The organism is Streptomyces sp. NPDC034049, from assembly GCF_055575575.1.
The window spans coordinates 69,699-127,369 of sequence record NZ_JBVISJ010000010.1; the positions used below are offsets into that span (position 1 = coordinate 69,699).

Genomic DNA, 57,671 nt, shown 5'->3' on the forward strand with positions numbered 1-57,671 from the left:
GGGGGTAGGCGGTCGGGGAGGGGGGCGACGTGGGCAGCTTCGGAGGCGGGCGGCTGGGAGGGGGCGGCTCGGTTGGCTTCGGGCGAAGGTGGTTGCCCGTCGCGTCAGTCGCCCGGGGCGCGGGCGAGGTGGGCCAGGGCCACGGCGCCCGGGGAGCCGTCGGCGACCGGGATGACAGTGAGTCCGAGGGGGGCGAGTCGTTCGGTCAGCGGAGGCAACAGGGGGCCGTCGGCGGCGGCGGCCGGGGCGACCGGCTGGTCCTGAGGGGGCATGGGTCGTCCTTGTCGGGCGGGGGCGAGCGGCAGGGGGTGGGGGGAGGAGCTGAGCGGGCGGCTCGACGAGGCTTCGGGCGAAGGTGGTTGCCGGTCGGGTCAGTCGCCCGGGGCGTGGGCGCGGCGGGCCAGGGCCACGGCGCCCGGGGAGCCGTCGGCGACCGGGGTGACGGTGAGGCCGAGGGGGGCTAGGCATTCGGTCAGCGGGGGCAGCAGGGGGCCGTCGGGGGCGAGCAGGCCCCCGGTGGCGACCAGGGGTTCGCCCGGCCGGGGGGCCAGCGCGGCGACGGTCTCGGCCAGGCGCCGCGCGGCCTCCTGGAGGATCCGCGCGGCCACGGCGTCCCGCTCCTCGGCGGTGCGCACCACCCCGGGCGCGTGGTCGGCGAGACGGACGGGCGACCGGTCCATGACGGCGGGCAGCAGCCGGGCCCGGTAGGCGGTGCGCCGCTCGGCACTCCACTCGGCGGCGCCGGTCGTTCCGTAGCCCTCCGCCGGGAGCACCTCCTCCGACAGCCCCAGGTCCCGGCCGACGGCGCGGACGAGCGCGGTGGGCGTACCCCGGCCGTCGGCCGCGCGCAGGGCCGCCCGTACGGCCGCGCGGCCGATCCAGAAGCCGCCGCCGTCGTCCCCGAGGAGCCAGCCGTCGCCGCCCGAGGTCGCGGCCGGCACCCGTTCGGCGATCCTGGCCGCGACCGCGCCGGTGCCGGCCACCAGGACCAGTCCGTCGGCGGGATGGCCGGGGGCCGCGGCGAACGTCGTCTCGATGTCGCTGTGGACGCCGACCGAGGCGGCGGTGACACCGAGCCGGTCGAGCGCGGCCGACAGGGCGGCGCCCGCCCGCAGCCGACCGGGCTCGTCGGTGCCCTGGGCCCGATGACCGGCCCCCGCGAATCCGCCCGCCACGGCCACCACCCGTCCGCGCAGCGCCTCCGGCACGGCCCGCGCGACGGCCTCCGCGAGGTGGTCGGCGAGCAGCGGGCCGGGGACGGTCAGCGCGTTGCCCGGCCCCGCCGAGCCCTCGCCCCGGACCCGCCCACCGTCCAGCTCCGCCAGGACGGCGCGGGTACGGGTGCCGCCCGCGTCGATGCCGACCACATAGGCGGGGAGGGCCGTGGCGCCCGGAGAAGCTTGGTTCAAATCACTATTCATTGCCGTCCATGGTGGTTGATACATTCGCCGGAAACAAGGTCCGTCTCTCGAGGAGGACGCCATCAGCACGCCACCCCCACCCGCGCCCGCACTCCGCTTCGGAGTGAACTACACCCCACGCAGGGGCTGGTTCCACGCCTGGCACGACTTCGACCCCGGGCTCGCGCGGGAGGACCTGGCCCAGATCGCCGGGCTGGGGCTGGACCACGTCCGGGTCTTCCACCTGTGGCCCCTGCTCCAGCCGAACCGTGCCCTGGTACGAGCGTCGGCGGTGGACCAGCTCGTGCGACTGGTGGACCTGGCGGGCGAGTGCGGCCTCGACGTCCTCGTGGACGGCGTCCAGGGCCATCTGTCGAGCTTCGACTTCTACCCCGAGTGGACCCGTAGCTGGCACCACCGCAACGTCTTCACCGACCCCGAGGCGATCGAGGCCCAGGCCCTGCTGCTGCGCACGCTCGGCCGCGCGCTGGCCGGCCACCCCCGCCTCATCGGCCTCCAACTCGGCAACGAGCTGAACAACCTGGTCGAACACAACCCGGTGACCCCGTCCGAGGTCGACCACTACCTCGACACCCTGCTCGGCGCCGCGCGGGACGGACTCGGCGGGGCGGGCGGCCTGGTCACCCACTCGGCGTACGACGCCGCCTGGTACGGCGACGACCACCCGTTCACCCCCGAGGCGTCCGCCCGCAAGGGCGATCTCACCACGGTCCACCCCTGGGTCTTCTCCGCGAACTGCGCCCGCCGCTACGGCCCGCGCTCACCCGAGGTGCACCACCTCGCGGAGTACGGCACGGAGCTGGCCGCCGCCTACGCCACCGACCCGGCCCGCCCGGTCTGGGTCCAGGAGACCGGCGCCCCGGAGCCGCACATCCCGGCGGCCGACGCCTCCGACTTCGCCCGCGCAACGCTGCTGAACGCGGCGGGCTGCTCCGCTCTGTGGGGCGTCACCTGGTGGTGCTCCCACGACGTCGACCGCGCCCTGGCGGACTTTCCCGAACTGGAGTACACGCTTGGCCTGTTCGACTCCACAGGGCGGCCCAAGCCGATCGCGGAGGCCCTGTCCACGACGGTGGCCGAGCTGCGCTCCGCCGCCCGGCCCGCTCCCCGTACGACCGCCCTGGTCCTGGACTGCACCCCGTCCACCCGCTCGGTCTCCGGCCCGGGCGGCGCGTTCTTCGACGCCTGGATGCGACTGCGGCAGGAGGACGCCCGCCCTGCGGTGGTCCTGCGGGAGCGCGCGGAGGACCCGGCGTACCTGGCGGCGCGGGGGATCACGGAGTTGACCGAGGGGAAGTGAGGGGACGCGAGGAACGCGAGGAACGCGAGAGGTGCCCGCCCGGGTGTTCCGGCCGCCGCCGGGACACCCGGGCGGGCACCTCGGTCAGGACGTCCGGCCGGTCACGACCTCGGCCGCCGCCCGCAGGTTCACCCGCCCTCTCCCGTACGCGGCCACCGCGGCTCCCTCGTCCGGCAGCCCGGTCGAGACCACCAGCGCGTCCGGCCGGGCGGCCAGGAGGGTGTCCCGGAGGCGGACCTGCCAGGGGTGCAGCTCGGCATCGCACACGGCGACGACCAGCGGACGCGACGCGGCGGCCCGCAGCGCCTCCCCCGCGACGGCCGCGAGATCGTCCGGTTCCCCGGCGACCGCCGTCCCCGTGGCGGTCGGGTCGAGGGCGCGGATCTCGGTCAGCAGATCCTCGCCGCCCCAGTTGAGGGCGGGGTGCGGGGGCGGGAAGCAGTCGACGACATGGGCCCCCGGCACCGGTGGCGGCAACGGCCCTGCGCTCCGTACGGCCCGCCGCGCCGCCGCCGGTCCGGCGCCCGGGTCCCACGCGGCCACGGGACCCGGCCGGTACGGCACCGCGTACCGCAGCGCGAGCCGCCGTACCCGTTCCGCGGCCTCGGTGACCCTCTCCGCCGCGAGGTCACCCGTCCCGAGGGCGTCGAGCACGGCGTCCCGGCAGGCGAGGGTGACCTCCAGATCCGGTACGGCGACGATGACCTGGTCGGCTCCGGCGGCGAGCGCGAGACGGGCGCCGGCCGCCTCGCCGTAGCGGTCGGCGATCGCCTTCATCTCCAGCGCGTCGCTGACGAGGACGCCCTCGAAGCCGAGTTCGCCGCGCAACAGGCCGGAGAGGATCCGCGGGCTGAGGGTGGCGGGCAGCTCCGGGTCGAGGGCCGGGAAGACGACGTGGGCGCTCATCAGCATCGGCACGCCCGCCTCGACGGCGGCCCGGAAGGGAGCGAGGTCGAGGCCCTCGTACGGCCGCGGGTCGACCGCCAGTTCGTGGTGGCTGTCGGTGACGGTCCCGCCGTGGCCGGGGAAGTGCTTGGCGCAGGAGGCCACACGGCGCCGCTCGGTCGCCTCGATCCAGGCGCGCAGATGCCGGGAGACCAGCTCGGGGTCGCCGCCGAAGGCGCGGGTGCGCACGATCGGGTTCTCGGGCCGGCTCTGGACGTCGGCGACGGGGGCGTAGGAGGCGGTGATCCCGAGCGAGAGCAGGTGTCCGGCGAGGGCGTCGGCGCACGCGGCGGTCAGGCCGGGGTCGTCGGCGACGCCGAGCGCCCACGAGCCGGGCACCTCGGGGGCGCCCGCGGCGACGAGGTGGCCGATGCCGCCGCCCTCGTTGTCGATGGCGATCAGCAGGTCCGGCCGCAGCGTCCGCAGCGTGGCGGTGAGTTCGCGGACCTGGTGGGCGTCACGGATGTTGCGGGTGAACAGGATGACCCCGCCCAGGCCGCGGTCGATCAGCCGTTTCAGGGTGTCGGGGACGGTCGTCGTGCCGTCGAAGCCCGCGACGAGGCAGCGGTGCGCTGCCTCGTCGAGGGCCGCGGGGAGAACCGGGCCGAGGGGCCCGGCGGCGGAGTGTGTCACCTCTCGAATCCTCTGGCTGGTCAAGCCGAAAGTCAACAGTGCGATGGATGATTGATTCACCAGGTCTGCCGCGTCACCGGTCCGCCGAGGCTGTGCGGTGCCGCCTCAGGCGTTCTGGTGCGGCCGCGCACGCCGTCGCGCGTGCGCGGACCCCGCGGACGCCGTCGCGCGTGCGCGGACCCAGTCGAGCAGGACCACCGAGCACAGGGCCGCGAAGGCGCACCAGGTGGAGAGGAACTCCAGTCGCCACAGCGTCCAGCAGACCGCGGTTCCGACGGCGGCCAGGAGGCCGAGCACGACGAGTCGCCGGTCGCCGGAGAGGAGCAGGGAGCCGACGGTGGCGAGCAGACAACCGGCGACCAGGAGCGCCGGGTGGGCGAGGTCGATCGTGTAGCCGACGGTGCGACCGCGGATCTCGGCCGTCACCGGGCGGGTGGCGAGGGCGTGGACGAGCGGCACGGCGGTCGCGACCCCGACGGCGAGCGGGACGGCCAGCCAGGGGCGGGCCCGCGCCGGGGCCACGCACCACACGCCCGCCGGCACCCACACGGCCAGCAGCGGCAGGGCGACGACGGCCCAGGCGACGGTCGCCGGTCCGCTGCCGCCACCGAGGACCAGACCACCGACTCCACGATCTGGTGGGCGCCGAGCAGCAACGGCAGCGCGGCGAAGGCCGGATCAGCAAACGCCTTCTCCACTACGCAGATCTCGCCCTGACCGACCGGGTGGCCGGCTGCCTCGTCGTGCTGTACGGCCAGCCGGTATCTCGCATCGCCCGGCTGACCACCGACAAGATCCTTACTGGCGCTGAAGGGGTTCGGCTCCAGCTGGGATCCCGCCCGGTGGAGATTCCCGAGCCGCTGGGGTCATTGCTCCTCGAACTCGCCGACAGTCGCCAGGCTTTCGCTGTCCTGGGACAGAACGAGCCAGGCCGTGGCTCTTCCCGGGCGGTCGCGCCGGACAGGCCATGACCGCAAGCCACCTGACAGTACGGCTCAAGAGGCTCGGCATCCGCGCTCGTGCCAGCCGCAACACGGCCCTGCTGGACCTTGCAGCTCAGATCCCGGCGTCGGTGTTGAGCGACGTACTGGGCATCTCCATCACCTGCGCGATGACCTGGTCCCACGACGCCGGCAACACACGGCTCGGCTACGCAGCGGACTTCGCACGTCGCGAATTCCTGTGGGTTCGCGTTTCTGATGCCAGAGCGAGACGAAGCCCGCACGATGCTTCTCAGGCATCAGCGGTGAGGCGTGTTCCGTTTCCGCTCCCGCGGACCGGTCTTGTTACCTTCTCCCGTCGGCACTCGTCATGAGAGCGACGACCGCATACGAACGGTCGCATCAACGAGTGAATCGAGAGCAGGATGCTGAACAAGATCATGTACGTGACGATCTACGTCACCGATCAGGACCGCGCACTGGAGTTCTACACCGAGGGACTGGGCCTGGAAAAACGGCTCGACTTCCCGGGGCCCGACGGACGGTTCCTCACCGTCGGCGTTCCCGACAGCCCGGTGCAGATCATCCTGTGGTCGCATGCGGCGGCCGCGGGACAGCCGGGGGAAGCGGGCGCGCCCGGTCCGCTGATCCTCGAATCCGACGATCTGCGAAAGGATTTTGAGATCATGCGTCAGCGCGGCGTCGTCTTCGCCGAGTCCGAGCCCGAGGACTATCCGTTCGGGGTCCGCATCGAGGCGGTGGACCCGGACGGCAACCGGGTCTCGCTGCGTCAGCAGCGGAAGCCGTGACCGCCCACCCGTCCGGCCTTGTGACCGAGGCGTTCGAAGCCCAGCGCGATCGGCTGCGCGCCGTCGCGTACCGCGTGCTGGGCTCGCACGCCGACGCCGAGGACGTGGTCCAGGAAGCCTGGATGCGCCTCGTCCGTCAGGACGCGGCGACCATCGGCAACCTGGCGGGCTGGCTGACCACGGTGGTCGGCCGAATCAGCCTGGACCTCCTGAGATCCCGCCGAGCCCACCCCGAAATCGCCTACGAGCAGGAGTTCGCGAACCTCGTGGTGATACCCGACGATGACCCCGCGCCGGACGAGCAGGCGGCGCTGGCAGATTCGGTCGGCCTCGCCCTGCTCGTCGTGCTCGACTCGCTCACCCCGAGCGAGCGCCTGGCGTTCGTCCTGCACGACATGTTCGCAGTACCGTTCCACGAAATCGCCCGGATCCTGGGCAAGTCCACCGCCGCCACCAAGATGGTCGCCAGCCGCGCCCGCCGCAAGGTCCACGCCACGGACCGACCGGCGGGCTCCGGCCGCGAGCACCGAGAGGTCGTCGAGGCATTCGGCGCCGCCGCCCGCAGCGGCGACTTCGAAGCACTGTTGCGTGTCCTCGACCCGAACGTGGAGCTGACCGTCGACACTTCCGACGGCGTGGTCGTCACCCTCGGCGCCACCAAGGTCGCCTCCGGGGCCCGCATGTTCTCCGGCGAGGTCGCCCGCCAACGGCCCGTGCTGGTCAACGGCAACCCCGGCCACATGTCCTGGCGCCCCGACGGAACACCTCTCTCCCTCATCGCCTTCACCGTCACCGAAGGCCGGATCACCGGCATCCACATCGTCGTCGACCCGGCCGAACTGGCCTCGATCCATCTGCCCGCCGAGACCTGAGCCGGTGTCGGGCACCTCGCACACCGGGAGGACGGTGTCCGGTGCGGTGGCGGAACCACGCTCATCCGGCATCGAGTCCACACGCCATCCGCCGGCCGGCCGCACGGGCTGTGCTCCGGCGCCATGCCTCCGAGACAGCGCACTCATCCGCAGCGGACCGGGGGAGGCAGGATCGTGGGACCGAAGTGAGCTGGCCTCACCATGCAGAGGGACATTCCGAATCCGGGCAATTCCGCAAGTCCGAATAGCCGCAGTTGCCAGTAAGCGGCAAGTCCCGTCGGTCCCGCGCCAGCACCACACCGGCCACCCCGACCGCGGCGACACCGGCACCCGCCACGAGATCGGCCGTCGCACTCCAGCACATCCCGCCACCCCGGGGTCGCCCGTCACCAGCGCGGCCCCCGCTACGACGCCCACGACGACCACCCGAGGACGACACGACGCCACCCGGGCCCGGCCCCTCGCCCCGGGCCGGCCTCTCGGAACTGGCTCGTGCCCGGCGCTCCGCACCGACCGTGATGGGTTTTTGAGGGGTTTTCGCGCATTGAATGAAGGATCCGTGGTCCGCAGACTGGCGGGAACACAAGGGCTGCGAAAGGAGCCGCGATGTCCCCCATCTCCGCGGTGGCACGGACCTGTCTGACCGAGGCGGACTGCGATCTCGACACGTTCCGGGCGCTCGTCGAGCAGGACACCGACCCCGCCGACCACCCCTCGGCCGAGCGGGTCGAGCGCAACGTGCCGCTCTACGACAGCGACCGGCTCCGCGCCCTGACGGCCACGCCCCAGGGCCGCCGGGAGGTCCAGGCCGAGTTGGTGCGCACGCTCCTGGACGGCCCCGGAATCGTCGTGTTCAAGGGCGCGTTCACCGACCCTGCCGTCGTCGACCGGGCGTCCGCCACCTTCCGCGAGCTGATCGAGGAGGAGCGCGCCTCGGGTACGGCCCGGGGCGACCACTTCGCCAAGCCCGGCGCCAACGACCGGGTCTGGAGCGCCCTGGACAAGATGGCCGTACGGGCGCCGGACGTCTTCGCCGACTACTACGCCAACGACATGCTGGCCCTGGTCGCGGAGGCCTGGCTCGGCCCCGCCTACCAGGTCACCTCACAGGTCAACGTGGTCAACCCCGGCGGCGCAGCCCAGAGCCCGCACCGCGACTACCACCTCGGTTTCCTCTCCCAGCCGCAGGCCGCCGCCTACCCGGCGCACGTCCACCGGCTCTCCCCCGTCCTCACCCTCCAGGGCGCGGTCGCCCACTGCGACATGCCCGTCGAGTCGGGCCCCACCCTCTATCTGCCGCACTCGCAGAGGTACGAGCCCGGCTACCTCGCGTGGCGACGGCCCGAGTTCGTCGCGTACTTCGACGCCCACCACGTCCAACTCCCCCTCGACAAGGGCGACGCGGCCTTCTTCAACCCCGCTCTCTTCCACGCCGCCGGACACAACCGCTCGTCGGACATCCGGCGCATGGCGAACCTGCTCCAGATCTCCTCCGCGTTCGGCCGGGCCATGGAGACCGTGGACCGCGAGGCGATGGTGAACGCCGTGTTCCCCGTTCTGCTGCGGCGCAGGTCCGAGGGCGCCACGGACGACTGGCTGCGCCGCGTCGTCGCCGCCACCGCCGAGGGCTACCCCTTCCCCACCGACCTGGACCGCGACCCGCCCGTCGACGGGCTCGCCCCACCCTCCCAGGCCGATCTGCTCCACCAGGCCGTCGGCGAGGCGTGGGACCCGGAGCGGTTGCGTCGTGAACTGGAGGCGGCCGACCGGCGCCGAGGGCACCGAACCGTACGGTGACTCCCTGCCGCCGGGCTTCGCCGGCGCCCTCCCGACGGCGTTGTCAGTGGCTCCGCCTACTGTGGTCGTCGTCGCTGGATGTGGCGGGTGTCCGCCGGTCAGCGGCTTGATCCGCGTGGGGTGGGCCGGGGAACCGGCACGGTCGGAAGGGGTGGGGGCGTGCGCCGCTGGGAGTGTGCCGAGGGGAACTCCTCGAAGTTCTGGGAGGCCGAGACGGACGGCGCCACGGTGACCGTCCGGTACGGGCGTCTGGGGACGGAGGGACGGACCCAGGTCAAGGAGTGCGCCTCGGCGGAGGAGGCCGCGGAGTACGTGCGGAAGACCGCCGCCGCCAAGGAGCGCAAGGGGTACCGGGAGATCGGCACCACGGCCGTCGCTGAGGCCGCGACCGAGACTGTGGCCGCGGTCGCCGACGACGAGGGCGGCACCTCTGTGCCGGAGACCCCGGTGCTCGACGAGGACACCTTCGTGCTGCCGGCGGCCTGGCACCGCCATGTGTATCCGCGGCGCGGAGGCGTCCCGCGCCGGCCGACTCCCCCGCGCAAGGGGGCCGCCGAGCAGGCCGAGCAGCAGCTGCGCGATGCCGACGCCTGGGTGCGACAGTACCTCGACAGCCCCCGGAGCGACCCGGACCTGGTGCGGGCCGCCGAGGCACAACTCGCCGGTGCGGCCGACCCGTTGGGCGCTGCCGTGCTGGCCGTCACCTCCGACACGGCCTGGTCGGGCACGTCCTGCACCGACGCCTGGGTCGAGGCCCACGGCGCGGTGTTCGCCGCCCTGGCCACCGTGGAACTCTTCGACATCGAGGGGCACTTCACCCAGCGGGGGCGCCTCCGCCTCGACCCGTACGTGGAGCGCGCCCCGGCCGGCGCCCACGCGGACCACGCCTGGCGAGTGCGGGCTGTCGCGGACCGGCTGCGAGAGCGGCTCGCGGCCGCCGACGAGGACACGTACGGTGCCGTGGTCGCGGCTCTCGCCGGCGTGCGGAGCAGCGCCCGCCGACGCGTCGTCGTGTCGTACCTCGTCCCCACCGAGACGGCCTGGCTCGACGAGTGCGCGGGCGGCCCCGAGGCCGACCGTCCCCGCGACCGCGTCCTGCGCTCGATGCTCTTCTGCTCGTTCAACGACCCCGAGCAGGTCCGGAAGTTCGGCGGGATGACCTCGCTGCACCACGGATGGTCGATGCCGACGGTGGCCACCGTCGCGGAGGGCATCGGCACGGCGGTGGCGCCCCTGGTGGCGGAGCACCTGCGCACCTCGTACGTCGCCTCGGACACCGTCAAGAAGGTCAACTCGGTCCTGGTCGAGCTGCCGTCCGACGAGGCGTTCGGCCTGCTGCTGGAACAGCTCGACGACAAGCGGACGCAGCCCTTCGTGGCGAAGGCGGCCCGCAGGTATCCGCGGCGTGCCCTGCGCATGCTCGCCGAGGCCGTCGCGGCGGGCGGACCGAACGCCGACGCCCTCCGGTACGCCCTGCTGGTGCATATGTCGGCCCACCCGGGCCTGGCCGAGCAGGCGCTCGCCTCCCTCTCGCCACCGGCGGCGGGCGTCGTCGAACCGCTGCTGAGCACACCGGACCGGGTGCCGGACGCCCCAGCCGCGTCCCTGCCCGACCTGTTCACGAGCCCTCCGTGGACCCGGCCGCGAACGGTCGTCGAGGTCCGCAGGGTCAGCGGGCTGGTCGCCGAGGACGAGCCGGGGATCGACTGGCTGCCGGGGGAGCGGCAGGAGTGGGCGGACGCCTCGTCCTGGGAGCGCGACTGGGCACGGCGTTCGGAGTGGCCGGACGATCCGGAGGCGCTGCTGGGCGCGGTCCGGGCGAACAAGGTCGGCTCGTTGGGGATCTTCCTCGACAAGCCCGAGGAGCTGGCCCGGCCGCTGCTGGACGAGTGGAACCCGACGGGTCTGGACAGCGACGCCACGCTCAAGCCGGTCGTCGCCCGGTTCGGCACGGACGCGCTGGGCGTGGTGCTGCGCACCGCGCAGCAGTGGCCCGCCGCGCTCGCGCCGCTGCTCGCGCCGTTCGTGAGCGTGCAGGCGGCCCGGCTGGTCGCGGAGTGGGCGGTGCGGCTGAAGTCGGCACGGGGGACGACCCGTTCCTGGTTCCGGCGGCACGGAGCGGCCGCCGCACCGCTGCTGGTGCCGGACGCCCTGGGCAGGCCGGGCACGGCCCGCCGGTACGCCGAGCAGGCGCTGCACACCATCGTGGCCCTGCACGGGGAGCAGGTCGTGCGCTCCGCCGCCGAACGGTACGGGGCCGAGGCCGAGGCCGCGATCGGGGAACTGCTGTCCGCCGATCCGCTGGAGACGGCGCTGCCGAAGAAGCTGCCCGAGCCCGTCGAGTGGGCGGAGCCGCTGCTGCTGCCGCAGATCCTGCTCCGCTCCGGGGGCGCGCTGCCCGCCGAGGCCACCCGTCACGTGGTGACGATGCTCGCGATGTCCCGTCCGGACGAGGCGTACCCGGGGCTGGCCGTGGTCCGGGAGTCGTGCGAGCCGCGGTCGCTCGCCGAGTTCGTCTGGGCCCTGTTCGAGCAGTGGCGGCTCGCCGGGATGCCGAGCCAGGAGAGCTGGGCGCTGACCGCGCTGGGACTGCTCGGCGACGACGGGACGGTCCGCCGGCTCACCCCGTTGATCAGGGTCTGGCCCGGTGAGGGGGCGCACCAGCGGGCGGTGGACGGCCTGGGCGTGCTGGCCGCGATCGGCACCGAAGTGGCGCTGATGCATCTGCACGGCGTGGCCCAGCGGGTGAAGTTCAAGGGTCTCAAGGCCCGCGCGCAGGAGAAGATCGCCGAGCTGGCGGAGGGCCTCGGGCTGACCGGTGAGCAGCTCGCCGACCGGCTGGTGCCCGACTTCGGCCTGGACCCGCGGGGCACCACGGTCATCGACTACGGCAGCCGTTCGTTCACGGTCGGCTTCGACGAACAGCTGCGCCCCTTCGTGCGGGACCCGGACGGCAAGCGCCGCAAGGACCTGCCCGCGCCGGGCGCGCGGGACGACGCGGAGCTGGCCCCCGCCGAGCGCAAGCGGTTCATGGCGCTGAAGAAGGACGTACGGACCGTGGCCGCCGACCAGGTGCGGCGGCTGGAGTCGGCCATGGTGGAGGGCCGTTCGTGGTCGGCGGCCGAGTTCCGCGAGCTGTTCGTGGGGCATCCGCTGCTGTGGCACCTCGTCCGGCGGCTGGTCTGGCTGAGCGACACGGACGGTACGACGACCTCCTTCCGGGTGGCGGAGGACCGTACGTTCGCCGACGTCGAGGACAGCGCGTTCGACCTGCCCGACGCGGCGACCGTACGGCTCGCGCACCCGCTGCGGCTGCCGGACGAACTGGACGCCTGGGCGGAGCTGTTCGCGGACTACGAGATCCTCCAGCCGTTCCCGCAGCTGGGGCGGCAGGTGTTCGAGCTGACCCCGGAGGAGGCCGCCCACTGGCGCCTGGAGCGTTTCGAGGGGCTGGCGGTGACGACCGGGCGGCTCGTCGGGCTGGAGCGGCGCGGCTGGCGGCGCGGCCAGCCGTTGGACAACGGGGTCGAGCGCTGGATCTCGAAGCGGCTCGCCCCGAACCGGTACGCGGTGCTCACCCCTGACGACGGCATCGCCGTCGGGTACTTCGATCCGGCCGAGCAGCAGAAGGTGGAGTACCTGTGGCTCGGCACCCGCCCCACCGACTACTGGCCGCACGACGCCCACACCGCCCGCTTCGGGGAGATCGACCCGGTGGCCGTCTCCGAACTGCTGGCCGACCTGACGGAGTTGACGGCGCCGTGACGACGACGGGGGCCGGGACGGCGGAGGCGTTGCAGCGGCCGCCCGCCGAGGTGCGGTACGCCGACGAGCTGGCGGCGCTGCGGGCCGACGACAGCGGGCCTCGGCCGCCCGGCTGGGAGTTGAGCCTCAGGGCCGCGCGCCGTTTCGTGGTCGGTGACGAGGACGCGGGCATCAGCCGGAAGTTCGTGGGGAACCCCTCGCTGGTCGAGCGGGCGCTGGTGACGCTGGCGACCAATCGCGGGCTGATGCTCGTCGGGGAGCCGGGGACTGCGAAGTCCCTCCTGTCGGAGCTGATCGCGGCCGCCGTCAGCGGGACGTCGACCCTGACCGTGCAGGGTGGCGCCGCCACCACCGAGGACCAGATCAAGTACGGCTGGAACTACGCGCTGCTCGTCGCCGAGGGCCCGTCCCGCCGCTCTCTGGTACCGGCGCCGATGCTCCGGGGCATGGCGGAGGGCCGGATCGTCCGCTTCGAGGAGATCACCCGCTGCCCGCTGGAGGTACAGGACTCGCTGCTGTCGCTGCTCTCCGAACGCGTGCTGGCGATCCCCGAGCTGGACGGCGCCGACAGCATGGTCTTCGCCCGCAAGGGCTTCAATGTGATCGCCACGGCCAACACCCGCGACCGGGGCGTCAACGAGATGAGCGCGGCCCTCAAACGCCGCTTCAACTTCGAGACCGTCTTCCCGGTGCCCGACCTGGACACCGAACTGGCCCTGGTCGAGGCGGAGGCGGGCGAGTTGCTGCGGCAGTCCGGAGTGACGGCGGTACCCGACCGCGAGGTGCTGGAGGTGCTCGTCACCACCTTCCGTGAGCTGCGCTCCGGCAGGACGCGCGAGGGCGACGGAGTGGAGCGGCCGTCGGCGGTGATGAGCACCGCCGAGGCCGTGTCGGTCGCCCACGCGGTGGGGGTGCGCGGCTGGTTCCTGCGCGGGGAACCGGGCAGCGCCGCCGACGTGGTGGCCTGTCTCGCGGGCACGGTGGCCAAGGACAGTCCCGAGGACCTGGCCCGGCTGCGGCGCCATCTGGAGCAGCGGGTGCCGCGCCGCCGTGGTCCGCAGTGGCAGGCGCTGTACGACGCGCGCGATCTGCTGGACGGCTGACGTGCCCGCCGTGTTCCTGGGGGTGCGCCACCACTCCCCCGCCTGCGCCCGGCTGGTCGCCGCGACGATCGAGCGGCTGCGGCCCTCGTACGTGCTGGTGGAGGGTCCCTGTGACCTGAACGGCCGGCTGGAGGAGTTGTTCCTCGGCCACGAGCTGCCCGTCGCGGTGTTCAGCCACTACCGCGACGCCGAGCGCGCCGCCACGTCGTGGACACCGCTGTGCGACTACTCCCCGGAGTGGGTGGCCCTGCGGGCGGGGCGGTCGGTGGGCGCGGACGTCCGGTTCATCGATCTTCCGGCCTGGCATCCCGCGTTCGCGGAGCGCGCCAACCGCTACGCCGACGCGGAGGCCCGCTACACCGAGGTGACGGCCCGGCTGTGCGCCCGCTTCGGCGTGGACGGCGTGGACGCCCTCTGGGACCGGCTCTTCGAGGTGGCGGACGACGAGGACCTCGCCGAGCGGCTCGACGCCTACTTCGCGTCGGCGCGCGGCGACACCCGCGCCGACGACGGCGACCGGGCCCGTGAGGAGTTCATGGCGTCCTGGGTGCGGGCGGCCCTGACCGTGCCCGGGGACCCGACGGTCGTGGTGGTCACCGGCGGCTTCCACCAGCCGGCGCTGCGGTCACTGGTGGGGGTGCCGAACGCCGGGGGGTCGGGCGGCGGGGAGTCGGGCGATGGGGCGTCGGGCGATGGGGCGGCCGCGGCCGGGAAGCCGGGCGCCGGGGAATCAGGCGGCGGGGCGTCCAAGGCCGGGAAGCCGGGCGCCGGGGAATCGAGTGGCGCTGTCGGGGGTGCCCCGTGCTGGCCCGAGGTGCCCGGGGCGGCTGAGGGGGCGCTGACGGGCAGTTATCTCGTGCCGTACTCCTTCCGGCAGTTGGACTCCTTCGCCGGGTACGAGTCGGGTATGCCGTCGCCCGGGTACTACCAGCGGGTCTGGGACGACGGGGTGGAGGCGGCGGCGGACGGGCTGGTGCGTGCGGTGGTGTCACGGTTGCGGGCCCGCAACCACCCCGTGTCGACGGCCGATCTGATCGCCGCCCGCGCCCTCACCCGGGGCCTGACCGCGCTGCGCGGCCACCCGAGGCCGGCCAGGACCGATGTGCTGGACGGGATGGCGGGCGCTCTCGTCGGCGAGGACCTGGACCAGCCGCTGCCGTGGACGACACGGGGGACGCTCGCCCCGGGGGCCCACCCGGTGGTGGTGGAGATGCTCGCGGCGAGCGGCGGCGACCGGGTGGGCGCCCTGCATCCCGCGACGCCCAGGCCGCCGCTGGTCGCCGATGTCGCCGGGCGGCTCGCGGCGCTGGGGCTGACCGGCGAGGGGCCGTTCACGCTCGACCTGACCCGTCCGGCGGACCTGGAGCGCAGTCGCGTCCTGCACCGGCTCCGGGTCCTCGGCGTCCCCGGGTACGAGCGCACCAAGGGCCCACGAGGGGGCGCCGACCCGCAGTTCACCGAGCGCTGGGAGGGACACCCGGCACCCGCACGGGACGCGGCACTGATCGAGGCGGGCGCGTACGGCGCCTCCCTGACCGAGGCGGCGGAGGCGCGGCTCACGGAGCGCGCGCGGGGCGCGGCACCCCTACCCGACGACGCGCTCGCGAGCGCCGGCGCCACACGCGCGGCTCCGGGCACGGGCGCGGCTCCGGGCACGGGCGCGCACGGCCCCTCCACCGGTGTGCCGGCCACCCATTCCCCCGGCCCTCCCCCGCCACCGCGTCCCGGCGCCGTTCCCGGCGCCGACGGGGAGGTGGACGCGGAGGCGCTCGCTCGTACGTTGTTCGATGTGGTGCTGTGCGGTGTCGAGCGGCTGTCGGACGCGCTGCTGGGGGCGCTGGCGGCGCGGGTGCGAGGGCTGCGCGCGGCGGGACCACTGGGGAGCGTGCTCGCCACGGCTCTCGGGTTGTGGCGGCACGACCGGGTCTTCGGGACGGTGCGGAGCCCACTGCTCGCCTCGGTACTGGACGGCGCGGTGGAACGGCTGTTGTGGCTGTTCGAGGGAGCGCGCGCCTCCAGGGCACCGGCGCCCGGCGCGAGCGCCCCGACGGTGGATCTCGCCCGGTTGGCCGCCGTGGCGGCGGTGCGTGACGCGCTGTGGCACGCGCCCGGGGCGCTGTCCGTGACCCCGGAGGCCGCGGCCTCGGTCGCCCACCGCGTCAGTCTCGACCCGACGGCCCCGCCCGATCTGCGCGGCGCCGCCTTGGGCCTGCACCGCTGCCTGACCGGGGACCACGACCCCGCCGCCGTGGGTACGGCGGTCAGGGCGCTCCCCGGTGCGGCGGTCCTGGGCGACTGGCTGGCCGGACTCTTCGCCGTGACTCGCGACGAGATGACGGCGGCCGGGGGAATTGGCGGCAGCGGGCCGGAGTCCCTGATCGGGGTGCTGGACGGCATGGTCGGGGCGATGTCCGACGAGGAGTTCCTCATCGGACTGCCCGCCCTGCGCCAGGCCTTCGTCTTCTTCCCGCCCCGCGAGCGCGAACGGATCGCCGAGCGGCTGATGGAGCGACGCGGCGTACGTGGTTCGGCGCGCTCCCTGCTGCGTACGAGCGCGGACCCGGTGCTCCTGGCCCGGGCGGCCGCCCTGGAGCAGCAGGTGACCCGGCGACTCGACCATTACGGACTGGGGACGGCTCGATGACCCTCGACCGCTACGGACTGGGGGCGGCCCGATGACCGACGACAGCGGCGCCGTGCCCGGCCCGGCCGCCCCGGACCCCGTCCTCGAACGCTGGCGGCTGATCCTCGGCACTCCGGCCGAGCGCCGCACGGGCGCGTTGAGCGGGGACGCCGTGGCCCGGGACGCCGCGCTGGAATGGCTCTACGGACGGGACCCGGACCTCGCCCGGCGCGGTGTGCGCGCGATGCGGGACCGGGAGCGCACGGGCGGCCGGGGGCCGTCCGTCGTGACGGCCGTCGACTGGCTGGACGGCATCCACCGGCTGTTCCCCAAGGAGACCGTCGAGCGGCTGGAACGGGACGCGGTCGAGCAGTACGGCATCCAGGAGATCGTGACGGACCCGGAGGTGCTGGAGCGGGTCGAGCCCAGCGCGACCCTGCTGCGGGCCGTGCTGCGCACCAAGCACCTGATGGACCAGGAGGTGTTGCGGGCTGCCCGGCGCATCGTGGAGAGCGTGGTCCGCCGGCTGATGGAACGGCTCGCCCCGGAGATCCGCCAGGCCTTCTCCGGCACCCGGTCCCGCAGACCGAGCCGTCGGCCCGTCGCCCGCAACTTCGACTTCCGGGCCACGGTGCGCGCCAACCTCGCCCACTACCGGCCCGAGGACCGCCGACTGCTCATCGAACGTCCGCACTTCCACTCCCGCACCCGTCGCCACCTCGAACAGTGGCAACTGATCCTGCTGGTCGACCAGTCCGGCTCGATGGCCGGGTCGGTCATCCACTCCGCCGTGACGGCCGCCTGTCTGTGGGGCCTGCCCGGTCTGAAGACCCATCTGGTGGCCTTCGACACCTCGGTCGTCGACCTGACGTCCGACGTGACCGATCCGGTGGAACTGCTGATGCGGGTCCAACTCGGCGGGGGCACGGACATCGCGCGGGCCGTGGACTACGGCGCGTCTGTGGTGGAGAACCCCCGGCGGTGCGTCTTCGTCGTGATCTCCGACTTCTACGAGGGCGGCGATCCGTACCGACTGGTGCGGGGCGTGCGGACGCTGGTGGAGCAGGGTGCCACCGTGCTGGGGCTGGCCGCGCTCGACGAGGAGGCGAACCCGAGCTACGACCGCGAGCTCGCCGGCCGGCTCGTGCGGGCGGGGGCGCAGGTGGGCGCGATGACACCGGGCGAGCTGGCCGGGTTCGTGGCGGAGAGGCTGGGCCGTTGACGACACCACCGCGTACGGATCTGCTGGCCCTGACGCCGGACACGCTCGCGGCCCTGACCAACCGGGGGCTGGTGCGGCGGGCCACGAAGGAACTCGACGCCGGGGCGTCCCCGGAGCTGCGCGACGCGCCCGGCGGCGGGGTCACGGCCCGGTTCGCGGACGGCTCCGAGGCCGCGATGCCGCCCGGAGCGTCCCTGGACAGCGGCACCTGCACCTGCGCCGCGGCCGGGGTCTGCCGTCACCTGGTCGGGCTGGTCCTCGCCTACGGACGGGCTGCGGACCCGGCTCCGCCCGGGGAGGTGGCCCCCGACTGGTCCCCGGGCGACATCGACGACGCGGCGCTCGCGGCGGCAATCGGCCCCCGCGCCCTGACCGCTGCCCGGCGCTCCGCCCGGCGGGGTGCGTCGGTCCGCGTCCACCGCCCCACGGCGCGGGAACCGCACCCCTGGGTCGAACTGCCCACGTGCACCGTGCGTTTCCCCGTACCGGGGCAGGCCGCGCACGCACTGACCGACGCGGCCGACAGTCTGCGCGGCGAGATGCTGGCGCTCGCGGTGTGGGCGTTCCGCGCGGCGGACGCGACCGACCGGCAGGCGAGCCTGGTCCTCGTCCCCCTCCAGGATCTCGGAGCGCCGACCCCGGCGCCGGACGCCAGGAAAGCCCCGGCCCGCACGCCCCACCCGGACTCCAAGAACCGCCCCGGCTCCTCGACTTCACCGGCCGCCTCCCCGGCGCCTGGAGCATTGCCGGCACTCGACGCCTCCCCACAGCCCTCTCAGCCGGAGAACCCACCGCTCGACACGACGACGAGCCGACCGGAAGACACCCAGGACACGCAAGACGCGGGCCACGCGGATGACGCGGAGAAGCGCTCCAGCAGCTCCGCGGCCCCATCGGGGGCGAGGCCCCGCTCCGAGCCCGCCGCGGCCTCCCCCCTCCAGCAAGTAGTCGAGCTGGCCGACGAGTTGCTCCGGGACGGGGTCGCGCACGCCGACGCGGTGCAGCGGGGCGCGTTGCGCACGGCGGCCCGGCGGCTCGCGGCGTCCGGGGCGCACTGGCCGGCCGCCGCGGCCGCGGAACTGGCCGATCAGCTGGACGCCCACGCGGACCGCAGTGCCCTGCACCGGCCGGAGGAGGTGGCGACGCTCCTCGCCGAACTGCACGCCCGCCACCGGGCCGCCGCGCATCCCGAGGTGCTCGGCGTGCGGGAGGCGACGGAGACACCGCTGCGGCGGGTGCGGCTCACCGCGCTCGGCTGCCGTGTCTCCGGCAGCGCCGAACGGCCCGTGACCGAGGTGTACTTCGCCCACGCGGCCGCCGGAATCGTCGTCGTCCTGCGCAAGGACTGGCCCGAGACCGAACGGCGCGGCGTGCCCCCGATACCGGCGACGGGCGCCCACCCGTCCCCGCCGCCCCCGCCGTCCGCCGGACGCCCCCTGGCGGCCAGGCGGCTGCTGGGCACGTCCCTGTCCGCGCTGGCCACCGGCAACCTGGTCAGCGAGAGCGCCCGCCGCACGCCCAGCCGCAGACTGACGGTGGCCCGGGGCCGGGTGGCCACCACGACGGTGTCGCCGGTCGGCCGGTCCTGGTGCGACCTTCCCGAGCCGCTCCTCGTCCGCGACGTCACGCGACTCGCGGCGGCGGCCGACGCCCGCCCCCCGAGGCTGATCCGGGCGCGGGTGGAGGCGGAGTCGGTGCGCGTGGTGGAGGTCTCGGAGGTCGTGGAGGTGGGGTACGACCCGGCCGAGCAGGTCCTGAAGGCCACCGTCAGGGATGCGTCGGGGCACCCCGTCCGGGTCCACGCGCCCCACAATCCGCTGTGCCCTGCCGCGCTGGACGCGCTCGCCGCAGCCCTCGCCGAAGGCGCGGTCACCCACCTGAGCGGGGCCGTACACCGTTCCGGGGGTGGGACCGGCATCACGCCGCTCGCCCTTCTCGGGCCCCACGGCGTGCTCGTCCCCGACCTCGCGCCCCCGACGGTCCCGCCCGCGCTGCCGCCGGCCGACCGCACCCCGCCCGACCCGATCACGACGGCGGTCGAGGCGGCGCTCACGGCTCTCGCGGACGCCGCCCACCACGGTCTGCGCCGTCTCCCCCGCCCGGCGGCGGACCGGCTCCGCGAAGCGGCGGACCGGCTGACCCGCACCGGCCTCACCACCTCGTCGAATTTACTGAGAACCCTCCTCCACACCCTGGACCACGACCACCAGGACATCGGAGGCCACCGCCGGGACCACGCCCCCCACCCCGGCCACGGCCACGAGCCGTCATCGGGACGCACCACCCCGGACGCGGCCACGACCGCCTGGACCGACGCCTACATACGCCTCCACACGACGGCCGAACTCAGCCACCGGCACGACTGACACCAGGCCACCAGCACCACTGCGCACCAGGCCACCGGCACAACTGACACCAGGCCGCCGGCACCACTGCGCGCCGGGCCGCCGGCCCCCTGACGCCAGGCCACCTGCCCCTCGCTGTCACCTCCCCGTCTCCCCCCGAAGGCCACCCCGCTCGTGACGGATGTCGTCACGAGGGTTGACGGTGGCGCACGGGGCGGTCACCTTCGATAACGCTCGCACCATGGGAGCGCTCCCATTCCCCGTGTCGAAAGGGACGGCCATGCAGACGACGCCTCGCCAGTTATCCCGACGGACCTTGGTCACCGCCGCAGCGGCGGGCCTCGTCTCCTCCGTCGTATCGCCCGCGCGGGCCGCCGAGCCCCGTACGGCCCGGTTCCACACGGTGGGCCGGGTCAGGAGAGCGGCCGACGGGACCGTCCGGTACAGCTGGCCCGGCATCTCCTTCGAGGGCCGGTTCCACGGGACCGGCGTCGGCGTGGTCCTCGACGACGCCGACAACGACTACGACGTCCAGGTCGACGGGGAGACCGTCGCCACGCTCGTCACCCCGGGCCGTACCGTCTCCTGGGTCGACGGTTTCGCCGCCGGCGCCCATCGCGTGCGGGTCGTGAAGCGCACGGAGAGCCCGTGGGCGGTCGGCCGGTTCGGCGGGTTCGTCGCGGCTCCCGGGGGCGGGATCCTTGCGGAGCCTCGGGCGCGGAGCCGGCAGATCGAGTTCATCGGCGACTCGTACACCGCGGGTTATGGAAATGTCTCCGAGATCCGGGACTGTTCCGGCAATGGCGGGGTCAACCGGAACAGCAATGCCGATCTCGCCTTCGGGGCGCTCACCGCGCGAAAACTGAACGCCGATTTCCAGATCAACGCCTTCTCCGGGCGCGGCATGGTGCGCAATTACGACGGCGGCGAGCCCGGAACCGATTTCCGCACCTATTACGACCGGGCCCTGCTGAATGTCGAGGGCGACGTCTGGCGCAAGCCGCGCAGTTGGTGTCCGCAGGTCGTGGTGGTCGGGCTCGGCATCAACGACTTCTCGACGCCCCTGAACGCCGGTGAGCGCTGGAGCACGACGGCCGAACTGGTCGCCGACTACGAGAGCGCCTACCACGGGTTCCTCGACAAGCTGCGCGCCCGGTACGGCCGGGGGACGTTCCTCGTGGTGGCCGCCGCCCACCTCTGGAACACCACGGCGCTGGCGGAGGCCACCCGGCGGATCGTCGAGGAGCGGGCCCGGCGGGGCGACGGCCGGGTGAGCCACTGGTACTACGACGACCCCGGCCTCGACCACCTGGGGTGCGACTGGCATCCCTCGCTCCACGACCACCGGATCATCTCCGGGCTGCTCGACACCCACCTGGCGGGGCTGCCGCTGCGCTGGTAGCGCGGCCCCGTCGGTGGGGACGGGCGCCGTGGGTGCGGGCGCCCCCTCGGGTGCGGCCGGGCTCAGGCAGGCAGGGGCCGGCCCGGCCGCAGCGTGTGGAGCAGGCCGGTGTGGTGCAGGGTCGCGACGGGCGCGAGGAGGTCGGGGTGGCGCAGGAGTGCGGCGGCCCGCCGGTCGAGTTCGTCCGGGGTGAGGAGCCGACGGAAGGCGGCGGCCGGACCCGCGGTGTGCGGGGAGTCGTCGAGGGCGCCCACGGCGGCGCGGGCCAGGTCGGCGTCGGCCAGGAGGCAGGCCGCCCAGCTGGCCACGACCTCGTCGACCCAGGTCCGCCAGGCGTACTCATCGGGGGTCGGGGGCTCGTCGTGGCCGGTGATCCAGTCGAGGCGGGCGGAGCCGCCCGGTCCGGCCATGCCGACGAGGGCGGCGTCCATCGGTGTCGGATAGCGGAGCCAGGCGGCCACGGTGACGGCCTGCCGGGCCTGCGCCTCGCAGAGGGCGCCGTCCAGCGCGCCGCCGCCCGCCGGGTAGGCGCGCGTCAGCCACTGGGTGGTCGCCGCAATGAGCGGGGAGAGATCTGTGAGCACACTGAGCCATCCGTGGGTACTGGGGAACGCGTGGCACAACGTAGTCGTGCGCCACCCGCCTCGAAATGGCGCAGGCCACGGAAGGGGCGTGTCCTGGGCCACACCTGCGCGCCGCACTGACTCACCGGACGTCAATACGACGCAAGCGGAACGGCGAGGGTTTCACCGACCTCCACAGAGGTCCGGGCCGGAGCGCACGCCGGACCGCGCGGCCAAGGAGCGACGGACCTGGCACACGGCGTGGACCTCATCGAGGTGCTGCCGTCCGGTGACGCGAAGCGCACTGCCGTCCGCACCACGGTGACGCGGTCGCGGACCGGGAGTTGGCGGACCACACCGCCGCCCAGCGCACCATGGGCATACCGTTGCCCGCATGAGGCTTCTGATCATCGGCGGCAGCGGATTCCTGGGCGGCGAGCTGGCGCGCCGTGCCGTGGCGGCGGGCCACGAGACGTCCGCGACCCGCACCACCGGGCCGCCGGACACCTGTCGGGGCGGGTCGGCGGACGTCTCCTGGCACACCCTCGATCTGCGCGATCCCGAGCGGCTGACGGAGGTGCTGGCGCGGGTGGCTCCCTCGGTCGTCGTCAACGCGTCCAGCGGCGGCGCGGACTGGGCGGTCACCGCCGAGGGCGGGGTCCGGGTGGCACGGGCCGCGGCCCGGCGGGGCTGCCGGCTGGTCCATGTGTCGAGCGACGCCGTGTTCTCGGGCGACGGCGGCCCCTACGACGAGACCCGCCTCCCGGATCCCGTCACGCCCTACGGTGCCGCGAAGGCGGCGGCGGAGACCGGCGTCCGGCTGCTGGCGCCGGACGCCGTCGTGGTGCGGACCTCGCTGATCATCGGGGACGGACACGCCCTGTCCGAGCACGAACGCCATGTGCACGATCTGGTGGCCGGCGACCGCGACGGTGTGCTGTTCACCGATGTGGTGCGCTGTCCGGTGCAGGTGGGCGATCTGGCCGCCGCGCTGCTGGAACTGACCGCGTCGACGGCGGCCGGTGTACGGCACGTCGCGGGGGCGGACGCCCTCACCCGGTACGAGCTGGGCGTCCTCGTCGCCCGCCGCGACGGCCTCGATCCGAAGCGGCTGCCCGCCGGACGCCAGGTCGACGGCGCCCGGCGAGGAGCCCTCGACGTCCGGCTGGACAGCCGGGTCACCCGGCGGGACCTGCGCACCCGGCTGCGTGGCGCCCGGGAGTTCCTCGCGGAGCCGCGCGTGTGACGGTCGGTCGCCGGGCGGGGTGTCAGCGCGCGGCGCGGGCGAGGTCGGCCATGACCTCGACGGCGCGGTCGAGTTCGGCTTCGGTGTTGTAGTAGTGCGGCGAGAGCCGGACCAGGGGGTGGACGCCTCGGTGTTCGGTGTCGAACTGGGTGTGTTCCGGGACGGTGGTGGTGACGTTGATCCCGTGCCGGGCGAGGCCGTCGGCGACCTCGGTCGCGGACAGGCCGTCGACCTTGGCGGTCACGATGGCGCAGCGGTGCGCGCCGAGGTCGTGGGTGGTGACGCCGGGCAGGGCGTCGAGCCGGTCGCGCAGGTACGCGCCCAGGGCGATGGCCCGTTCGCCGATGCGGTCCAGGCCCAGGTCGAGGGCCTGGCGCACGGCCGCGTCGAGGCCGAGGACACCCGCGTAGCCGACCTCCCAGGTCTCGAAGCGGGTGGCGCCGGCCCGCCAGGTGAAGCCGCGTCCGCCGTCCCAGGCGGCGGAGTGGATCTCGGTCACGTGCGGGTCGAGGTACGCGAGCGCCTCGGAGCGCACCCAGAGGAAGCCCGTGCCGCGCGGGCCGCGCAGGAACTTGCGGCCGGTGGCGGAGAGCATGTCGCAGCCGATGGTCTCGACGTCCACCGGGAACTGGCCGACGGACTGGGTGGCGTCGAGGAGGAACGGGACACCGGCGGCGCGGGTGATCCGGCCGACCTCGGCCGCCGGGTTGATCAGGCCGCCGCTGGTGGGGACATGACTGATGCCGACCAGCCGGGTGCGTTCGTCGATGAGGTCGGCGAGGGCGGCGGTGTCGAGCTGGCCGGACGGGTCGTCGGGGACGACGACGATCTCCGCGCCGGTGCGCCGGGCGACCTGGAGGTAGGCGAGCACATTGCTGCCGTACTCGGCGCGGCCGGTGAGGATGCGGTCGCCCGGCTTGAAGGTGAGCGCGTAGAACGCGGCGCTCCAGGCGTGGGTGGAGTTGTCGAACAGGGCGATCTCGTCGGGGCGGCCGCCGATCAGCCGGGCGAGGTCCGTGTAGGTGGCGTCGATGCGGTGCTGCTCCTGCCGCGCCGCCTCGTAACCGCCGATGGTGGCTTCCAGTTCGAGGTGGGCGATGACCGTGTCCAGGGTCGGCCGCGAGAGCAGGGCGGCCCCGGCGTTGTTGAGATGGATGCGGTGGGCGGTGCCGGGGGTGTCCCGGCGCAGTGCGTCGATGTCCATGCCCACACCCTTCCCACGGGTCAGCGCTTGGTGAACTGGGCGCGGCCCGGCTGATCGACGTTCGGGGTGAGGGCGATGCCGGTGTCGGTGAGGATCTGGCCGTGGATGTCCTTGACGCGGATGTCGGAGCCGCAGCCGGCGCCGTCCGCCGAGACGAAGTAGTTGTACTCCTGGCGCGGGAGTTGCCGCCAGGTGGTGCCGGTGCGGACCTCCAGGGTGGCGACGGGGTTGCGGTGGTTGCGGACCTGGATGCCGCACCACCACTGGGTGGAGCCTTCCTTGTAACGGTAGGAGACGGGTCCGGCGAGGTCCGGGCTCACCAGCGTCCAGGTGATCGGCACCCGGCCGGCCACGGGGTCGGCGATCCGGGCGAAGGCCTGTTGTCCGAGGTCGACGTCGCCGGGGCGGCACTCCGGACAGCGGTCGACGATCTTCACCGTCAGCTCGCCGCGCGGCCCCTTGACCCGGATGAAGGCGCCGCACATCCGGGCGTTGTCGTAGTCGGTGTGGTTGAGGGCCGCGATGGCGATGTCGCTCATGGCGTCGTAGAGGCAGTTCCCGACGCCGGTCGCGCCGTAGAAGGTGCCTTCGCCGGAGTAGGTGACGCCGGGCTGGACACTGGCGTACGCCGGTGCGGGGGCCGCGGTCAGGAGGGCGGTGGCGGCGGCGAGGAAGGTGAGCCGACTGCGCATGTCGATGCCTTTCGAGAACGGTGGGGCGCGCTCGGAGGCGAAGGATCCTGACATCGTTGAATCCTCAAGTGAAGGGCGGTTACAGCCATTCGTCCGGAACACCCTGGTCGCGCCCGGGCCCTTGTCACCCACGGACGAACCCGGGCCCCGCGGGACTCATCTCCCGCACACAGAACGGCGATCGACCCGGTCCGGCCCTCCGCGCTGCCATATTCGAAAGCCACTTCGGAGGTGGCTGTGACGCTAGAGGTGACGACATCCCGGGCGGGGCAGGTGGCGGAGCGCACGCCCGGCCGGGTGCCCGAGCGGGTTCCGGAACCGACCCACGACCGGACCCGCGACCGGACCGCCGACCGTATCGCCGAATTGGAGGGCCGCCGCACGCGGGCGGTCGCGCCGGGCGGGCCCAGGAGACGTGGGGAGTACGGGGCCCGCGAACGGATCGATCTGCTGCTGGACGCGGGCTCGTTCACGGAGACGGGCCTGTTCGTGCGCGCCCGGCCCACCGGGGACGGCGCCCGGCGCCCGTACGGCGACGGCGTGGTCACCGGGCACGGCACGATCGACGGCCGTCAGGTCTGCGTCTTCGCCCAGGACGCCACCGTGTACGGCGGCAGCATGGGCGAGGCCTTCGGGGAGAAGACCCTCGCGCTGATGGACCTCGCCCTGAAGACCGGCTGTCCCGTCATCGGGCTGAACGACGGCGGCGGCGCGCGCATCCAGGAGGGCGTCACCTCCCTCGCCCTCTACGCCGAGTTGGTGCGCCGCAACGTCCAGGCGTCCGGCGTGATCCCGCAGATCTCGGTCGTGCTGGGCCCCTGTGCGGGCGGCGCGGCCTACTCGCCCGCCATCACCGACTTCACCGTGATGGTGGACGGCGCCTCGCACATGTTCGTCACCGGGCCCGACGTCATCGAGACGGTCACCGGCGAACGCACCAGCGCCGAGGAGCTGGGCGGCGCCCGCACCAGCAACACCGTCAACGGCAACGCCCACTTCCTCGCCGCCGACGAGGTCGACGCCCTCGACACCGTGCGCGACCTGCTGTCGTACCTGCCCGCCAACAACCTGGAGCGGCCCCCGCAGTACGCGCCGGGGGCCGCGCCCGCCGGGCCGTGCCTGGACACGGTGGTGCCGGACCGGCTCAGTCAGGCCTACGACATGCGGAACGTGCTGCGCGCGGTCGTCGACGACGGTGAACTCCTGGAGATCCAGGAGCTGTTCGCGCCGAACATCATCTGCGCACTGGCTCTCGTGGAGGGAACGCCGGTCGGGGTGGTCGCCAACCAGCCGCTGTGCTCGGCCGGGGTCCTCGACATCGACGCCTCCGAGAAGGCCGCGCGGTTCGTACGGTTCTGCGACGCGTTCGGCATCCCCCTGCTGACCTTCGCCGACGTCCCCGGCTATCTCTCCGGCGTCCGCCAGGAGCAGGCCGGCATCATCCGGCGCGGCGCCAAACTGCTCTACGCGTACGCCGAGGCCACCGTCCCCAAGGTGACGGTGGTGGTGCGCAAGGCGTACGGCGGCGGGTACGCGGTGATGGGCTCCAAGCACCTGGGCGCCGACATCAACCTCGCCTGGCCCACCGCCCGGATCGCCGTGATGGGTGCGGAGGGCGCGGTGGGGGTCCTGCACCGCCGCGAACTCGCCGCCGCGGCCGACCCCGAGGCGCTGCGGGCCCGCCTGGTCACCTCGTACGAGAGCACGTACGGGACCCCGTACCTCGCCGCCGAGCGCGGCTACGTCGACGCCGTCATCGCCCCGCGCGACACCCGCGCCCATGTCTGCCGCGCCCTGCGCGCCCTGCGCGGCAAGCGCGCCCCGATGCCGGAACGGCGCCACGGCAACATCCCGCTCTGAACGTGCGCCGCCGCGACCGCCGTCCCCGCCGTCCCCGCTGTGACCGCCGTCCCCATGTGACAGCTGTGGCTGCTGTGACCGCTGTGCCCCCCCTTGACCGCAAGCCGTCCCGCGACGTGAGGAGCCATGCCCGATGGACAGCCGCCGCCCCCCGCTCGCGCCCGCCGTCCGGAGTCTGCCGGAGTATGTGCGGCACTGGGCCGAGACCACCCCCGAACGCCGGGCGTTCACCTTCGTCGACCATCCCGCGCCGCAGTCGCGGGGCGTCCACCGCACCCTGACCTGGCGCCGGCTGGATCTGCGGGTGCGGGCCGTGGCCGCCCGGCTCGCGGCGGAGGCCGAGCCCGGGGAACGGGTCGCCGTCCTGTGCCCGCAGGGGACGGAGTACGTCACCGCCTTCCTCGGGGCACTCGCCGCGGGACTGGTCGCCGTACCGCTGTATCCGCCCGGTCTGCCCGGGCAGGGCGACCGGCTCACGGCCGTGCTGGCCGACGCGTCCCCGGCGGTCGTCGTCACGACGGCCCATGTCCTCGACGACGTGGCCGAGTTGTGCGAGGGGCGGGCGGTGCGGGTCGTCGCGGTGGACCGCGTCCCGGACTCCGCCGCCGACGGCGATCGGCCGCCCACCCCGCCCGACCCCACCGCCGTCGCCTATCTCCAGTACACCTCCGGTTCGACGCGCACCCCGGCGGGAGTCGAGATCACCCACGCCAATGTCGTCGCCAACGCCCGCCAGGCGCTGTCGGCCTACGGTGCCGACGCGCATCCGGCGACCTGTGTGGGCTGGCTGCCGCTCTACCACGACATGGGGCTGGTGCTCAGTGTCGCGGCGCCGGTGGTGCGGGGGCTGTTGTCGGTCCTCATGGACCCGGTGGCGTTCCTGCACGAGCCCGTGCGCTGGCTGCGGCTGCTGGCCGCCCACCCGCGCGCGTTGAGCGCGGCGCCCAACTTCGCATACGACTACTGCGCTTCGGCGGTCACCGAGGCGCAGAAGGCGGGGCTGCGGCTGGACGGGGTCATGGCGCTGATCAACGGCAGCGAGCCGGTCCGCCCCGGTACGGCCGACCGTTTCCACGCCGCCTTCGCCGCCCAGGGCCTCGCCCCGGAGACACACTGCCCGTCGTACGGCCTGGCCGAGGCGACCGTCTTCGTGAGCGCCGCCCGGCCCGGTGAGGCACTGCGCGGATTCGCCCTCGACCGGGACGCCCTGGCCTCCGGCAAGGCCCTGTCCGCGCGCCCCGAGGACCCGAGGGCCGTGCTGCTCGCCGGCTGCGGCACGCCGGCGGGCCAGCGGGTGCGGATCGCCGACCCGGTGTCCCGGGACGCGCTGGCCGAGGGCGAGATCGGCGAGATCTGGGTGCAGGGCCCCAACGTCGGCCAGGGCTACCGGAACCAGGACCGGCAGAACCGGCGCGTCTTCGGCGCCCGGCTCGCCGATGCCGCGTCCGGTCCGGGCACATGGCTGCGGACCGGCGACCTGGGGACAATCCTGGACGGGCAACTGCTCGTCACCGGGCGGCTGAAGGACCTCATCGTCGTCGACGGGCGCAATCACTACCCGCAGGACGTGGAGGCCACGGCCCAGGAGGCGCACCCGGCCGTACGGCGCGACCGGCTCGCCGCGTTCGGGGTGCCGGGCGGCACCGGGGAGCGGGTGGTCGTCGTCGCGGAGCACGCGCGGACCGTGCCGCTCGCCGACATCGACGTGCCCGCCCTCGTGCGGACCGTCCGCGCGGCCGTCTCCGCCCGGCACGGGCTGCGGCTCGCCGACGTCGTCCTCGTCCCGCCGGGCACGGTGCCCCGGACCTCCAGCGGGAAGGTCTCACGGGCCGCGACCCGCGAGCGCTATCTGGCGGGTGCCTACGCGGTGGGGGTCGGGGGATGAGGGTCGTGGGCGAGGGCGGGAGCGGGGAGGTCGGCGCGGGCGGTTCGCGGCGGCTGTTCGCCGGCGGCCGGGCAGACGTGGTGCGGCGGCTGATCGCGGCTCAGGTGGCCGCCTGGAGCGGCGGGGCCGCCGAGGACGTGCCGATGGACCGGCCGCTCGCCGACCTCGGGATGTCCTCGCGGGACGCGGTCGTGCTGGCCGGGGAGCTGTCCCGGGCGACGGGCCGGGAGCTGCCGGCGACGCTGGTGTGGGAGGCGTCCACCGGGGACGCGCTGGTGGCACGGCTGTGCGACGCGGCGGCGGACCTCGCTCCGGTCGCCGCCCCCTCGCGGGAGCCGAGCGCGCCCGGTGAGCCCGTCGCGGTCGTCGGCGTCGGGTGCCGGCTGCCGGGCGGGGTGCACGGCCCGGCGGAGTACTGGCGGGCGCTCCTCGACGGTGTCGACGCGATCCGGCGCGTGCCGGAGGACCGGTGGCGGGACTTCACGCCGTACCCGCCCGCCGACGCGCTCCCGTACGGCGGTTATCTGGACGACGTCGCCGGGTTCGACGCCGACTTCTTCCGCGTCACCCCGCGCGAGGCGGCGGTGATGGACCCGCAGCAGCGGATCCTCCTGGAGGTCGTGCGGGAGACCCTCGACCACGCCGCCGTCCCGGCGGGCTCCCTCGCGGGCAGCGCCACCGGTGTCTTCGTCGGTGTCTCCGCGCCCGAGTACGGGCAGCTCACCGGCGCCGACCCGGCCGCCGTCGACCCCTGGGCGCCGGCCGGCGGGGCGCTGAGCGTGGCGGCGGGCCGGCTGGCCTACGTCCTGGACACGCGCGGGCCGTGCATGGCCGTCGACACCGCGTGTTCGTCGTCGCTGGTGGCCGTGCACCAGGCGTGCGTCAGTCTGCGCACCGGCGAGAGCGATCTCGCGATCGCCGCCGGGGTGAACCTGCTGCTCTCCCCGACCGTCACCGTCGCGTTCCGGCGGGCGGGCGCCCTCGCGCCGGACGGCCGGTGCAAGCCGTTCTCCGAGGCGGCCGACGGCATCGGCCGGGGCGAGGGCTGCGCGGCGGTCCTGCTGAAACGGCTGTCCGACGCCGAACGCGACGGCGACCGGATCCTCGCCGTCGTCCGGGCCACCGCCGTCAACTCCGACGGCCGCTCCAACGGCCTCCTGGCCCCCAACCCGGCGGCCCAGCAGGCCCTGTTGCGCACGGCCTACGCACGGGCCGGGCTCTCCCCCGCGCACATCGACCACGTCGAGGCGCACGGCACCGGCACCCCGCTCGGCGACCCCATCGAGGCGGGCGCTCTCGGCGCCGTCCTCGGGGCGGGCCGCGACCCCGACCAGCCCCTGCTCCTCGGCTCGGTGAAGGGCAACCTGGGCCACCTGGAGTCCGCCGCGGGCATCGCCGGGCTGGTGAAGACGGTGCTCGCGCTCCACCACGACCTGATCCCGCCCTCGCTGCACTGCGCCGAGGGCAGCGCCCTGGACGGCGACGTACGACTGCGGGTCGTGAGCGAGGCCGAGCCGTGGCCCCGGTACGGCGGCACGGCCACCGCCGGGGTGTCCGGGTTCGGGTTCGGCGGCACCAACGCCCATGCGGTACTGGAGGAATGGCGCCCCGGCGCCCTGCTGCCGCCCCCGGCCGAGGAACCCCCGGCCCGCCTCCACCTCCTCTCCGACCTGGACGCCGGCCGGGTCCGCGACACCGCGACCCGGCTCGCCGACTGGCTGGACACGCCCGAGGGCGGCGCCGCGCACCCCGCCGACGTGGCGCGCACGCTCGCCGGGCGGACGGGGCGGGGGCCGGTGCGGGCCGCGGTCGTCGCCACGGACCGTGCCGAACTGGCGGACGGACTACGGGCGTTGGCGACGGGTCGGCCCCACGCGCGAGTGATGACGGGCGACCGGGACCTCGTCGGGCGCGGGCCGGTGTGGGTGTTCTCCGGGTACGGCAGCCAGTGGACCGGCATGGGGCGCCGGCTCCTCGCCGAGGAGCCCGCCTTCGCCGCGGCCGTGGAGAAACTGGACGAGCAGCTCGCCCCCGCGTGCGGGCTCTCCCTCTACGAGCATCTGGCCTCCGGCGGCGACCTCGACCGACTCGAGGTGGCCCAACCGGTCCTCCTTGGCGTGCAATTGGCACTCGCCGAACTGTGGCGCGCCTACGGTGTCGAGCCCGTCGCCGTCATCGGGCACTCCCTGGGCGAGGTGGCGGCGGCGGTGTGCGCGGGCGCGCTGGAGGTGTCGGAGGCGGCCCGGGTGGTGGCCGTACGGGCGCGGCTGCTCAGCGGGCTGCGGGGCGGGGCGATGGCGGTGGTGGACCTCGACGACAGTGAACTCCCGCTGCTGGAGCGCGACTTCGCAGGAGTGCAGGTCGCCGTGCACTCCTCGCCCTGCCAGAAGGTGGTGACCGGGGACGGGGAGTCGGTGGCCCGGTTGGTGCAGCGGCTGGAGAAGGAGGGGCGGGCCGCGCGGGCGATGCGGGTGGTCGGGGCGGGACACTCGGCCCAGGTGGACCCGTTGCTGCCGGAGCTGACGGCGGAGCTGGCCGACATCCGGGGCGGGCGCCCCCGAGTCCCGGTCTACTCGACCGTGCTGGACGACCCCCGCGGCCACTGCGTGTTCGACGCGGCGCACTGGGCGGCCAACCTGCGGAGGCCCGTGCGGCTGGACCGGGCGGTCGCCGCGGCAGCGGCCGACGGCCACACCGCGTTCGTCGAGCTCTCCCCCCATCCCGTCCTGGCCCGGGCGATCATGGACAACGCGCCCGGTGCCCTCGCCCTCGGCACGCTCCACCGGGACGCCGACACCTCCGCCGACTTCCTGACCCGGCTGGGCACCCTGCACACGGCCGGATCGCCGCTGCCACCGCCACCGGGCCGCGTCATCGACCTGCCGGCACCGCGCTGGCGGCACGCGCGGCACTGGTGGACGGACGGCCGGGCGGGCCGGGCAGTCACGGAGGCCGTGGGGGGCGAGGGGGGCCATGACGCCGGCGGGGTCCGGGTGACGGTGGAGAGCCGGGGGGTGCCCGGCCGCCAGGTCCAGAACGCGGCGCCCGGCCAGACCGACGACCTCGGCGTCGCCACGGCAGGACGCCCCGACCGACACACCTCCGTCACCGCTCGCCTGTGCCACCACATCGCGGCCGTCACCGGTCACCCGGCGACCCGCATCACCCCCGCCACGGCCTACGCCGACCTCGGCCTCGACTCCCTGATGGCCGTCCGCATCCGCACCGCCCTGGAACGCGACCTCGCGATCGAACTCCCCCTCCGCGACCTCCTGAACGCGACCACGATCGAGGAGACGGCATCCCGCATCCAACGAGCACTGCCGAGGAGAGGAGGTCCGGACGAGGCGAGCCCGACCGAAGGGGTGCCGACCGAAGCGGGACCGGCCGACGGCCTCCGGCGCACCCCGCCCTCCGCCGTGGCCGACGAGCGCCCCTCGGCTCTTCCCGTCCGCCCCTCAAGTCCCCTCCCCCGCCCCCTCCCTCACCCGCTCCCCCACCCCCTCCTCCGCCCCCTCCACCCCTCCGGCCCCCTCCCCCCGCTCTTCCTCGTCCACGCCGCCGGTGGGACCACCGATGTCTATCGGGGTCTCGTCGAGCGGCTCGGTGGGGAGCGGCCCATATACGGGATGGAGCGGGTCGACGAGGCCCGTACGGTCGTGGAGAAGGCCCGGCGGTACGTCGAGGCCGTGGCCGCGGTGCACCCCGACGGGCCCTGCCTGCTGGGCGGTTGGTCGTTCGGCGGCTTCGTCGCGCAGGAGGCGGCCCGGCAGCTCACGGCCGCCGGGCGGGACGTACGACTGGTGGTGCTCATCGATTCCGTACGCCCGCTCCCCCGCACCGAGGCAACCCCGGCCGAACGGATCCGCACCCACCTCACCGGCTTCGCCCGCCACGTCGCCGACACGTACGGCGTCGAACTGGACCTGCCGTACGACGAGTTGGCCGCGACCCGGGACGACGGCGAGCGGATCGACACCGTGCTGGAGGCACTGCGCGCGGCCGTCGACGTGCCGCGCGCGGCTCTCGATCACCAGCGGTCCTCCTATGTGGACCTGCGGATCGGCGAGGCCCACCGGCCGGGCCGCCACGACGGGCGGGTGGTGCTGTACCGGGCATCCGAGCCCGCCCCGCACACCGTGCGCGACCCGGCGTACGAGCGGGACGACGAGGCGCTCGGCTGGGACGAGGTCTGCCCGCGGCTGACCGTCGTCCAGGTCACGGGCCACCATCTGTCGCTGCTCGACCCCCCGCACGTCGACGAGATCGCCGCCCATCTGCGGTGGCGGCTCGCCGAGGACCACCGCTGAACCCGAGCCGAGGAGAGCCGCCATGTCCGACTCCACCGACCGCACCACCGCGATGTCCCGTCGCGCCGTCACCAGAGCGGCCGCCGTGACGGGCATGGCCGCCCTCTTCGGCGCCGCGACCGCCAGGACCGCCGGGGCCGCCGGCACCGGCGCCGTCACCCGCCTCGGCCCCCGGACCCTCGACGTCTCCCTCCCCTCCGCGGCCCTGGGCCGCAGCGCCCCGGTGCGGCTGATCCTCCCCTCCTCCTTCGACGCTCAGCCCGCCCGGACGTACCCCGTGCTGTACCTCCTGCACGGCGCGCACGACGACCACACGTCATGGACCCGGGAGACGGACATCGAGGCGTTCACGGCGGGCCGGGAGCTGATCGTGGCGATGCCGGACGCGGGGCCGACCGGCATCCCCACCGCCTGGCGCGGCGGCCCGGACTACGAGACGTTCCAGGTCGACGAGGTCCCGGCGCTGCTGGCCCGGCAGTACCGGGCGTCCGGGGTCCGGGCGGTGGCCGGTGTCTCGACGGGCGGCTACGGGGCCATGGCGCACGCGGCACGGCATCCCGGGACCTTCGCCGCCGCGGCCTCGTACAGCGGCATCCTCGACACCACGGCCCCCGGCGTGCCGCCCCTGTTGGACGCCATCGTGGCCCGCGAGAACCTGGCGCCGCTGTCGCTGTGGGGCAACCCCGTCCTGAACGCGCTCACCTGGCGGGACTTCAACCCGCGGTCCCGTGCGGCGGGGCTGCGCGGCACCGCCCTGTACGTGTCGAGCGGCAGCGGTGTGGTCGGTGGCATCGGCGACTGGCTCCCCGAGGCGCTGGAGAGCGCGCTGTGGCCGTCCGCGCACGCGTTCACGGACGCGCTGGCGCTGCTGCGGATCCCGGTGACGACCCACTTCTACGCGGGCGGGGGACACAGCTGGGCGTACTGGAAGCGGGAGTTCGCGGCGTCGTGGCCGATGCTCGCCGGTGCGCTGGGGGTGCCGGCGTGAGGCCGGTGCCGTCGGGGCACGGAACGGAGCGCAAGGGACGTCCGTCGAACCCTGGACTTGTCCCTCGCCCCACGGGCGTCAGCCCGCGGGTGAGCCGCTTCCGGGTGAAAGGAGGGTCCGCCGTGGCTGCCCCCGTCCCGCCGTACGGCGTACCGAACGGTCCCGGCACCGCCCCGGTGCCGCCCGAACTGGTCAAACTGCTGCGCGAGCACTTGAAGGATGTCGCCGACCAGGTGGAGGAGGAGGTGTGCAGACAGGTCCCGGAGTACGCCTCCCGGTCGCTCGACGGAGCGAGCCGCGCACTGCTCAGATCGGGCGTCGTGCAGGCGCTCACCCTGTTCGTCGACCACATCGCCGATCCGCGCGGCCGGGGAGACTCGATCACCGCGATCTATCACGAGCTGGGGCGTGGCGAGGCGCTGGAGGGCCACAGCCTCGACACACTGCAGTCCGCGCTGCGGGTCGGAGGGCTGCACGCCTGGCGGCTGCTGGGCCGCACGACGGAGGAACTCGGGTTGGACTCCTCGGTCATGGCCAGGCTGGGTGAACTGGCGTTCCGGACGGTGCACGAGGTGGCCGAAGCCGCGGCGGCAGGGTATGCGGAGGGGCAGCTGCGCAGCACGGACGAGCTGGAACGGCGCCGGGGGCGGCTGCTCGCCCTGTTGCTGGGCGACAGGCCGGTGTTGCCGGAGGCGGTGCGCGACCTGGCGCACGGCGCCCGGTGGTCCGTGCCGACGCACGTCGCGGTCGTCGTCCTCGCGTCCTCGCCCGACCGGCGGGAGGAGCGGCCGTTGGCCGCCGCCGGGGCGCTGGTGGACATGGAGTCCCGGCCACCACGGATGCTCGTGCCCGACCCGGACGGCTCGGGCGGCTTCGGCGGCCGGGCGTTCACACTCGCACTGCGGGGGCGGCCGGCCGCGATCGGGCCGTCGGTCCCGCTCACCGAGGCCGCCCGTTCGCTGCGCTGGGCCACCCGGGCGCTCGGGTTGATGGGGCGCGGCATCCTGCCCCGGCAGGGCGTGGTGCGCTGCGCGGACCATCTGTCGACGCTGCTGCTGCACAGCGACGAACCGATGCTCGACCAACTCCGGTCCCAGGTGCTGGCCCCGCTGGACTCGGTCGCCGAGGGGCCGCGCGGCCGGCTCGCCGAGACCCTGCTGGCGTGGCTGCTCAGCGGCAGCAACGTGCCCGATGTCGCCGCCCGTCTCCACATCCATCCGCAGACGGTCCGCTACCGCCTGCGCCAGTTGGAGAAACTCTTCGGCGACGCGCTGCACGACCCCGGCACCCGGCTGGACCTGATTCTCGCGCTGCGCGCGGAGGCACTGCGGGACGACGACTCGTTCACCGCGTAGGGAAATCGATCCGGACTCACCTCCGCGCAAAAAGAGAAGCGATTCTTGAATTCCCGTCCATAACACTCGGCCTGACGCAGCGAATAGCTTCGGGACGTCCTTTCCGCAGGCGCTCCGCGCGCCCCACCCTCAAAGGATTCCCATGCGTATCCGCTTGTGTCTCGCCGCGCTCTCGCTGGTCGGCGGGGCCGGACTGGTCACCGTCTCGGCTCCCGCCGCCACGGCCGCGGCCTGCACGGACATCGACGTCGTCGCCGCTCGCGGCACGTTCGAGCCGGGCACGCTCGGCTTCATCGTCGGCGACCCCGTGTATTCCGCACTACAGAGGAAAATCACCGGAAAAACGCTGTCCAGCTACAAGGTGAACTACCCCGCGGACCTTTCTCCCACCTCGGCCGCGCAGGGCAACGCGGATCTGGTGAACCACGTCAGGAGCCAGGCGGCCTCCTGTCCGAACCAGCGTTTCGTCCTGGTCGGTTATTCGCAGGGCGCGAACGTCGTCGACAACTCCATCGGCATCAGCAGCGCGGGCGCGGTGGTCGGCAGCCCCATCGTGGCCACCATCCCCGCCGCGCTGGAACCGCGGGTCTCCGCGGTGCTGCTGTTCGGCAACCCGATCCGGGCCATCGGCAAGAGCGTCACCGGCACCTACCAGAGCCGCACGATCGACTTCTGCGCCGCCGGCGACCCGGTGTGCGAGAACGGCGGCGGCGACGTGGGAGCCCACCTCGGCTACACCGCGAACGCCGACGCGGCGGCGGCCTTCGCCGCGACCAAGGTCTGAGGCACGCGCCGCAGCCGGCAGCCGGAGTGAAGGCCCAGGAGGAGCGAGATCCTCCTGGGCCTTGCCCACCGGGGTGCACCGAGCGAGTGCGGCGCGTCGCGCCTACGCGGCCAGCGCGGGGAACACGACCACCGAGCCGTCCTTGTCGCGGGCGATGTCGATCGCCACGTCCGCCGCGCGGCTGTGGACCGTGACACCGCCGCCCAGCCGGTGGATCCGGTGCACCGCGCTCATGAGGCGATCGACTTCACCGGTCGTGAAGACGGGGCGCAGACCGTTCGGGCGGGCCAGTTCCACTGCCGACAGGCGTACGAGGACACCGGCGATGCCCGACTCCAGTTCGTCGAGGCGCTGCTGATCGCGCTTGAGTGCGCGGGTGAAGTGCTCGAACGGATTGCCGGGCTCGCTCTGGGCGTGCTCGACGGCCTGGAGGACGACGACCCGCCGCTTCAGCGCGATGGCCAGGGAAGCGAGTTCCAGGTGGGTACGGAAGATGCCTCCGTGGTCGTCGACACCGGGGAACGACTTGGTCAGCGTTCCGAGTTCGACGCCCTCGCCCTCGGGCAGCCGGTCGAGCGCGCTCTGCCATCGGGCCAGGCGGCGGTCGGCCCTGCCGAGCGCCGTGTTGATCGCGTGCACCGCCGAGTCGAGTCCCAGCGAGACACCGAGCCTGCCCTGGTCGAGCAGGACGGCCGTGGCCTTGTCGATGGCATCGCGGCAGCCGTCCAGCTCGCTGTGCTCGTCGTCGAGCTTGTCCTCCTGAAGTTGCTCCAGCAGTTCCGTGATGTGCTCGATGGCCTGCTGGCGCTTGCGGTCGGCGTGCGCACTCACCCCCACCGCCACGGCCATGAGCACGAGCGGAGCAGCCACGGTGAGCGCCGTGCCGCCGGCGGCCGCGACGCCGGCGGTGGCACCGGCCCCGCCGACCGCGCCCGCCGCCGCGGCTCCTCCGACCGGCACGAACGTCGCATTGGCGACGATGCCCGTCGAGTTCATGAGCGCACCGTGGATGCCACCGGCCGCCGCCTTCGACGCCATCGGGCGGACGATGCCCTGTCCGAACTGGGCGGCGACCTTCGCCGGGACCACCATGCGATACAGAGCCTCGCCGGAGGCGGTCGCCCTTGCCGCCGTGAGGGAGCTGCGCGTCGACTGTGTGATGAACTGCGACAGGTGCTGCGCCAGGGGACTCGCGGCGTCGAGCGGGATGCCACGGCCGCGGTCGATCTTGTCGGGCAGCGGATGCGCCTCAAGCGTGACGATCGGCTCGTCGGCCAGGACGGCCAGCACTCCGCGCAGTTCGGCCAGACGCTCGGCCGTCAGCGACTCGCCCGCGGTCAGCCCTGGCACCCGGACGTCGGCGGTGGCCAGCGTCCACACGGGCACGGTCGTCCTGCGGTCGTCAGTCATCGTCTCCCCTTGTCTTCCCACGTGCTCGTGGCCCCCCGTCAACCCCGACGACAGCCGCTCCCGAGCGCAAGTAATCATGACGTAGGAGGCCGTGCGCCGGGGCGCCGCCGTGGGATCGGTGGCCGGGCCGCCCCGACGGGTTCGCATGGGCGCTCCTTCGAGAGGCAGACGGGCAGGACCCGTCCATGACGGCATCCTGCCCGCTGTACTTCCACCGCTCGGCGTTTCGCCCGGTCGAGCCGGGGCGCTGCCGCGGTACTACTCGGGGTTCCTCGCGAATCCCGCGAGGCTCGTGGAGACCGGCTCGGGGCGGCCGTTGTTCTGGACGGGCGCGGCGGTCAGCACGTCGAGGTGCTGGTAGCCGTCGGCGACTACGGGGTCGAGGTCGGCCGGGACGCGGCCCGCGAGCAGTCCGTCGCCCGCGAGCACGGTGAGCGTGGGATTGGCGGTGAGCCCGTCCGGGTGGACGACGAGGCGCTTCACCTGGGGTGAGGTGGACAGTTGGAGGTCGGTGACCAGCTTGGTCGGGAAGTACTGCTCGGTGAAGTCCAGCGGCTGCCCGGCCATGCTGCGGGCCAGTTCCTGGATGTCGGTGACCTCCTTGCCCGCGTCGGTGAACGGGGTGCCGTCCGCCGAGCGGTAGCCGGGATCGTCGGGGTCGCCGACGCGGTCGTAGGTGCGCCAGGTGTAGAGCGGGCCGCCCGGCCGGTCGGGGATGGCCTTGTACTCGCTGCCGAACAGAGCCGGTTGTGCGGTGCTCCCGTTGGCGACGGGGAAGTTCTTGTCGGCGATGGGCCCGCCGTCGAAGAAGCCGACGCTGGTCTGGAGGAACGCCAGCGGTACGGAGTGGTCGTCCATCAGCGCGCCGAGGACCGCCTCGTTGGTGAGCCGGAAGTCCTTCACCGCCGGCGAGCCGGAGAGGAAGGTGGCGGTGTCCTCGGAGAACAGGAAGCGGTTGGTGACCTGGATGTTGGTGTTCTGGGGCAGATACCCGGGCAGGGTGGCCTCGCCGTCCGGGTCCTGCAACGCGCCCAGGCCGGCGATGCCCAGCAGGGTCATCATCTCGGGGTTGAGGAGCACGGGCGCGGACAGCGTGCGGGAGAGGACTCCGCTGTCGAGTCCGGCCTGCACGGCGCCGTGGCCGAGGCCGATGTCGGGCAGGTTGGTGTCGTCCGGGATGCTGCCGCTGAGGTCGGCGAGGGAGGTGGAGACGGTGGTGTCGAGGGCGAAGTACCCGGCGCACTGCCGGTGTCCGGCGTCGGCCGTGGTGGTCCGGTCGCCGTCGAAGTCGGCGGTCGCGAAGTAGCCGGTGATCACACCGCCCAGCGAGTGCCCGCCGCACAGCACCTTCTCCTTGCGCACCCGCTGGTCGGGCAGTTCGGCGGTGAGCAGGTCGTACTGGTCGCGGACGGTCCGCTCGATGCCGAGCCTCGCCATCCAGCCGAGGTCGCCGTTGCCGACGTAGCCGCCGAAGGTGCGGCCCTCGACCTGTTTGCCCCGGTAGTAGTAGTCGACGGCGGTGTGCTGGTCGCCGGAGGCGATCCCGGTGTGGTCCTCCAGGCAGTTGGAGCGCCGGTCCAGGGCCCAGAACTCGATGTGCCGGCCCTGTTCGGCGGCACGGGCGACGGTGTTGCGGGCGACGCTGTCGAAGGCGCCGGCGCCTTCCAGGATGCCCGGCTGGGCGACGAGGATCCGGTCCGCGTCGGCCGGGGCCGCGGGCCCGTCGGTGGATCGGTAGCGCAGATAGGACAGCCAGTCGCAGGCCGCCGGGCGCGCTCCGAAGGACGCCGGCAGCGGCGCCCGCACCCGGACCAGGGTCTCGGTCACCCCGTCGGCGGGGCTCGTCGACGCGACGGCGGTCTCGGTGCGCGTGTTCTCGCCCCGGGCGTCCGGGGCGGCGCCGGTGACCGCCCCGACGGTCAGCAGCACCGCCAGCGCGGCACTGCGCAGTGGTCGTGAGGTCTTTCCTCCGCTGTGACTCGTGTTCATGCGGGGACGGTAGGACCGCGAACGCGGCCCCACCGCCCCATGCTCACAACAACGCAGCCGGCGCCGTGCCCTTTGTCACCGGGCACCAACCGTCGCCGCCGTCGGCGGGCTCACAGCCCGTCGGCGACCATCGCGGACACGATCCGCACGTGCCGGTCGGCCGCCGTGCCGGAGAACTCGTTGTCGTAGTTCAGCCCGTACGGCCAGAAGTGGCCGCCCCCGGTGGAGATCTTCGCGCTCGCCCCGTCGTACTGCCGGACCAGCGCGGTGGCCCCCGTGCCGGTCCAGGTGCCGCTGCCGCCCAGCCGCGACCAGCCCGCGCTGGTGCCGACGCCTATGGTGTGCGCGATCTCGTGCAGCGCGGTCCGCTCGTTCATGTAGCTGCGGTTGGAGCCGAAGCGGATGGTGCCGTTGATGTTGCCGTCGGCGGTGGGGACGCCCGGCTCGTAGCGGACGGTGATGGTCTTGCCGAGGTCGCTGAGGTTGTTGTAGCGGGTGACGGCCGCGTTCATGGCGCTCGTGATGGCGGCGTACGCCGACTGCTGGTCCTGTGTCGGGTTGCTCGCCCGTACGAGGGTCCAGGTGATGGTGGCGGCCGCCGCCCGCTCGCCGGGCACGGGTCCGGCCTGCGGGGTCGCCTGCGCGACACCGGGTCCGGCGAGCAGTACGGCCGCGAGGGCGGCCATGACCACCTTCCTGCGCGGTGCGTTCATGGGCTCTCCTGTTTTCGTGGGGGGTGGGGAGTTCAGGCGCCGAGCTTTCCGGTGCCTGCCCCGGCCCGTACGAGGGCCGGGACGTCTGCGGCGGGGTCCAGCGTGTAGGCGTAGTACGTGCGGGGTTCGACGACCGTGCCGTTGGTCTCGCACGTGCCGGAGCCGTTGAAGACGTTGTTGCGCTGGATCAGTCGGCCCGGTCCCGAGGCGTCGTAGCCGCTCGCGGAATAACAGGGGTGGGGGACGCCCTCGAAGTGGTTGCCCTCGACGACGACGCCCGCGTTCATCGTCGAGGCGACGCCGTAGATGGCGTTGCCCTTGTAGTAGTTGTTGTAGACGTGGACCGGCTCGCCGAAGCGGACCCGGGGGTGCCGCTGGCGTGAGCCGTCGAAGAAGTTGTGGTGGATCGAGACCTTCAACTTCCCCGTGTCCTGGCTGCCGTTGCCGTCGGAGTGCCCGAGCAGCATGCTCTTGTCGGTCTTGTTGAACCAGTTCCAGGAGACGGTGACGTACTCGGCGGCGCGGACCACGTCGACCGCGCCGTCGAGCGGGGCGACGAACTCGTTGTGGTCGATCCAGATGTGGTGGGACTCCCGGCCCACGCTGATGGCGTCGTCCTCGGCATTGGTGAACCTGATGTTCCGCACGATGACGTTGAAGGAGCGGTAGAACTCCAGGCCGCCGCCGTTGATCACCGCCGACGAGCCGACCCCGATGATGGTCTTGTTCGGGCGGACGCCCTGTTTGCTGGTGATGTCGATCGTGCCCTGGACACGGATCACCAGCGGGCCCGTGGTGTCGATGTACTCCAGGAACTGCTCGGTGGTGGTGGCCGTGACGGTGGCTCCGCCGGCCCCGCCGGTGGTGCCGTTCTGTCCGAGCGCGTTGACGGCGGCGAAGCCGGTGGGGGACGTCTCCGCGAGCGGGGCCGGCCGCGCGTCGGCGGCCGGGGCGGCCTCGACGGGTGCCGCCTCGACAGGCGCGGCCGCCGCGAGCAGCAGGGCGAGCGTGAGTGCGGAGAGCGTGCGTGACGACGACCTCATGTGGTTCCTCCCGGGACGAGTGGGGGACGTTCCTGGGTCCTGCGAATTCGCGTGAATCCGTGCACACAAGGGCTAGAAAGCGCTTTCAGTTTCCTGAATGCTAAGCACGTGTTTTGGGCATGTCAACGAGATCGCGTTCGCCTCTGTGTTGTGGAAGGAGTGTCGTGACCCCACGACATCGCATCGCCCGGGCCCTGGCGGCCACGGCCCCCCTGATCCTCGGCGCGGGCCTGGTGACCACGCCCACGGCGAGCGCGGACGCTTCGGCACCGGCGGCGCAGGCGGCGCCGGGCGCGGTCACCGTGCGGATCGACCCGTCCTACCGGCAGCAGGAGTTCGAGGGCTGGGGCACCAGCCTCGTCTGGTTCGCCAACGCCACGGGGAACTACCCGGAGCCCATCCGAAGACGGCTCGTCGACATGCTGTTCGGCGAGGACGGCCTCGGCCTCACCATCGCCCGCTACAACATCGGCGGCGGCAACGCCCCGGACGTCCGCAAGGACTACATGAAGGCCGGCGCGACGATGGACGGCTTCTGGAAGGCCCCCGAGGGCACCACCCGGCAGGACATGGAGTGGTGGGACCCGAACGACCCGGACCACTGGAACTGGGACGCCGACCAGGGCCAGCGCTGGTGGGTGGACCAGATCAAGGACAAGGTCGACACCTGGGAGGCGTTCAGCAACTCGCCGCCCTGGTTCCAGACCGTCAGCGGCTATGTCTCCGGCGGATTCGACGCGAACACGGACCAGATCCGCGCCGACCGCGTCGACGAGTTCGCCGGTTACCTGGTGCGCGTCACCGAGGAGCTGGAGAAGCGGCACGGCATCGACTTCGACACCATCGCCCCGCTGAACGAGCCGAACACCAACTACTGGGGCACCCAGATCGGCGCGAACGGCCAGCCCACCGGAGGCCGTCAGGAGGGCGCGCACGCGGGCCCCGCGCTCCAGCAGAAGGTCGTCCTCGCGCTCGACAAGGCGCTGGAAGGGGCGGCCACCGATGCCGAGATCTCCGCGATGGACGAGACCAACCCCACGATCTTCACCCAGAACTGGAACGCGTACGACGCATCCGCGCGGGCGGCGCTCCCCCAGCTGAACGTGCACACCTACGGCACCGGGATGCGCACCAGCGCCCGTGACATCGCCAAGGGCGCGGACAAGAAGCTCTGGATGAGCGAGGTCGAGGGCACCTGGGGCACCGGCACCGACTTCACCGGCATGGAGCCCGGCCTCGGCATCGCCACCCGCATGGTCGACGACATGCGGGAACTGGAGCCCTCCGCCTGGGTGTTCTGGCAGCCGGTCGAGGACTCGATCCCCCAGGCCGCCGCCGGCAAGAACTGGGGCAGCATCCACGTGCCGTTCAACTGCACGGCCGCGGACACCCTGGAGACCTGCCCGATCCGGGCCAACTCCAAGTTCCACACCATCCGCAACTTCACCCACCACATCCGTCCGGGCGACCACTTCGTGAAGGTCGACGACCCCTCCAGCGTCGCCGCCGTCAGGAAGTCCGGCCGTGCGGCCAGCGTGGTCCACGTCAACAGCGGCGCCACCGGACGTGCCGTCACGCTCGACCTGTCGCGCTTCGGCAAGGTCTCCTCCCGCGCCACCGTCACCCCCGTCGTGACGAGCGCCGACGGGGCCCTCGTCGAGGGCACGCCGGTCCGGGTGAAGGACCGTGCCGCCACCCTCGACGTGCCGGCCAGGTCCGTCACCACCTTCCTCGTCGACGGTGTCAGCGGAGTGGCGAAGGACGCCGCGCTCGTCCAGCCCGGCCATGTGTACCGGCTCCGGGGCGCCCAGAGCGGCAAGTCGCTGACCCCGTCGGAGGACGGCACCGGCGTGGTCATCCGCACGACCGACGCCGCCGACGCCCGGCAGCTCTGGTCCGTCGAGCAGCTGACCCCCGGCCACGACAACCGCGAGCGCTACGCCCTCGCCGACGCCCGCACCGGCAGGCGGCTCGCCGTCCGTGACCACCAGGCCGTCCTGGAGGACCCGGCCGCCGGGGAGGTCCCCGCGGCCGCCCAGTGGATCATGTCGACCACGGGTGACGGCAGTTGGACCTTCGTGAACGCCGCCACCGGCCGCCTCCTCGACGTCACCGGGAACTCCTCGTCGGACGGCGCCAAGGTGTCGACGTACACCCCGACCTCGGCCGCGAACCAGCGTTGGACGGTGGCCGACGAGACCGTGCTGCGCACCGAGCGGGCCGAGGCGTTCACCGTCCCCGGTCTGCGGCCGAAGCTGCCGGAGACGGTGACCCCGGTCTATCGGGACGGCGCCCGGGGCAGCCTGTCCGTGGAGTGGGAGCTGCCGTCGGACCGGAAGTGGCGCAAGCCCGGGACGGTACGCGTGACAGGCGAGGCGACCGACGCCCTCGGCCGGAAGCACCCCGCGAAGGTCCTCGTCACCGTCGACACCATCGCCTCGACCCTGCCCGCCCGCGCCAAGACGTACGGGGGCGGCGCGCCGGAGCTGCCGGCGACGGTCGTCGGCGTCGGCCGGCACGGCGGCCGGACCACCCTCCCGGTGAGCTGGGACGCGGCGCCCGAGGGGGCGTTCGACGAGCCGGGGGTCGTGACCCTGCGGGGCCGCGCGGAGGTCGTCGACGGCAGCACGGCCGCGGCGACCGTACGGGTCCAGGTCACCGAGGCGATCCGGAGCAACATCGCGACGGACCCGGCCGTCTCCGTGGTCGCCACCTACACCGAGAGCGGCTACTCCGCCGAGCGGCTGCGCGACGGCACCACCGCCGAGAAGGCCTGGTCCAACTGGCGGTCCGGCGCCAAGAACCCCTCCGACACCATCACCTTCGGTCTGCCGAAGGCCCGTGACCTCACCCGGGTCGTCGCCCACTTCCACCGGGACGGGACCAACGTCTCCTTCCCGGAGAGCCTGAAGGTGCAGGTCCGGGCCACCGAGAACGGGCCGTGGACCGACGCGGGCGACTCCGTCGCGGTCGGCACCGAGGGCACCCCGGTGATCGACGTCCCGCTCGACGCGGGCCCGGTGACCGGTGTGCGCGTGGTGATGACCGCGCGTCAGGGCGGCTACATCACCCTGGGCGAGATCGAGGTGTACGCCAAGAGCGCCGGTGTCTCCTCGGACGCGGCCGCCGGCGGGATCGAGGTCGCCGGCCGGCCGATCGGGTCCTTCGACCCCGACACCACCGCCTACCGGGTGGCGACCGACGACCCGGACCGGGCGAAGGTCACCGCGACGGCGCGCGATCCCTATGCGACCGTCACCGTGGAACGCGACGGCCGGACGTCCGCCGTCGTCACCGTGACCAGCGAGGACGGCTCACGCACCCGGACGTACCGGATCACGCTCGTACGACGCTGATGTGACCGGCGGGGGCCGCGAGCAGGCCCCCGCCGGTCACCTCGCGAGCCAGGCTCACCTGGCATGAACCGGCGGCCCGCGAGAACCGGTCACCTCACCGGGGTGGTCAACTGCTCGCGCAGGCCGCCCCGTCGAGCGTGAAGGCCGTCGGCGCCGTGTTGGTGGCGCCCTTGCTCCCGATGAACCCGACCGTCACGGACCCCGCGGCCGGGATGGTGGCGGTGTAGGAGGCGGGCTTCACGCTCACCGCACCCCCGCTCTGTGTGGCGGTTCCGCCCCACATGTTGGTGATCGTCTGGCCGTCGGCGAAGGCGAAGCCCAGGGTCCAGCCGCTGACGGCGGCGGTGCCGGTGTTGCGGACCACGATCTCGCCCTGGAAGCCGCCCGGCCACTCGTTGGTGGCCCGGTAGGTCACGGCGCAGTTCCCGGCGGGCGTGCCGCCGCCCTCGTCCGTCGTGACGTTCACGGTCGCCGAGCGGGCCGACCGGTTCCCGGCGGCGTCGCGGGCGTAGACGGCGAAGGTGTACGCCGTGTCGGCGCTGAGGCCGGTCAGGGTGACGGAGTTGGTGGTGGCGGCCGCGAGCTTGGTCTCCGTCGAGCCGCTGACCCGGACGATGTCGTAGCCGGTGACGCCGACGTTGTCGGTGGCGGCGGTCCAGGAGAGCGTGGCGGAGGTCGCCGTCACCGCCGAGGCGGCCGGGGTGCCGGGGGTGCTCGGCGCCTGGGTGTCGCCCGGGGTGCCGCCGCCGAAGACGGTGGCCTCCTCGGCCGTCTGCGCGATGCCGTTGACGCCGTTGAAGATGCGCTGGCCCCAGGCGCTCAGCCGCGTCGGGTCGAAGCCGATCGACAGGTCGAGAACCGGATCGGTGTTGCCGCTCCAGGACCAGGCCAGATAGCCGAGGTCGAGCTGCTCGGCGGCGGCCATCATGGTGTCCTCGTCGGGGTCGCCCCACTGGTCGGCGGGCCCGCCGAACTCGCCGATGAGGAGCGGCAGTCCGGCGTTCACGAAGGCGCCGAGGTAGTCGGTGATCTCGGCGGCCGTGTCGAACACGCTGTACATGTGGATCGAGAAGATCAGGTTGCCGGTGGTGTCGGCGTCGTACACGGACTGGGCGTTGGCGCGCATGACGCCCTGCCAGTCCTGGCCCCAGTTGGGCGCGTCCACCATGATCGTGTGCTGGAAGCCGGCGGCCCGCAGTTTCTGCACGGCGGCCTTGGTGGGGGCGGTCCAGCCGTCGGGGTTGGTGTTGCCCCAGGGCTCGTTGCCGATGTTGACGATGACGTAGTCCTCCTCGCCGGCGAGGACGTCCTTGAGGCCGATCCAGTAGTCGGCGGCGTGGTCGAGCGTGCCGGCGGCGGCCTCCTCGCCGTAGCCGGTGGTGTCGTGCACCTCCAGGACGCAGATGAGCCGGTTGGCCTTGCACTGGGCGACGACGCTCGCCACGTCGGCGGGGCTGTTCTTCGTCCAGCGGTGCCCGTCGGAGAGGACGACGCGGACGGTGTTGGCGCCGAGCGCCTTGATGTCGGCCAGCGACTGCGTCTCGCCCGGGTACCAGGTGTGGGCGTGGTTGACGCCGCGCATCACGAAGTCGTTGCCGTTGGCCTCCAGCAGCCGGCCGTCGCTGATGTGCAGGCCGGTGGCCCGGACGTCGGGGGCCGACTGGGCCAGGGCGACGGCCGGGGCGAGGACGCCGAGGAGAGTGAGCGCGATCATGCTCGCGAGGCCGGCCAGGAGCGTGCTCAGGGGGTTTCTTCCAGTTCTCACTGCGACTCCAGGTGGGGGTGGGCGCCGAGAAGGTCAGGCATCGAAAAGTGGGGGGTGCCGAGGAGGTGAAGCTATGGGAGCGCTCCCATGAACCCATCTCGCCCCGTACACGTCAACCCTTCGCGCGCGGTCAGCGGCGCAGACCGGCCCGGACCGCGGCGGCGACGACCGCGTCCCGCTCGGCGGCGGTGAACCGTCCCTCGGAGACCCACGCGTCGGCCAGCGCACGCACCGCCCCCACGAAGACCTCGGAGGTCGCGAAGGGCGCCCGGGCCCAGAGCACGTCGAGGAAGGTCAGCCCGTCCCCACGGCTCCGGTTCGGGACCCCGGAGCCGGCCGTACCGAACACGACCACGGGCTCGGAGCGCCGGAAGTACGCGTGGTAGCGGAGGTCGTTCCCGGCGAAGAACGGCGCGAGGGTGAGCCCGTGCGTGGTGAAGTGCAGGGGCCTGCCCTCGGGGCGAACGGCGTCGGCGAGATCGCCGCGCAGGGTGAAGTCCCTGTAGAAGGAGAAGCTGCGGAACCCGGTCTCCGCGCTCTGCGCGACCAGCAGCAGCGGGCCGAAGAACACCGACTGGACCGTGGGGTCGTCCGGGGTCCGCTCCACCCGCAGCCGGTACGGCGCGGAGATCCCGACCCGGTCGCCGCGCCGCCACTCCCGGCTCAGCGACAGATACGACCCGGGCACGGCCTCGACCTGCTGCCGCACCCCGTTGACCGTCACGGTGAACCCAGCCGTGGCCCAGGACGGCACCCGCAGCCGCAGATCGAGCCGGCCCCCGCCCTCGCGGAAGACCAGGGTGCGCACGCCCTCCGCCGGATAGGCGCTGCTCTGTTCGACCACGAGCCCGCGCTCCGGCCACCGCAGGGTCGAGGCGAGGTACAGGTTCACGTACAGCGCGTCGCCGGCGGCGGAGCGGAAGTACACCGAGTCCTGGTACTTGGTGTGGTTCTCCATCCCGGTGCCGCCGCAGCAGGTGCCGGTGTTGCCGTACTCGCGCACCACGCCCGGGCCCATGCCCACGAAGTAGGTGACCTCCGGGCTGCTCGTGCTCGCGGTGTCCCGGCGGGAGGCGAGGATGTGGTTGGTCAGCCCCCGCTCGTAGTGGTCCATCCGGGCCGCGTCCGGCTCCCGGAAGAACAGCTGCCGGCTCAGTTTCAGCATGTTGTAGGTCGCGCAGGTCTCGGCGTTCTTGTCGTCCAGCGTGGCCGCGACGGCGTCGCGGGCCTTGAACATCTCGCCCTGCCCGGTACCGCCGAGGCTGTAGGTCCGGTGTCCGACGACCATGCCCCAGAAGTTGCGCGCCGCGTCGGCGTACCGCTCCTCCCCCGTCTCGTCGAACAGCCGCAGATAGCCGGTGAACTGCGGGATGTGCTGGTTGGCGTGGCGCCCGTCGAGGACGTCCCGGTCCTGGGCGCAGGCGTCGAGCAGCGCGGTGTTGTCGAAGCAGCGGGCGGCGGCCAGGTGTTCGGCCTTGCCGGTGAGGGCGTACAGGTCGGCGAGCACCTCGTTCATACCGCCGTACTCACCGGCGATGTAGATGGACCACATCCGCTCCAGCTGGCCCTTGGGCAGATGGCCGAGCCTGCTGTGCACCCAGTCGCCCATCTTCGCGGCGATGGTCAGGGCCTGGGCGTTCCCGGCCAGCGTGTGGGCGTCGAGCAGCCCGCGCATGATCTTGTGGCAGGTGTAGTACGGCGCCCAGATGGTCGGGTACGTGGTGTAGCTCTCCAGCAGGATGAACTGCGTCTCCGGGTACGCCGCCAGGAAGCCGGGGTGACTCGGTCGCGGCGTACCGCGCTCCGCCAGCGCCGTCTGGCACTCCCCCAACGCGGTGACCAGATGGTCGAGTTTGGTCTTGAGGGCGGACTCGCGGGTGTCGGCGTAGGCCTGGGCGACGAGCGTGAGGAAGTGGCCGCCGTAGTGGCCGCGCAGATTGCCGTCGGAGGTCTCCCAGCCGCCGGGCGGCCGCGCTCCCCGGGTGTCGAGCCCGGCGTTGGCGCGGAAGACGGCCAGGATACGGTCGGCCGGGTAGGACCGGGCGTAGTTCAGCATCAGGTCGCGCTTGGCCCGGAACACGCCGTCCCCGAGGGTGACCCGGTCCAGCGGGAAGGGGTGCACCGCCCAGCCGACGGGGACGGGCAGCGGGGCGGCGGGGGCCTGGGCGGGCCCTCGGTGGGCCGGGGCGGCGTGGGCGGGCGAGGTGGCCTGCACGAGCGGGCCGGCGGCGGCCGCTCCCGCGGCCAGGCTCAACAGCCTTCGCCGGGTGGGGGGTTGGGACATGCTCTCGACTCCGATCTTCTCCGGTGGGGTGGGTGGAGGCTGTGTGTGGGGGGCGGAGAGACGGTCACGACGCCCGGGTCAGGGCGGGTGCGGGGCCCATGTCACGGCGGGTGCGGGGCCGTGGGGGCGGTCACGGCGGTCCCGTCACGGTGATCGTGGCGGTGGCGCGGTAGGTCGTGCCCGCCACGGTCCCCTTCACCTCGAAGGTGCCGGGTTCGGCGTACCGGCCCGGCTCCACCGGGTCCCAGGTCACCTCGACACGGCTGTCCCTGGAGCCGTCGTTGAAGGTGGCGACGACGGTCGCCGGGAGGGTGGGCGCCCGGCCGGCCCGGGTGGTGACGTGCTCCTCGGCGACGCTGGTGATCTCGACCGCGTCGGTCTGCCGCACCCACACGGTCGCGGTCACCGGGCGTGCCGCGAGGTCGGCGATCCCGGCGACCCGGACGCTGGTCCCGCCCTCGGCGACCTGCTCCGGCGTCAGCGCGGGCCAGGCGACGGGCGAGCGGGCCGTGGCCCCGTCCTCGTACACCAGCGTCACCTCGTCGGGCAGTTCGGGGACCGTGCCGCGTGGTGTGGGGACATGGACCTCGCGCACCGCCTCCGGCGTCCGCGCGTACACCTTCCACTCCTGCACGCCGAGGGCCAGGTTCGGATGCCCGGTGAGCCGGGCGCGCAGCGCCGTCGTGGTGACGGGGGCGAAGGTGGTCCTGTTGTAGCCGTCCTCGGCGGTGCCGTAGCCGCTGGGCGCGCCGACCTCGCGCCAGGTGTCACCGTCCCGGTACTCGATGACCCAGGACGCCGGGACGCCGACGCCGTCGCCCGCGCCGGGCTGGGCGTCGCGGAAGAAGTACAGGTCGGAGCCGTCCACGCGGACCGGGTCGGCCCAGGTGTACTGGACCCACTGGGTGCCTTTCTGCGGCCAGCTGCCCCAGCGCGGGGCGTCGGAGGAGGAGGCGGGTTCCCGGCCGTCGTTGATCGCGGCGACCGACTCCCAGCCGGAGGTGTAGGAGGCGGTGGGGGTCGCGAAGGGCGCCGCGTTCACCTGCCCGCCGGACGGCCCCTCCGCCTCGATCACGACCTGTTCCGCGGAGTCGGACGCGCCGTCGGTGGCGGTCAGCCGGAGGGTGTAGGTGCCGGGGGCGGTGAAGCGGGCGAGGGTCGTCGGCGCGCCGGGGTCGTCGAAAATGACCGTGCCGCCGTCGGGCCCGTCCACCGCCTGCCACACGGAGGTGAGTTTCCCCTCCGGGAGGCCGTCGTCCTCGACGATGCCGGTGAGCCGTACCTGTCCGGGACGGCTGTACGTGGTGTCCCGCCACGCCTCGACGTAGGGGGCCCGGTCGCGGGCCGCCGGGGGCCGGAGACCGGTGTGGAACGCCTGGATCTCCTTGAGGCCGCTGGTGTGCCCGTCGCGGTGCCGCATCGACACCCGCAGCTTCTGCGCGGTCACCTTCGAAAAGCGCACCCGGTTCAGATTGGCCCGGGGATAGGTGGGTGTCTTGGCGGGCCGGGCCACGTTCCGCCAGCGGCCGTCCCGGTCCTGGTACTCCACGGTGTAGAGCGCGGGCTCGGCGTACCCGCCAGGCCGTTTGTCGCTGAAGAAGTACAGCCGTACGTCGTCGACCGCGCGGGGCCGACCGAAGTCGACCTCGTACCAGTCCTCGGTGTTGCCCGAACCCCGCGCCCCCCAGTGGGGCTCGTTGACGGTGAACCCGTCGACCGCCCCCGCCGCGCCCCGTCCCTCCGCCTCGTGGGAGGCGCGGGCCGCGGCACCGGCGGCCAGGTTCTCCGTCGCCGTCCCGGTCAGGTCACGGCCGGCCTTGGCGAACAGGTCGGTGACCCGGTCCTCGCGGCCGAACTCGACGTCCTGGGGGGCGGCCACGGCCGTCCGCAGTCCCGTGGTGCGGACCTCGGCCCCTCCGCCGTCCGGGAACGTCACCTCACGGGTGACCGGGTCGTAGACGAGCCGGGTGAGCCGGTCGACCGTGAGGGCGAGCCTGCCGTCCAGGTAGAGCGAGTAGCCCTCGGGGACCTGCCGGCCGTACGGCCGCTTCCCGTCCCCCGGTTCGTCCCAGATCACCGCCACGTCCGTACCCCGGTAGTTGATGTCGGTGACGGCGAAGTGCGGCCAGTCGACGTCGATCGGGGACAGCTCGATCCTCCGGTCGTCGCGGGGGCGGAAGCCCATCGCGTCCTCGATCACGGTCCAGTTGGTGGTGCCGAGGATGGTGTGGTGGATCCAGGAGCGGTAGCCGATCTTCTGCGGGTCGGCGCCGCCGTCGGCCCAGAACTCGTTCTGGTCGGGCCACCGGTTGTCGCCGTCGACGTAGTGGGCCCAGGCGTTCCAGGAGAGCAGTTTCTTGTACCAGGTGCGCTCGATGTACCGGTTGGGGTACTTCCGCAGCACCGAGGAGAGGAAGCGGAAGGTGACCGTGGAGTTGATGACGGAGAAGTTGTTGCTCCCCGGGTGCCCCTGCCCGGCCGCCTCCGCCTTGTCCGCCTGGTTGGCGGTGAAGAACGGGAAGACCGGGTACTGCTTCGCGTCCGCCCACAGCCGCAGCGCCTCGACGTACTGGGGGTCCTCGTCCGGCGTGGGCATCAGGCCCACGCTGTACGGGTAGTAGTTGTTGATCTCCTTCCAGGGCACCAGGCTGTCGCTCGCCACGTGCCGGTGCTTCAGCAGCTTGTCCTCGGGGTCCCAGAGGTGTTCGAGGACGGCGTCCTTCACCCGCTTCGCGACGCTCCGCATCCGGTCGGCACGGGCCTTCTCACCGAGGACGTCGTACGCGCGGGCCGCCGCCGTGGCGTTGCTGTAGACGTACGCCGACTCGGCGCGGTCCAGGTTGCCCGGTTTCCAGTCGAACGACACCGCGTCGGCGTCGTTGCCGGTCATCGCGCCCCAGTCGTACTCGATCAGCCCGTTGCCGTCGTGGTCGTAGGCCGCGAGCTGGCCCTCGACGTCCTTCTCCGCGTACCGGGCGAGGTTGCGCGGGATGCCGTCGGGGCCGCCGTGCACCTGGTAGGAGCGCCAGGCGGCCTCGGAGATGTACTGGGTGTAGCTGTTGGACCAGTTCTCCGGGTCGCCGGGGTTGTCGGTGTACTTCCCGTTCTTCGACACCTCGCCGGCGGACACCCAGGGGCCGTACGCATAGCTCGGATCCCGCAGGTACTTCAGGTCGTCGACGAACATGCCGACGGTCAGCGCGATGGCGTTGTTGTAGCCGAGGACGCCTTCCATCGAGGTGGGGAACTGGTAGTCGTTGCCCGGGATGTCGGCGTCGAGGTAGTTGAACCGCAGCAGCCACCAGCGGTAGTAGAGGGTCTTCTCGATGTTGTCGTCGGGAAGGTCCATGAAGGGCAGGTTCTCGGCCCACCACCGGTTGTACGCCTGGACGTGCGCGCGGAAGGCGGCCCCCGGGGACGCCGTGCGCACCACGTCGTACGCCGGCCGGGACGCGGTGATCTCCTCGGTGACGAAGCCGAGTTGGACCTTGGTGGTGAGCGTGCGGCCCGCCGGGACGGTGACGGTACGGGTCAGGGTTTCGCCGTCGGGGGTGAAGCCGTCGCCGCTGAGCCGGGGGAAGACCGTGGTGAGGTTGTTCTTCGCGGGCACCGTGCCGGTGAGTTCGCGGCCCTCCGGAGTGCCGGTGTAGGGGGACGAGGCCCGCAGGGTGATCTCACGGCCGCCGGAGCCCGTGTGGGTGAGGTCCAGCCGCGTCACGGCGACGTTGGCGTCGGTGATGAACTTGGTCTGGACGACCTTCAGCCCGGTCGCCTCATGGGTGAACTCGCCGCGCCAGTGACTCGGCGTCTGGACGCGGGCGTCCACGTTCTCCCGGAGGGTGAGGCGTTCGCCGTCCACCACCAGGTCGACCGTGTAGGCGGACCGGTTGTCGATGCTCTCCCAGTACGCGACCTGCCCGGCGAAGCCCAGTCGGCCGGGTTCGTGCTCCTTCATGAACACGGCCCGGCCCCGGGTGAACAGCCAGTCCCCCGACGGGTCGTCGCCCCTGCGGGCCAGCATCCGGTCCATCCAGAAATCGGTGCCGTTCCCGGCTCCGCGGTCGGCGTCGTACTGGGCGCGCATCGTGCGGCGCACCGTGAAGCCCGCGGGCAACTCCGGTACGGGCTCGGCGGATCCGGAGTAGACCGGGTACCCGATCGCCGAGTTGTCCGCCTCGGCCGGCCCGGCGGCGAGCGTGCCCAGCAGCAGCGCGGCGGCCATCGCCCAGGCCAGAGTTCCGCGGCGACGCCGTCTTCGGGGCCCGGGCACGGCTACCTCCCTGATACGGGATCGGGGGCGGGTACGGAGCCGGGGTCGCCGTCCGGGCCCCGGGGCGGCCCGCCCTCGGTCGTCGGCAGCCACACCCGCATCGTCGAGGGGCCCCGGTTGGCCCAGGAGTGGTAGGGCACCAGGACGATCCCGGTGCGCTCGGCGGGCGGCTCCTGCGGGGCGTGCCCGAGCGGCTCGTACGGCCACGCCAGCGCGCTCGGCCCCGCGCCCCCGGCGACCTCCCCCGCGACCACGACCGTGCCGGCGGTGTCCGCCGTACCGCCGGGCCCGTCCTCGGGGTCGACGGAGGTGTCCACCCGTACGGCGTCGACATCGTTGCCTTCGGGGAGGTCGACCGACTCGGCGCAGTACACCAGCGGTCCGCGTTGCACGGCGACCGTGCCGCGTACGGCGTCGATGCGGGGGTCGGCGCGGATCCAGCGCGGGGCGACGGGGAGTTCGAGGCGTATCTCATCGCCGGGCCGGAAGACCCGGGTGAGGGCCGCCGTGCCCGGGGCGACCGGACGGCGCACCCCGTCCGGGTCGATCAGTGACGCGGTGGCGCCCGTCGCCCAGCGGGGCACCCGCAGGGAGAGGGTCCAGGGCCGACCGGGGGAGCGGCCGACCCGGACGGTCACGGTCCCGCCGGAGGGGTAGTCGGTACGGACCCGCAGGGCGACGCCCCGGCCGCCGGTGAGGGAGGTGGCGATGTCGGCGTCGGCGTACTGGTGCAGTTGCACGCCCTCGTCGTCCGCCGTCGCCAGATACGCCGGCAGCTGCGCCAGGGTGCGGGCCACGTTGGTCGGGCAGCACGACACGGCGAACCAGGGGGCGCGCAGCCCCGAGTCGGCGCGCGGGCTGTCGGTGTCCGGCGACGGTGCGACGCCCCGGTGCCGCCGGTGCAGGGTGTTGGCGTAGAAGAAGGACCGGCCGTCCTCGGCGGGAGAGGTCGCGACCACGTTGAACAGGGTCCGTTCGACGAGGTCGGCGAAGCGGGGCTCGCCGGTGGCCAGCAGCAGCCGCCAGCCGAGCATCACGGAGGCGACACCGGCGCAGGTCTCGGAGTAGGCGCGGTCCGGGGGCAGGACGAAGTCGTCGCCGAAGGACTCGTCGCGGTGGTGCGAGCCCATGCCTCCGGTGAGGTAGGTCCGGCGGGCCACCGCGGTCTCCCACTGGCGCACGACGGCGGCGAGCAGCTCGTCGTCCCCGGTCTCCACGGCCACGTCGACGGCCCCGGCCGCGAGGTAGAGGGCGCGGACGGCGTGGCCGCGCAGGGCCGTGGCCCGGCGTACGGGGACGTCGTCCTGGAAGTAGGCGCGGCCGAACTCGTTCTCGGTGAGGGTGCCGTGGCCGCGTCGGTCGACGAACAGCGCGGCCTGGTCGAGGTAGCGCTGCCGGCCGGTGAGGCGGGCCAGTTCCACCAGGCCCGACTCGATCTGGGGGTGGCCGCAGACGGACTCGATGCCGCCCGGCCCGAAGGTGGCGCACACATGGTCGGCGGCCCGCTGGGCGATCTTGGCGAGTTCGCCCTCGCCCCGGGCGCGGGCCTGGGCGACGCCGGCCTGGATCAGATGGCCCTGGCAGTAGAGCTCGTGGCCCTCCGCCAGGTCGCTGTAGCGGGCGGCCTGCCCGGGGCGGCCGAAGGCGGTGCCGAGATAGCCGTCCGGGTCCTGGGCGGGGGCGACGAGCTCGGTGAGGGCGGTGATCTCGTCGTCCAGCGGGGCGCCGCCGCCGTTCGCGGCCTCCCAGGCCATGGCTTCGAGGAGTTTGTAGACCTCGGAGTCGGCGAACTCCCGGCCGCGCCGGTCCCGTTCGATCCTGCCCTCGACGGCGGCCCTGAAGTTGCCGGTCCAGCCGACGCGGTCCATCCAGTCGCGGCAGTGGCCGAGCGTGGCGGTCGTGTTGGTGTGCCGTCGCCGGGCCCAGAAGCCCCCGGTGATCCTGACCTCGTCGAGTCCGAGCGGCCGCAGCCGGCCTCGGGTCGGTGCCACGGGCAGGACGGATGACATCACCGCGTTCTCCCTCACCTGTTCATGCCTCCGGTTCGTCCCTTCGGTCGTCGGGGGGCCGTGCGGGTCAGCCCTTGAGCGCGCCGGACATGAAGCCCCGGACGTAGTGCCGTTGCAGGAGCAGGAAGAGGAGCAGGCAGGGCACGGCGAGCACCACCACGCCCGCCTCGGTGGCGCCGTAGTCGACGGCGCCCATGCTCTGCTGCCGCAGGTTGGCGACGGCCAGCGGCAGGGGCGCCTTCTCGCTGTCGGAGATGAGGATCAGGGGTGCGATGAAGTCGTTCCAGGCGGCGAGGAACGCGAAGAGGCCCACGGTGATCAGCCCCGGCCGTACCGCCGGGAGGAGCACCCGGCGCAGCGCGCCCGCCGTGCCGCAGCCGTCGACGAGCGCCGACTCCTCCAGTTCACGTGGGACCGCCTCGAAGGAGATCCGCATCATGAAGGTGGCGAACGGCAGTTGGAACATGGCGAGGACGAGGCTCAGCCCGATCAGTGAGTTCTGCAGGTGCAGCCTGCCGAGCAGCACGTAGAGCGGGATGAGCAGGGTGGCGTACGGGACCATCAGGATGGCCAGGGTCAGCAGGAACAGCAGGTTCTTGCCGGGGAAGTCGAAACGGGCGAAGGCGTAGCCGCCGAGCAGGGAGACGCCGAGGGTGAGGGCGACGGTCAGCGCGGAGACGACCGTGCTGTTCAGCAGGTACTGCCACAGTCCCGCGTCGTACTCCAGCAGGGTCCGGTAGTTGCCGAGGCCGTACCCGGATTCCTGGGCGGTGCCGGGCTGCGGGCTGACCGACGCCCAGGTGTTCCACACCAGCGGGAAGAGGAAGATGACGGCCAGACCTCCGGCCACGACGTAGTGCGGTGTCCGGCCGAGAGCGCGGGCGAGCACGGTCTTGTCCCCTCTCATGACTCGTCGGCGCGGCGCAGACCGCGGAACTGGAGGACGTTGAGCAGCAGCAGCGAGGCCAGGACGAGGATCGAGAGGGCCGCGGCCGTCCCGAGGTTCATCCGCTGGAAGGCCTCGCGGTAGATCAACTGAACGACGGTGACGGTGCTGTTGTCCGGTCCGCCCTTGGTCAGGACGAAGAACTGGTCGAACGCGAGCAGCGATCCGGTCACGCAGAGCAGGAGCGACAGGGCGAGCGACGGCCGCAGCAGCGGCAGGGTGATGGAGCGGAAGACCTGGGCGCGGCTCGCGCCGTCCGTCCGGGCCGCCTCGTACACCTCGTGGGGGATGCGCTGGAGACCCACGAGCAGGATCAGCATGTAGAAGCCGGCGAACTTCCACACGACGAGGAACACCGTCGACAGCAGCGCGGAGGTCGGTGAACCGAGGAACGAGACGGGCTCGTCGGTGAGACCGAGCCGCTCGGGGACGCCGCCGAGCGGGCCGGTGGTCGGGCTGTAGAGGCCCCAGAAGAGCAGCGAGGCGGAGGCCAGTCCCAGGGCGCCGGGCAGGAAGTAGACGGTGCGGAAGAAGCCGGCGCCGGGGCGGGACTCCTGGACCAGCAGGGCGAGCAGGAGGGCCAGGCCCAGCAGGATCACCGTGACGATGACGGTGTAGAGCAGGGTGAAGCGGACCGCGGGCCAGAACAGGGTGGTGTCGGTGATGTCGGTGTAGTTCTCGGGGGCGTTGACACCTCGGTCCCCGGCGAGCAGCGGCCAGTCGCTGAGCGACATCTGCCCGACGAGCAGGAGCGGCAGGACGAAGAAGACCGCGACGAACACGGCTGTGGGAGCCGCGTAGGCGAGCCCCTTGGCCGGGCGGGACCGCCACCGCGGCACCGGCGCCCGCGCCGTTCGGCCCCGCTCCTCCGGCCGGGACCGGTACGCGGCGGACACGGACTCGGCCACCTTCACGGGCACACCCCTCCTCGATCCGCCACGGTCACGGGCACGGCCCTCCTCGATCCGCCACGGTCACGGGAATGCCCCTCCTCGGTCGGCCACCTTCACGGACGCGCCTCTCCTCGGTCCGCCGCCTACACGGGCACGGCCCTGCCGGGTGGGCCGCGCCCACCGGATCGGTCGTCCTCAGTCGGCCAGCGAAGCACTGACCGCCTCGTTGTCCTTGTCCACGGACGTCCCGTCGCCGAAGACGGCGTCGCGCATCAGCGTGAGCCAGGGCCCGTTGGGGTCGTTGAAGGTCTGGCCGAACTTCAGCGCGTACGGCGTGTGCCCGTCCGCGACGAGTTCGTTGATGGTGACGAGCCTGGGGTCGGCGGCGGAGTGCCGGTTGGACGCCAGGTCGCTGCGGGCCACCACGTCCTTGTGGGCGGCGACCACGTCGACCTGCGCCTTGTCGCCGAGGGTCCAGGCGAGGAAGTTCCAGGCCTGGTCGGCCTTCTCGCTGGTCGCGGAGACCCCGATGGCGTCGCCGCCGACGAAGGTGGCCCTGCCGCCGTCCGGGCCGGGGATGGGGGCGACCCCGACGTCCAGGTCCTTGGGCATCAGCCCGAGCGTGGTCGACGGCATCGGCATGACCCCGACCTGGCCCTTGGGGAAGATCCCGGTCCAGGTCGTGCCGGTCTCGTCCTTCGCGCCGGGCGCCACGATGTCGTCGTCGACCCAGCCCCGATAGGTGTCGTAGACCTTCTTGGCGGTGGCGGAGGCGAGAAGCGCCTCGGTGCCGTCCTCGTCGAGGACCTCCTCACCGGCCGCCCAGATGGACGGCCACCAGGTGAAGACACCGCAGCCGCCGCAGTTGCCGCCGAAGAAGGTGCCGTTGACGTCGCCTCCGAGCTTGTCCACGGCGCGCGCCTGCGCG

Annotated in this window: 37 protein-coding genes and 1 pseudogene (1 of these 38 only partly in view); 19 read left to right on the plus strand and 19 right to left on the minus strand. The window is 73.3% G+C overall.

All coding sequences use genetic code 11. The features are described 5' to 3' along the window. Positions 1-104: 104 nt before the first annotated feature. The gene (locus tag ACZ52C_RS27125; protein ID WP_469077215.1) at positions 105-272 is read right to left on the minus strand and encodes a hypothetical protein; all 168 of its coding nucleotides are present in this window, start codon (positions 270-272) and stop codon (positions 105-107) included. Between the two features lie 99 nt (positions 273-371). Next, entirely contained in the window at positions 372-1,421 is a 1,050-nt protein-coding gene (locus ACZ52C_RS27130) for a BadF/BadG/BcrA/BcrD ATPase family protein (protein ID WP_469077216.1), read from the minus strand. A gap of 103 nt (positions 1,422-1,524) precedes the next feature. Here ACZ52C_RS27130 and ACZ52C_RS27135 point away from each other — a divergent pair, with 103 nt between their 5' ends. Continuing rightward, on the plus strand, positions 1,525-2,721 hold the full coding sequence (locus ACZ52C_RS27135) for a glycoside hydrolase 5 family protein (protein WP_469077217.1): 1,197 nt from the start codon (positions 1,525-1,527) through the stop codon (positions 2,719-2,721). A gap of 84 nt (positions 2,722-2,805) precedes the next feature. Here the strand turns inward: ACZ52C_RS27135 and ACZ52C_RS27140 are convergent, their stop codons facing one another. Beyond that, positions 2,806-4,299, minus strand: coding sequence for a glycoside hydrolase family 3 N-terminal domain-containing protein (locus ACZ52C_RS27140; protein ID WP_469077218.1), 1,494 nt, complete (start codon positions 4,297-4,299; stop codon positions 2,806-2,808). A 105-nt stretch (positions 4,300-4,404) separates the two neighbouring features. After that, a pseudogene (locus ACZ52C_RS27145) lies at positions 4,405-4,997 on the minus strand (DUF6629 family protein). On the opposite strand from ACZ52C_RS27145, the gene ACZ52C_RS27150 reads away from it, so the two are divergent. The 3 genes from ACZ52C_RS27150 (at position 4,938) to ACZ52C_RS27160 (ending at position 6,921) form a co-directional block, all read left to right on the plus strand. Next, a complete protein-coding gene (locus ACZ52C_RS27150; protein WP_469077418.1) occupies positions 4,938-5,270 on the plus strand; it encodes a hypothetical protein in 333 nt (110 codons plus the stop codon). The pseudogene ACZ52C_RS27145 and the gene ACZ52C_RS27150 sit on opposite strands and share 60 nt — an antisense overlap. A 395-nt stretch (positions 5,271-5,665) precedes the next feature. Beyond that, on the plus strand, positions 5,666-6,049 hold the full coding sequence (locus tag ACZ52C_RS27155) for a VOC family protein (RefSeq protein WP_045562266.1): 384 nt from the start codon (positions 5,666-5,668) through the stop codon (positions 6,047-6,049). Next, positions 6,046-6,921 carry a sigma-70 family RNA polymerase sigma factor gene (locus ACZ52C_RS27160; protein WP_469077219.1) on the plus strand — a complete coding sequence of 292 codons (876 nt, stop codon included), beginning with the start codon at positions 6,046-6,048 and terminating at the stop codon, positions 6,919-6,921. Before ACZ52C_RS27155 ends, ACZ52C_RS27160 begins: the two co-directional genes overlap by 4 nt. A gap of 196 nt (positions 6,922-7,117) precedes the next feature. Here ACZ52C_RS27160 and ACZ52C_RS27165 read toward each other — a convergent pair whose 3' ends face one another. Further along, complete coding sequence (locus tag ACZ52C_RS27165; RefSeq protein WP_469077220.1) at positions 7,118-7,285, minus strand: DUF6629 family protein; 168 nt, start codon at positions 7,283-7,285, stop codon at positions 7,118-7,120. A gap of 242 nt (positions 7,286-7,527) precedes the next feature. On the opposite strand from ACZ52C_RS27165, the gene ACZ52C_RS27170 reads away from it, so the two are divergent. The 7 genes from ACZ52C_RS27170 (at position 7,528) to ACZ52C_RS27200 (ending at position 21,178) form a co-directional block, all read left to right on the plus strand. Further along, positions 7,528-8,718, plus strand: coding sequence for a phytanoyl-CoA dioxygenase family protein (locus ACZ52C_RS27170; RefSeq protein WP_469077221.1), 1,191 nt, complete (start codon positions 7,528-7,530; stop codon positions 8,716-8,718). A gap of 159 nt (positions 8,719-8,877) precedes the next feature. Then, the gene (locus ACZ52C_RS27175; protein WP_469077222.1) at positions 8,878-12,483 is read left to right on the plus strand and encodes a DUF4132 domain-containing protein; all 3,606 of its coding nucleotides are present in this window, start codon (positions 8,878-8,880) and stop codon (positions 12,481-12,483) included. Beyond that, complete coding sequence (locus tag ACZ52C_RS27180) at positions 12,480-13,586, plus strand: ATP-binding protein (protein ID WP_469077223.1); 1,107 nt, start codon at positions 12,480-12,482, stop codon at positions 13,584-13,586. The genes ACZ52C_RS27175 and ACZ52C_RS27180 overlap by 4 nt, the downstream gene beginning before the upstream one ends. Position 13,587: 1 nt before the next feature. Further along, positions 13,588-16,230: a DUF5682 family protein gene (locus ACZ52C_RS27185; RefSeq protein WP_469077224.1), complete on the plus strand. Its 2,643-nt coding sequence runs from the start codon at positions 13,588-13,590 to the stop codon at positions 16,228-16,230. A 31-nt stretch (positions 16,231-16,261) separates the two neighbouring features. Beyond that, complete coding sequence (locus tag ACZ52C_RS27190; protein ID WP_469077225.1) at positions 16,262-17,431, plus strand: VWA domain-containing protein; 1,170 nt, start codon at positions 16,262-16,264, stop codon at positions 17,429-17,431. After that, positions 17,428-19,797, plus strand: coding sequence for a hypothetical protein (locus ACZ52C_RS27195; RefSeq protein WP_469077226.1), 2,370 nt, complete (start codon positions 17,428-17,430; stop codon positions 19,795-19,797). The genes ACZ52C_RS27190 and ACZ52C_RS27195 overlap by 4 nt, the downstream gene beginning before the upstream one ends. A gap of 259 nt (positions 19,798-20,056) precedes the next feature. Beyond that, positions 20,057-21,178: an SGNH/GDSL hydrolase family protein gene (locus ACZ52C_RS27200; RefSeq protein WP_469077227.1), complete on the plus strand. Its 1,122-nt coding sequence runs from the start codon at positions 20,057-20,059 to the stop codon at positions 21,176-21,178. A 62-nt stretch (positions 21,179-21,240) separates the two neighbouring features. Here ACZ52C_RS27200 and ACZ52C_RS27205 read toward each other — a convergent pair whose 3' ends face one another. Continuing rightward, positions 21,241-21,762: a hypothetical protein gene (locus tag ACZ52C_RS27205; protein ID WP_469077228.1), complete on the minus strand. Its 522-nt coding sequence runs from the start codon at positions 21,760-21,762 to the stop codon at positions 21,241-21,243. Between the two features lie 373 nt (positions 21,763-22,135). Here ACZ52C_RS27205 and ACZ52C_RS27210 point away from each other — a divergent pair, with 373 nt between their 5' ends. After that, positions 22,136-22,987, plus strand: coding sequence for an SDR family oxidoreductase (locus tag ACZ52C_RS27210; protein WP_469077229.1), 852 nt, complete (start codon positions 22,136-22,138; stop codon positions 22,985-22,987). 22 nt (positions 22,988-23,009) lie between these two features. Here ACZ52C_RS27210 and ACZ52C_RS27215 read toward each other — a convergent pair whose 3' ends face one another. Then, entirely contained in the window at positions 23,010-24,191 is a 1,182-nt protein-coding gene (locus ACZ52C_RS27215) for an aminotransferase class V-fold PLP-dependent enzyme (protein WP_469077230.1), read from the minus strand. A 20-nt stretch (positions 24,192-24,211) separates the two neighbouring features. Beyond that, the gene (locus tag ACZ52C_RS27220) at positions 24,212-24,937 is read right to left on the minus strand and encodes an expansin EXLX1 family cellulose-binding protein (RefSeq protein ID WP_469077231.1); all 726 of its coding nucleotides are present in this window, start codon (positions 24,935-24,937) and stop codon (positions 24,212-24,214) included. Positions 24,938-25,180: 243 nt separating this feature from the next. Between ACZ52C_RS27220 and ACZ52C_RS27225 the strand changes: the two genes are divergently transcribed. The 6 genes from ACZ52C_RS27225 to ACZ52C_RS27250 all read left to right on the plus strand — a co-directional run bounded on the left by ACZ52C_RS27225 (position 25,181) and on the right by ACZ52C_RS27250 (position 36,065). Continuing rightward, positions 25,181-26,743, plus strand: a complete 1,563-nt coding sequence (locus ACZ52C_RS27225; protein WP_469077410.1) for an acyl-CoA carboxylase subunit beta — start codon at positions 25,181-25,183, stop codon at positions 26,741-26,743. A gap of 133 nt (positions 26,744-26,876) precedes the next feature. After that, complete coding sequence (locus ACZ52C_RS27230; RefSeq protein WP_469077232.1) at positions 26,877-28,628, plus strand: fatty acyl-AMP ligase; 1,752 nt, start codon at positions 26,877-26,879, stop codon at positions 28,626-28,628. Continuing rightward, positions 28,625-32,938 (plus strand): acyltransferase domain-containing protein, encoded by a 4,314-nt coding sequence (locus ACZ52C_RS27235; RefSeq protein WP_469077233.1) that lies wholly within the window; start codon positions 28,625-28,627, stop codon positions 32,936-32,938. Before ACZ52C_RS27230 ends, ACZ52C_RS27235 begins: the two co-directional genes overlap by 4 nt. 22 nt (positions 32,939-32,960) lie before the next feature. Then, complete coding sequence (locus ACZ52C_RS27240) at positions 32,961-33,926, plus strand: alpha/beta hydrolase (protein ID WP_469077234.1); 966 nt, start codon at positions 32,961-32,963, stop codon at positions 33,924-33,926. 122 nt (positions 33,927-34,048) lie between these two features. Then, positions 34,049-35,281 carry a PucR family transcriptional regulator gene (locus ACZ52C_RS27245; RefSeq protein ID WP_469077235.1) on the plus strand — a complete coding sequence of 411 codons (1,233 nt, stop codon included), beginning with the start codon at positions 34,049-34,051 and terminating at the stop codon, positions 35,279-35,281. 142 nt (positions 35,282-35,423) lie between these two features. Beyond that, on the plus strand, positions 35,424-36,065 hold the full coding sequence (locus tag ACZ52C_RS27250) for a cutinase family protein (RefSeq protein WP_192362862.1): 642 nt from the start codon (positions 35,424-35,426) through the stop codon (positions 36,063-36,065). 102 nt (positions 36,066-36,167) lie between these two features. Here the strand turns inward: ACZ52C_RS27250 and ACZ52C_RS27255 are convergent, their stop codons facing one another. From ACZ52C_RS27255 to ACZ52C_RS27270, 4 genes are all read right to left on the minus strand, one after another. Then, positions 36,168-37,475, minus strand: coding sequence for a hypothetical protein (locus tag ACZ52C_RS27255; protein ID WP_469077236.1), 1,308 nt, complete (start codon positions 37,473-37,475; stop codon positions 36,168-36,170). Between the two features lie 258 nt (positions 37,476-37,733). Then, complete coding sequence (locus ACZ52C_RS27260) at positions 37,734-39,464, minus strand: hypothetical protein (protein ID WP_469077237.1); 1,731 nt, start codon at positions 39,462-39,464, stop codon at positions 37,734-37,736. 110 nt (positions 39,465-39,574) lie between these two features. Further along, complete coding sequence (locus ACZ52C_RS27265; RefSeq protein ID WP_469077238.1) at positions 39,575-40,177, minus strand: hypothetical protein; 603 nt, start codon at positions 40,175-40,177, stop codon at positions 39,575-39,577. A 32-nt stretch (positions 40,178-40,209) separates the two neighbouring features. Further along, positions 40,210-41,220: a pectate lyase family protein gene (locus tag ACZ52C_RS27270; protein WP_469077239.1), complete on the minus strand. Its 1,011-nt coding sequence runs from the start codon at positions 41,218-41,220 to the stop codon at positions 40,210-40,212. Between the two features lie 164 nt (positions 41,221-41,384). Here ACZ52C_RS27270 and ACZ52C_RS27275 point away from each other — a divergent pair, with 164 nt between their 5' ends. Next, positions 41,385-44,576, plus strand: a complete 3,192-nt coding sequence (locus ACZ52C_RS27275; protein ID WP_469077240.1) for a glycoside hydrolase — start codon at positions 41,385-41,387, stop codon at positions 44,574-44,576. A gap of 106 nt (positions 44,577-44,682) precedes the next feature. Here the strand turns inward: ACZ52C_RS27275 and ACZ52C_RS27280 are convergent, their stop codons facing one another. From ACZ52C_RS27280 to ACZ52C_RS27310, 7 genes are all read right to left on the minus strand, one after another. Further along, complete coding sequence (locus ACZ52C_RS27280) at positions 44,683-46,290, minus strand: cellulase family glycosylhydrolase (protein ID WP_469077411.1); 1,608 nt, start codon at positions 46,288-46,290, stop codon at positions 44,683-44,685. 181 nt (positions 46,291-46,471) lie between these two features. After that, the gene (locus ACZ52C_RS27285; protein ID WP_469077241.1) at positions 46,472-48,625 is read right to left on the minus strand and encodes a glycoside hydrolase family 127 protein; all 2,154 of its coding nucleotides are present in this window, start codon (positions 48,623-48,625) and stop codon (positions 46,472-46,474) included. Between the two features lie 130 nt (positions 48,626-48,755). Beyond that, entirely contained in the window at positions 48,756-52,895 is a 4,140-nt protein-coding gene (locus ACZ52C_RS27290) for an Ig-like domain-containing protein (RefSeq protein WP_469077242.1), read from the minus strand. A gap of 2 nt (positions 52,896-52,897) precedes the next feature. Beyond that, positions 52,898-54,904, minus strand: a complete 2,007-nt coding sequence (locus ACZ52C_RS27295; RefSeq protein WP_469077412.1) for a glycoside hydrolase family 127 protein — start codon at positions 54,902-54,904, stop codon at positions 52,898-52,900. Positions 54,905-54,971: 67 nt separating this feature from the next. After that, on the minus strand, positions 54,972-55,793 hold the full coding sequence (locus tag ACZ52C_RS27300; RefSeq protein ID WP_086804211.1) for a carbohydrate ABC transporter permease: 822 nt from the start codon (positions 55,791-55,793) through the stop codon (positions 54,972-54,974). 14 nt (positions 55,794-55,807) lie between these two features. Next, on the minus strand, positions 55,808-56,746 hold the full coding sequence (locus tag ACZ52C_RS27305; protein ID WP_469077413.1) for a carbohydrate ABC transporter permease: 939 nt from the start codon (positions 56,744-56,746) through the stop codon (positions 55,808-55,810). Positions 56,747-56,938: 192 nt separating this feature from the next. After that, positions 56,939-57,671: the 3' portion of an ABC transporter substrate-binding protein gene (locus ACZ52C_RS27310; protein ID WP_469077243.1), read on the minus strand. It continues 578 nt past the right edge of the window; the window shows 733 of its 1,311 coding nt (coding positions 579-1,311); the start codon falls outside the window, past its right edge; its stop codon occupies positions 56,939-56,941.

What these genes read in the sequence shown, in the direction of transcription:
- ACZ52C_RS27235 (WP_469077233.1), top strand. Translation starts at nt 28,625, where the DNA reads ATGAGGGTCGTGGGCGAGGGCGGGAGCGGGGAGGTCGGCGCGGGCGGT.
- ACZ52C_RS27265 (WP_469077238.1), bottom strand. Translation starts at nt 40,177, where the DNA reads ATGAACGCACCGCGCAGGAAGGTGGTCATGGCCGCCCTCGCGGCCGTA.
- ACZ52C_RS27255 (WP_469077236.1), bottom strand. Translation starts at nt 37,475, where the DNA reads ATGACTGACGACCGCAGGACGACCGTGCCCGTGTGGACGCTGGCCACC.
- ACZ52C_RS27215 (WP_469077230.1), bottom strand. Translation starts at nt 24,191, where the DNA reads ATGGACATCGACGCACTGCGCCGGGACACCCCCGGCACCGCCCACCGC.
- ACZ52C_RS27260 (WP_469077237.1), bottom strand. Translation starts at nt 39,464, where the DNA reads ATGAACACGAGTCACAGCGGAGGAAAGACCTCACGACCACTGCGCAGT.
- ACZ52C_RS27165 (WP_469077220.1), bottom strand. Translation starts at nt 7,285, where the DNA reads ATGTGCTGGAGTGCGACGGCCGATCTCGTGGCGGGTGCCGGTGTCGCC.
- ACZ52C_RS27190 (WP_469077225.1), top strand. Translation starts at nt 16,262, where the DNA reads ATGACCGACGACAGCGGCGCCGTGCCCGGCCCGGCCGCCCCGGACCCC.
- ACZ52C_RS27155 (WP_045562266.1), top strand. Translation starts at nt 5,666, where the DNA reads ATGCTGAACAAGATCATGTACGTGACGATCTACGTCACCGATCAGGAC.
- ACZ52C_RS27270 (WP_469077239.1), bottom strand. Translation starts at nt 41,220, where the DNA reads ATGAGGTCGTCGTCACGCACGCTCTCCGCACTCACGCTCGCCCTGCTG.
- ACZ52C_RS27125 (WP_469077215.1), bottom strand. Translation starts at nt 272, where the DNA reads ATGCCCCCTCAGGACCAGCCGGTCGCCCCGGCCGCCGCCGCCGACGGC.
- ACZ52C_RS27200 (WP_469077227.1), top strand. Translation starts at nt 20,057, where the DNA reads ATGCAGACGACGCCTCGCCAGTTATCCCGACGGACCTTGGTCACCGCC.
- ACZ52C_RS27295 (WP_469077412.1), bottom strand. Translation starts at nt 54,904, where the DNA reads ATGTCATCCGTCCTGCCCGTGGCACCGACCCGAGGCCGGCTGCGGCCG.
- ACZ52C_RS27210 (WP_469077229.1), top strand. Translation starts at nt 22,136, where the DNA reads ATGAGGCTTCTGATCATCGGCGGCAGCGGATTCCTGGGCGGCGAGCTG.
- ACZ52C_RS27240 (WP_469077234.1), top strand. Translation starts at nt 32,961, where the DNA reads ATGTCCGACTCCACCGACCGCACCACCGCGATGTCCCGTCGCGCCGTC.
- ACZ52C_RS27230 (WP_469077232.1), top strand. Translation starts at nt 26,877, where the DNA reads ATGGACAGCCGCCGCCCCCCGCTCGCGCCCGCCGTCCGGAGTCTGCCG.
- ACZ52C_RS27220 (WP_469077231.1), bottom strand. Translation starts at nt 24,937, where the DNA reads ATGTCAGGATCCTTCGCCTCCGAGCGCGCCCCACCGTTCTCGAAAGGC.
- ACZ52C_RS27280 (WP_469077411.1), bottom strand. Translation starts at nt 46,290, where the DNA reads ATGATCGCGCTCACTCTCCTCGGCGTCCTCGCCCCGGCCGTCGCCCTG.
- ACZ52C_RS27285 (WP_469077241.1), bottom strand. Translation starts at nt 48,625, where the DNA reads ATGTCCCAACCCCCCACCCGGCGAAGGCTGTTGAGCCTGGCCGCGGGA.
- ACZ52C_RS27170 (WP_469077221.1), top strand. Translation starts at nt 7,528, where the DNA reads ATGTCCCCCATCTCCGCGGTGGCACGGACCTGTCTGACCGAGGCGGAC.
- ACZ52C_RS27250 (WP_192362862.1), top strand. Translation starts at nt 35,424, where the DNA reads ATGCGTATCCGCTTGTGTCTCGCCGCGCTCTCGCTGGTCGGCGGGGCC.
- ACZ52C_RS27130 (WP_469077216.1), bottom strand. Translation starts at nt 1,421, where the DNA reads ATGAATAGTGATTTGAACCAAGCTTCTCCGGGCGCCACGGCCCTCCCC.